Consider the following 55,223-nt stretch of genomic DNA (forward strand, 5'->3'; position numbering starts at 1 on the left):
ATGTCAAAGAGCCGACAAAAATACCGACACTCGCATAACCCCTCCCGTAGAAGAAGCTTGCAGCATCTGGTTTTTTGCGACCACCGCGGTAACCAGTAAGGCACTCCGCTGCGGTGACACCCCTCTAAGACCACCTCGCCACACCGTCAAACGCTTTTTTACAGTTCCATGGCACTTTTTGGAAAAACGAGCTTCAACGGCCCAGTGCGGCTAGATGGGCGTTGCTCGCCTTAGCGAGGATGCAACTTGGCGAGCGCTATGCCGGCGAGGTTCTGGGTTCGGCCGATATGCCGTATGCGAAGCCGATCGAAATCCGAGGTCAATTCCGCGAACCTTGCCCGGTGTGCTTCCAACTCTGGCGAACGGCACCGCGCCGTGCCGTTGGCTTGCGTGACGACCAGCGTGGAATCGCCGAGCAGCGTGATATCGCGGTCGCCGCTGTGCGCTGCCACTTCCAGCGCATGGATGGCGGCCAGCCATTCGGCGTCGTTGTTGCTGCCGTCACCCAGATCGTGGCGGTAATGAGTGACGCCCTTGCGAACGACTGCGCATTCGATCGGGCCGGGGTTTGGCCGGCATCCGCCATCGAAGAACAGCTTGGTAGACTGACCATAGGCCATCAGGTTTTGTCTCGTGGGTTCTTCGTCACCTGACCGGATGCAATATGCTTGCGATGTGCGAGCGCTGCGCCGATCGCGATCATGCCGAGCCCCGCGATCGGTGAACCGCGACGGAGAGAGCGGAGGCCGCCGAGCGCCAGAAGCGATGCGGGTAGCCCTGCCTGTACGCCGCTCAGATGCGCAACTGCCAAGCCCCCTGCCCCGTCTTTCTCTACAGATCGAGCGTTTGGCTGAAGCGCGATCTCGGTTGCGACCGTGTCGGCGACGGTTGCGCCTCGTGCGCCCATCGGAGCCGACGCACCGGTCGTCGTGTCGCTGGTCGTCTGGTGTTCGAGTTCCGAATTCAGCTCTGCGCCAAGCAGGAACACATAGGCCGACAACCACAACCATGTGAGCAGCACTATCACCGCGCTCAACGAACCATAGGTCGCACCGTAATTGCCGAAGCGCGAGACGTAGACGCCGAACCCGATCGTCGCGCCCAGCCATATCACCGTCGCGGCCAGCGATCCGGGGGTCAGCCACGCCCACTTGGCCTTGTGACGATTGGGACCAAACCGGTACAGGCAGGCGGCCGCGGTGACGCCCAGCGACGCAAGCACGCCGTAGCTGAGGAGACGGATCGCCAGCAACAGGATCTCGGGAGCACCCGGAATCAGGCTGTCGAGAAGTGCGAATGCCGCGGTCGACAGTGCGGCGACCAAGGCCAGCAAAACGGCACCACCGGTGATTGCGAAGGCGAGCAGGTTCAGCGCTATGAACCCGCGCGTCTCCTTCTCTTCGTAAGCGATGTTGAGCGCGGTGACGATCGACGATGCGCCCTTCGTTCCGCCATACAGCGCGATGCCCAGCGCAATCACGAGGCCGAAACCCTTCTTGCCCTCCGACGTATTGACGACGGTCGCGAGCTGATCGCCGATCACCCGGGCGGCGTCGTCGGGAAGGACGTTGAACAGCGCGCGGATGTTCGCGACCACCGTGGCGGTATCGGCAACCAGGCCGTAGATCAGGACAACCGACGCGAGCAGCGGCACGATCGCGGCGAACCCGTAGAACGCAGTACCGGCCGCAATCAGGCCGATATTGTCGTCGTTCCCCTCGGCCCAGGTGCGTTTGAGGACCTTCCACCATTCGCGAGCCGACATCGACCAGGGGCTGGTGGCCTGATGCTCGGATGGTGTTTTGTTCATGCTCAGCGTCTTGCCCCCTCCGGTGTATTGCCGCCCAACGCCGCGCGGACACAAACGGACCCTCAGAGTTGCCGCAACGCCTGCGCCGGCCGTGCGCCGAGAATGGGCCACGCACCGATCAAGCCGATCACCATCGTCAACCCCGCCCCGCCCAGCAACGTCGCCAACACCGTCGCGTAGTCCGGGCGCCATTCGAAACTGAAGAGCTGCGTTACGACATACCAGGCGCCACCCAGCCCCAACAGCAATGCCAGCACCGACAACACGATACTCAGGAACGCGTATTCGAGCGCCTGCACCGCGAGCACCTGTCGCCGCGTCGCGCCGAGCGTCCGCAGGATCACGCCGTCATAGGTCCGCGCCTCTCGTGCCGCCGCGATCGCGCCGATCAGCACCGCGATCCCGGCAAGGATCGCCACCGACGCGGCTGCGGTGATCGCGGTCGCCATCTGCGAGACGATATCGCGAACCTGGCCAAGCACGCCGCGAACCTCGATCACCGAGACCGAGGGGAAGCGCGGCAACAACGCTCGCATGACTGATGCTTCCTGCCCCGGCGCGAGCTCGATCGTCGCGGCAAGATTATGCGGCGCGTCCTGGATCGCGTTGGGCGAGAACACCATGACGAAATTGAAGCCGAGCGTATCCCAGCTGATCCGGCGGAACGACGCGATATGCGCAGTCCGCTCGACGCCGAGCAAGGTGTAGGTGAGCGGATCGCCGATCTTGAGGTCGAGCACCTTGGCCAGTCGCTCGTCGATCGAGACCAGCGGCGGACCCGTATAGTCACGCGGCCACCACCGACCTGCAGTCAGTTCGCTACCCTCAGGCAAGGTCGCGGAGTAGGTCAGCCCGCGTTCGCCGCGCAATGCCCATGCGCCCTCGGGCAGCGTCTTGAGATCGGCAACACGCGTGGCGCCGTAGCCGGTGATCGTTCCGCGCATGGCCGGCACGGTGCGGATGACCGGATGGATCGACACGCCCTCGATCGTCCGCCGGAACTCCGCCTCGCGGTCGGGCGGAACGTCCAGTGCGAACAGCGCCGGCGCGCGCTTGGGTACGGTGAGTGCGATGTTCGCGTCGATGCTGGTGCGGATGCCCGCGAGGAGGACGAACAGCGTTAGGCCTAGACCGAGTGCGACGACCAAAGTGCCGGTCCGCGCGCCGGGGCGGTGGAGTCCGGCAATGGCGAGGCGGAGCAACGGCTTGCGCAAGCGGGGCAGCGCGGCGGCGATCCGGCGCACGGCCCAGCCGAACCCTGCCAGTACTAACAACACGCCGGCTACCGCCGCAAGGAAACCTGCGCTGAGCCCGGGCTGGTCCGCGGTCGACAACGCGAGCGCGACGATCGCGGCGCCTGCACCAAGGACCCAGGGCAAGGTTCGGCGCAGCGGCACGGCACGATTGCCGAACACGCCGCGCAACAGGCCGGCCGCGGGAATGCTGCCCGCCTCGATTAAGGGTGGCGCGGTGAAAGCCAGCGCGATCAGCATGCCGTAAGCAGCGGCGAGCGCGAGCGGGACGAACTGGAGCGAGAAGCGCGGCGCCACCGGCAGAACGTCGCCTGCGAGCCAGACGATCAACGGCACCGTCGCCGCCCCCGCGATCAGACCAAGAACGATCCCCATCGCCGCCACGATCGCGACTTCGAGGAGGTAGATCTTGGCAATGAGGCCAGACGTCGCGCCGAGAACCTTCAACGCCGCGATGCTGCTGCGGCGGGCGGCGAGGTAGGAGGACACGCCGTTGCCGACGCCGATCCCGGCGATGACGAGTGCGGACAGCCCGACCAGCAACAGGAACTGCCCCATGCGATCGACGAAGCGCTCGGCGCCAGGCGCGGCTCGGTCACGCGTCTTGGTTTCCCAGCCGCCGGTGGGGAATGCCGCCTTGAACCGATCCACTGCGGTCGTCGGCGAGGCGCTTGGCGACAGGCGCACGCGGTACTTGCTCTCGTAAAGGCTGCCGGGCTGGACCAGACCGGTCCGCGCTATACCCGCTATCGAGACGATCGCGACGGGGCCGAGCGTGAAGCCTTCGCCCAGCCGGTCGGGTTCATTCGCGATCACGCCGGCAACGGTGAAGTCCGCGGTCCCCAGCCGTACGCGCGCGCCGCGCCCAACGCCTAGCCTCTGCGCCAAGGCCGAGACGATCCAGATCGCCTTGGGATCGTCGACCTTCGCGACCGATCCACCCTGTACGGCGAGCGTGCCGTAGAGCGGATAGACCGCGTCGACGCCCTTGAGCTGGACCGGCACGCTGTTGGTGCCGCGGATCGCGGTCGCCTGCATTCGCACGGTCTCGGACACCGGGCCGAGCCGCGCCATCGCCGCGCGCTCGTCGGGCGTCGCGGCACGCTGCGACGTACCGAACTCGACATCGCCGCCCAGGATCGCGCTACCGCGGGAAGCAAGCTCTGCGTCGATCGACTGCGTCAGGCTGCCGATCGCGGCCAAAGCGCCGACGCCGAGGAACAGGCAGGCGAGCAGCAGCCGCAGCCCGCGGAACCGAAGATCGAGTTCGCGACGGGCAAGCCGCCACGCCAGCCGCCATTCGCTCACCGCAAGCGATCCGCGGCGATGCGGCCGTCGGCGAGTTCGACGATGCGGTCGCAGCGCGCCGCGAGTACCGGATCGTGGGTGATGATGATCAGCGTGGCACCGGTCGCGGCGCGGCGGTCGAAGAGAAGGTCCATGACAGATGCCCCGGTGGCGGCGTCGAGGTTGCCGGTCGGTTCGTCGCCGAAGACGAGCGCCGGACGTGGGCCGAGTGCGCGGGCGATCGCCACGCGCTGCTGCTCGCCACCGGAAAGCTGCGTGGGGTAGTGGCCGATCCGATGCGAGAGGCCGACCGCCGCGAGTTCGGCTTCCGCTCGATCGAACGCGTCGGGCATCCCGGCCAGTTCCATCGGCACGGCGACGTTCTCGAGCGCGGTCATCGTCGGCAGCAAATGGAAGGCCTGGAGGACGATCCCGATGCGTCCACGCCGCGCGCGGGCCAGAGCGTCTTCGTCGAGCTTGCCAAAATCAAGCCCGGCGACTTCGACCCGGCCGCTGGTCGCGCGCTCCAGTCCGGAGAGCACCGCCATCAGCGACGACTTGCCCGACCCCGAGGGCCCGAGCAGCGCGACGCTCGTGCCCTGCGCGATGTCGAGATCGATGCCCTTGAGGATCGTCGTCGCGGCAGTCGATGCACCGAGTGTCAGCGTGACATCGCGCGCCGAGATCACCATATCGACGGAAGCAGGTTCGGACATGGAGACCACTATCTTGGAGAAACAGATGCGACGCTGGCCTCTTTATGGGGGCGGACTGGCGCTTCTCCAAGCGGGGTTGCTAGCAGGCTGCGATCGGACACCTGAGGTCCCTGCCCCGCTGCCTACGACGAACGCGGTCTCGCCAGCCGCTGCGACCCCAGCGCCGCAGAGTCCCGAGCGACTGATCCTCGCTTTCGGAGACAGTCTGTATGCCGGCTATGGCCTCGACCGCGGGCAGAGCCTGCCCGATGCATTGCAGAACCGGTTGCGCAAGGACGGAGTCAACGCGACAATCATCAATGCCGGCGTCTCGGGCGATACCAGCGCGGCGGGACGACAGCGGTTCGCGTTCGCGCTCGACAATATGAAGCGCAAACCCGACCTCATCATGTTGGGGCTGGGCGGCAACGATGTTCTTCGCCAAATTTCCCCGACGGAAACGCGCGCCAACATGACGGCGATGATGGACGAGGCGAAGCGTCGCGGCATTCCGGTCATGCTGACGGGTATGATGGCACCACCTAATCTGGGCCCGGATTTTGCGGTGCAGTTCAACGGGATTTGGCCCGATCTTGCCACGCGTTATAATGCGACGCTGTACCCGTTCATCCTCGATGGCGTAATCGGCAAGGCGCAGTTGATGCAGGCCGATCATGTCCATCCCAACCGCAACGGGGTCGACCGGATCGCGGCGCGTGTCGCACCGGTGATAATGACCACTTTGAAAAATACTGAATGATCCCGTATGCTTGCAGATCAGGTCTGCGTGACCGTCGCAACACGGCCACGACGCGATACGGCGAAGAGTCCATCCCCCGTCCGGTTCCGCAACGGACATCACATTGCATTCCCTCTTTCGCCGCGCGCGTGGTTGGTGCAACGCCGGGAGTACAAAGGGGGCGATGCAATGCAATTGAGCGGTTTGATCGCACGGCTTGGTCGACATCTCGACCTGACCGATGCGGAGCGTGACGCGATCACGCGGGCCGAGCGCGGCGAACGGCGTTTGAAGGCCGGCGAAATATTGATGGCGGAGGGCGGTGAAAGCAATGCGCTGTTCGTTGTGCGCCAGGGGTGGCTGCATTCCTCGACCAAGCTGATCACCGGCGGCCGGCAGATCCTGCGGTTCCATTATGCGGGCGACCTGATCGGTACGTCGAGCATGGCCTGGTCGCAGGCGGCGGCGACGCTGACCGCGATCTCGGATTGCTGGGTGATCGAATTGCCAAAGACCGAACTCGGACTACTGTTCCGCGCGCAACCGCGGATCGCCGGGCTGCTGTATGCGATCGCCGCGGCGGAAAACGTCGCGATGAGCGACCGGCTGACGACGATCGGACGGATGGGCGCGAGCGAGCGGCTGTCGACGTTGCTGCTCGACATCATGGCGCGGTTGCGCGTGACGGCGGGCGGGATCGTCGACTCATTCGACCTGCCGCTGACGCAGACCGATATCGGCGATGCGCTGGGGCTGACCAAGGTGCATGTGAACCGCACGATCCGGGCGCTGGAGAAGAGCGGCGTGATCGAGCGGACCGGGCGGCGGGTGCGGATCGTCGACGAGGCGTCGCTGGTCGCGGCGACCGGGTTTACCGATCGGTATGGCGAGATCGAGACAGCCTGGCTGCCGCCTGCGGCTTAGGGAAATTCCGATCTCCCCCGCCAGGGGGAGGTGTCGCCGAAGGTGACGGAGGGGGAGGACACGGAGCAGGTGTTTCGCTTGCCTCCCCCTCCATCAGGCTGACGCCTGCCACCTCCCCCTTGCGGAGGAGGATCGTTAGTGCAGCTTCAGGTGCGGTCGACGACGAACAGCGTGACGCGGTCGTATTTGATGTCGCCGGGGTTGAAGATCGCGTCGGGGACGAACGGGCGATCGATCACCTCGATATCCTTCAAACCGGCGAGCTTGAACGTGCCGAGCTTGATCTCCTTGGGCGGCTGACCGTCGCGCTCTAGCGTGATCGCGTCGACGAACACGTCGTCATGCTTGGTGTAGAGGATGTGCGGTGCCAGCGTGCAGACCATCCGGTTATAGGTCGCGGTGATGCACTGGCGCAGCGCGATCGCCTGCAGCAGCAGCGCGTTTGCGTTGGACGGGGCGGACTGGTCTGGGGTCGAGGTCATGTTGTGCATCGCAGCATAAGTTAGGGGATCGGTGCCGTTAGGCCCAACGCGCTACATGCGACAAGGCCTAACTTGAAGCATAGCCGGTTTAACCCGCCTGTTCGACCCGGCCTGGCGCTTCGACCTCGTCGGTATGGACGTCGAAGCCGACCAGCCGTGCCGGGCCGAAGCTGGTGGTCAGCGCGGTATCGGTGGCGTCGCGCCCTCGCGCCATCAGGATTCGGCCGATCCGCGGGCGATTGTGGCGCGCATCGAGCGTGTGCCACGTGCCGCCGAGATACACGTCGAACCATGCAGAGAAATCCATCGGCGCATCGACCGGCGGGATGCCAATGTCGCCGAGATACCCGGTGCAATAGCGTGCGGGGATGTTCATGCAGCGGCACAGTGTAACGGCGAGATGCGCGAAATCGCGGCAGACGCCCTGGCGTTCTTGATACACATCCCACGCGGTCTTGGTCGAGCGCGCAAAATGATAGCCGAACTCGACATGGTTGTGCGTGAAGTCGACGATCGCCTGGACGCGCTGCCAGCCGGCGGGAACGTGGCCGAACAGCGACCAGGCGGTCTCCGACAGGCGATCGGTCTCGCAATAGCGGCTGCCGAGCAGGTAGATCAGGATGTCGTCGGGAAGATCCTGCACCGCATGCTGGACCGCGTCGGGGGAGACCGGGTCCGGCAGGCCGCTGTCCTCGATCGTGAAATCGCACGACAAGGTGAGCCCCCCGCTGGGCACGGTGAACCGCGTGCAGACGTTGCCGAACGCGTCGAGATAATCATAGGTCGGCACGTCGGGATCGGCGGCAAGCCGGTGCGGCGTCACCAGATCCTTGTTGCGCGACGGATGCACGCTGAGCATCGCCAGCATCGGGGTTTCGACGTCGGTTTCGAAACGAATGTCATAGCCGGCCCGGATCAGCATCGATGTCCCCCTATTCAAGCTGTTAGCGATGTTTGTTGACTGGCCGCCTCGTCTTCGTCGACGGTGATGTCGACCGACACGCTCATGTCGAGGAAGCTGCCGGGAAAGCCGCTCCAGGTGCCGGAGACGGGCACCGCCTGATAGATGTCGCGCGCGACGGCGACGCGGACGAGACCACGGTTGCCGACGATGCCGTTGGTCGGATCGAACTCGACCCAGCCCGAGCCGGGAATGTAGACGCGGACCCAGGCATGCGTGTTGCCGCCGCCGGTGCGATGTTCTCGACGTGTCGGGTTGTAGACATAGCCCGACACGAAGCGTGCCGCGAAACCGAGCGCGCGAACCGCCTCGATCATCAGCATCGCATAGTCGCGGCAGGTGCCCTTGCGCTTGGCGAGTGTCTCGATCGGCGACTGCGTGCCCTTTTCGGGACGCTGGACATAAGTGAACTCGCGCTTGATCGCCGCGGTCATCTCGGAAAGCATGGCGAGCGTATCGGTCTGCCCGCCCGGTGCGACGAAACGGCGCGCCCAGCTGTCGATTTCGCGTAGCGGATCGTGATGCTGGCGCTCGATCGAGCGAAGCAGGTCGGGCATCTCCTCCGACGAATAAGTGAACGGATAGAAGCGCGCGTAACGTTCGATATCGACGTTCTGGAGTTCGGCGGGGGTGTGATCGAGCCGGACGCGACTGTCGATCACGAGGTCCTTGGCGCGCTTGTCGAAGGTAGCGATCGCGACCGCGTTGCCGAACACGTCGTGCAGCCAACGGACATCGGAGGGCTCCGGGGTGATCGTCAGTTGCGTGTCGATCAGATGCTGGTCGTAGCTTTCGCGCGGCCGAACCATGATCCGGTGCTCGCCGAACGCAACCGGTTGGCGATACGAGTATTTGGTTACATGAGAGAGCGTTAGAGATGGCATCGAGGATCCACGTCGCATGAACAGCACTGCCAGCCAAACGCTGCTTGGGACCGAAGATGCCGCACCGGTCAGGGTAATCAACCCCAAAGGTGCTTCATCGTTCCTGTTGATCGGCGATCATGCGGGAAATGCCGTACCGAACGCACTGGGGTCGCTGGGCCTGAGCGATGCGGAGCTGTCGCGGCATATCGGCTGGGACATCGGGATCGGCGAACTGGGGGCGCTGCTAGGCGAGAAGCTCGACGCGGTGTTCGTCCGCCAGAGCTATTCGCGGCTGGTGATCGACTGCAACCGGAGCCCGAGCCAGCCGGATCTGATCGCCGAGATCAGCGACGGGACCGTGGTGCCGGGGAATGTTGCGCTTGGTGAGGCCGACCGCGCGGCGCGGTTCGCCGAGATCCACACGCCGTATCAGGCGGCGATCGCGGCGGAGATCGTGCGGCGCGATGCGGCGGGGATGGCGACGGTGCTGGTCGCGCTGCACAGCTTCACACCGGCGATGAAGGGCGCGTTGCGGGATCAGGCGCGGCCCTGGCATATCGGCATCCTGCACGACGGCGGCAACACCGCGTTCGCGCATGCACTGCTCGACGTGTTGCGCGACGAGGCGGATCTGGTGGTGGGCGACAACGAACCGTACCGGATGGACCTGATCGACTATACCATCCCGCGTCATGCGTATCCGCAGCGGCGGCTGTATGCGGAGATCGAGGTTCGGCAGGATCTGCTGGGGTCGAGCGAGGGATGTGCGGCGTGGGCCAAGCGGCTGGCCCTGGTGCTGCCGGTGGCGCAGGCGCTGGTCTGACCGAGTGACCCGTCTCGCTGCGCAGGTCTTGATCTGTGTTGCATTGCGGTAACAGCGCAATGACCAAGTGCGTACATGGCAAGATTGTCACTTGATATGATGTATCATCAAATTTACCCGACGAGTCGTACAGGGACGATACCCCGACGACGATAAGGGAATTTCATGAAGACGATGCTGTTCGGCGCCACCGCCCTGGCTGCGCTCCTCGCCTCACAGGCTCACGCTCAGACCGTCGCCACGGATGCGGCAACGCCTGCCCCGACGCCGGCCCCTACCCCGGCATCGGTCGGCTCGACCAATCAGCGCGACATCATCGTCACCGCGCCGATCCAGACCAGCGAGCGCGACGTGCTGCAGGGTACGACCGTGCTGACCGGGCAGGAACTCACCCGCCAGCTGCGTCCGTCGCTCGGCGAGACGCTCGCGCGCCAGCCCGGCGTGTCGGCCAGCTCGTTCGGGCCGAGCGCCTCGCGTCCGATCCTGCGCGGCTTCCAGGGCGATCGTATCCGCGTGCTGACCGACGGGATCGGTTCGATCGACGTGTCGAACACCTCGGTCGACCACGCGGTCATCATCGACCCGCTGCTCGCCGAGCGCATCGAGATCCTCCGCGGGCCCAGCGCACTTCTGTATGGCACGTCGGCGGTCGGCGGCGTCGTCAACGTGATCGACACGCGCATCCCGCGATCGGTTCCGGAGAACGGTTACCGGTTGAACGGGATAGCCAATTATGGCTCGGCGGCGAACGAACGCTCGGGCGGCATGGCCGGCGACGTCGCGGTCGGCCAGCACCTCGTTCTGCATGCGGACGGCTCGTATCTGAAGTCGGGCGACCTGCGCACCGGCGGCTACATTCTCTCCCGCGACGCCCGCGCACAGGCGCTGGCGACGGCGGCCCAGCCGGTCGACCCGAACGAGGCCGATCCGATCGATTACGCCGCAACGGCGCAGTTGAAGGGCAAGCTCCCCAATACGCAGTCGGAAACCTGGACCGCGGGCGCCGGCGCCTCGATCATCACCGACAATGGCAGCCTCGGCGTGTCGTACAGCCACTATGACAGCCTGTACGGCGTGCCGATCCGCTACGCCACGCAACCTGGCCAGGAGCAGGAGGCACCGCGGCTCGACGTCGTCCAAAACCGCGTCGACCTGCGCGGCGAGATCGACACCGGCGGCGACGTGTTTTCGAAGATCCGTGTCCGCGTCGGCCAGGCGAGCTATCGTCACTTCGAGCTTGAAGAAGACAACTCCGTCGGCACTGCTTTCTACAACAAGGGTCTCGAAGGGCGCCTGGAAGTCGTTCAGGCGAACCGTGGCGGCTGGCAGGGCGCGTCGGGCGTGCAGTTCTACAACCGGATCTTCAACGTGGTCGGCGACGAGGCCTTCCTGCCGAAGAACGAGACCAACCAGACCGGGCTCTTCACGCTCCAGCAATATGAGGCCGGCAAGTTCCGCGCCGAGGGTGGCGTGCGCTACGAGATCACCGATCTCGCCGCCCGGACGCCCGAGGACGATCTGCGCTTCTATCGTGGGAGCCAGAGCTATCATTCGGTGTCGGGCTCGCTCGGCGCCTCCTACGCACTCACCGACAGCATCCGCGTCGGCCTGAACGGGTCGCGGACCGAGCGTGCACCGTCGGCCGAAGAGTTGTTCGCGAACGGCGCGCATGCCGGCACGCAGGCGTATGAACTCGGCAACCCCGACTTCAAGCTGGAGAAGTCCTGGGGCCTCGAAGGCACGCTGCACGCACATGGCGACGGCTTCAGCTTCGACGCATCGGCCTATTACAACTGGTTCTCGAACTACATCTCGGAGAACCAGGTCGCGGCTTCGGTGTGCCAGGCGGCGGCCAATCCGTCTGGTCGCGTGGTCGACCTGCCCTGCTTCCAATATCAGCAGGCCGATGCCCGCTATTACGGGTTCGAGGCGGATGCGTCGGTGAAGCTCGCGCAGATCGGCGGCTATGCGGTCAACGCCGACGTGCTGGGCGATTACGTCCACGCCAATATTGTCGACCAAGGCCCGGTCCCGCGCATTCCGCCGATGCGCGTGCTCGGCGGGATCGAGGCGCAGGGCGACCGGATCAACGGGCGTGTCGAGGTCGAGCATGTGTTCGACCAGAACCGCATCGCCGCGTTCGAGACGAAGACCAACGACTATACAATGGTCAACGCCTCGATCGGCCTCAGCCCGTTCGGCAAGGATTCAAAGACGACCCTGCTGCTGAGCGCGAACAACCTGTTTGACGTGAACGCCCGTCGCGCGACCAGCTTCCTGAAGGACTTCGCACCGCTCGCCGGCCGCGATTTCCGCGCGACGCTGCGCTTCGGGCTTTAAGGTGACTGGGGCCGGCGCGATGCGCTGGCCCCTAGTCGTCTATCCGTTCGAGCCCTTCGGCATAGACGCGCTGTCGGGCCGCATAGGCTGCGGCCGACGTCCTAAGGCCGGCAATCGCTTCGGGCGGCAAGTCCCGCACCGCCTTGGCCGGCGCTCCGACGATCAGGCTCCCGGCCGGAAACACCTTCCCCTCGGTCACCAGCGCATTCGCGCCGATTAGGCAATCGTCACCGATCACCGCGTTGTTGAGGACCGTCGCCCCCATCCCGACCAGCACGTTGTTGCCGATCGTGCAACCGTGGAGGATCGCGTGATGGCCGATCGTGCAGCCTTCACCGATGCTGAGCGGCGCACCCGGATCGGAATGCAGCATCGCACCCTCCTGGATATTGGTCCGCGCGCCGACGAGGATCGGGGTGTTGTCCGCACGGATCACCGCGCCGAACCAGACGCTCGCCCCCTCGCCCAATTGTGCGTCGCCGATCACGTCGGCGGACGGCGCTACCCACACGTCGTCCGCCAAAGTCGGTCGTTTACCCTCGATCGCATAGAGTGGCATCAGGCAGCGTCCCTTTCCTTTGCCCGCGCGCGGAACGCGTGGAGCAGCGGCTCGGTATAGCCGCTCGGCTGCGTCAGGCCATCGAACACGAGCGCGCGGGCGGCCTGGAACGCGAGGCTGTCGTCTTCGTGCCCCGCCATCGGCCGGTATAACGGATCGCCCGCATTCTGCGCATCGACCTTCGCCGCCATCCGACGCAGCGCCGCGTCGGCCTCTTCGGGGGTGGCGATGCCGTGGAGCAGCCAGTTCGCCATGTGCTGCGAACTGATCCGCAGCGTCGCGCGATCCTCCATTAGGCCGATATCGTGGATGTCCGGCACCTTGGAACAACCGACGCCCTGATCGACCCAGCGCACGACATAGCCGAGGATTCCCTGAGCGTTGTTCTCCAGTTCCTCGCGCACCTCGTCCGGCTGCCAGTTGTGGCCGGTCGCGACCGGGATCGTCAGCAGCGCATCGAGCGACGCGATCGGCTCGGCCGTGCGCTCCGCCTGCCGAGCGAACACGTCGATGCGGTGGTAATGCGTCGCGTGCAGCGTCGCGGCGGTAGGCGACGGCACCCAGGCGGTGTTCGCACCGGTCATCGGATGCGCGATCTTCTGTTCGAGCATGTCCGCCATCCGGTCCGGCGCGGCCCACATGCCCTTGCCGATCTGCGCCTTGCCGCTGAGCCCGCAGGCGAGCCCGATCTGGACGTTGCGATCCTCATACGCCTTGATCCACGACGAGGCCTTCATCTCGCCCTTGCGGATCATCGGCCCGGCGCGCATTGAGGTGTGCATCTCGTCGCCGGTGCGATCGAGGAAGCCGGTGTTGATGAACACCACCCGGTCCTTCACCGCGGCAATGCACGCGGCGAGATTGGCGGAAGTGCGCCGCTCCTCGTCCATCACGCCGACCTTGATCGTGTGGCGCGCGAGACCGAGCAGGTCCTCGATCGCGTCGAACAGCCGGTTGGTGAAGGCAGCTTCGTCGGGACCGTGCATCTTCGGCTTGACGATATAGATCGAGCCCGCGCGACTGTTGCGGATCGGGCCGGTACTCTTCAGATCGCGGAGCGCGATCAGCGACGTGACGATGCCGTCGAGGATGCCTTCGGGTGCCTCATTGCCGTTAGCGAGCAGAATCGCAGGCGTGGTCATCAGGTGGCCGACGTTGCGCACGAACATCAGGCTGCGGCCGGGGAGCGTGAACGCGCTGCCATCGGGGGCGGTGTACTGCCGGTCCGGTTCGAGCGCGCGCGTGACCGTGCGCCCGCCCTTGTCGAAGCTGGCGGTCAGGTCACCCTTCATCAGCCCTAGCCAATTGGCATAGGCGGCCACCTTGTCGTCGGCATCGACCGCGGCGATCGAATCCTCCAGATCGGCGATCGTGCTGAGCGCGGATTCGAGCACGACGTCAGCGAGGTTCGCAGGGTCGTCACGACCGATCGGGTGCTGAGGGTCGATCACAAGTTCGATGTGCAGACCGTTGTGACGCAAGAGGATATTGTCGCCCGCATGCCCGACGAGCTGGGTCGGCTCGGCGAGTTCAGGCGTGCCACCCGTCCAGTCGGTCCACGAACCGTTCGCCAACGGCACGGCATCGTCGAGGAACGCCTTCGCCCGCGCGATCACCTGCGCACCTCGGGCGGCGTCATAGCCCTTGCCGGACGCCGCGCCCGGAATCGCGTCGGTGCCGTAGAGCGCGTCGTACAAGCTACCCCACCGCGCGTTCGCCGCGTTCAGCAGGAAGCGCGCGTTGAGGATCGGCACCACCAACTGCGCGCCGGCGAGCGAGGCGACCTCCGCATCGACTTTGCTCGGCGCGACTGCGAAGGGCGCGGGCTCGTCGACCAGATAGCCGATCTCGCGCAGGAACGCCTGGTACTCCATCTGGTCGATCGGCTTGCCGGCGCGGGCTTCGTGCCACGCGTCGATCTTAGCCTGAAGGTCGTCGCGGACAACGAGCAACGCGGCGTTCTCCGGCGCGAACCGGGCGTAGATATCGGACACGCCTTGCCAGAACGCGGCGGCATCGAGACCCGTCCCCGGCAACGCCTGTGTCTCGATGAAGTCCACGAGCGATGCGGCGATCTTCAGACCTGCCTTTTCGATCATCTCGGCCATGCTGCTCTCCTATGCTCTGGCGACACGATAGACGCGCGCCACCTTCGCCACTAGGCACTATAAAGCGAAAGCTGTTGATCGCCTGGAGAACGAATGGATCCCGACATCGTCCTCTTCGCCGAAGTCGTCCGCACGGCCAGCCTAAGTGCGGCGGGGCGATCGCTCGGCATCTCGCCCGCGATGGTGTCGAAACGGATCGCGCGGCTGGAAGCGCGGCTGGGCGTGCGGTTGCTCAACCGGACAACACGGCGGCTGGAGCTAACCGCGCGGGGCGCGGCGTATCACAGCGACATGGTGGAAATCCTCGCCGCGATCCGCGACGCCGAGGCGCGCGTGTCGGACCGCGCCGAGACGCCGGCGGGGCCATTGCGGGTCAGCGCGCCGACCTCGTTCGGGCGTCTGCACATCGCGCCACACCTGAAGCCGTTCCTCGACGCGCACCCTGCGATCGAACTCGACCTCGACCTGTCCGACGGTTTTGCCGACGTCATCGGCGACCGGCTCGACCTCGCGATCCGGATCGCGCCTGCCATACCGCCGAGCCTGACCGGCTATCGTCTGGCCGACAGCCGCCGCGTTCTCTGCGCCGCACCGAGCTACGTGGCGCCACGGGACGTGGCCGATCTCACGAAACACCGCCTGCTTGCAGCAAAGGGCCAGATGCCGTGGCGGCTTACCGGACCAGAAGGCGAAGTTACGATCGACCGCCCGAGCTACGTCGCTACCAATTCCAGTGAAGTCGTGCGCGAGCTCACACTGGCCGGCGTTGGCATCGCGCTGCGCTCTCTCTGGGATGTGAGCGCTGATCTCGCGAGCGGCCGACTCGTCCGCGTCTTGCCTGAACTCGCCGGGTCTGCGGACGTCGGGATTTACGCGGTGCATGCTCGCGGTGCCGTGTCGTCGGGCACGTCCGCACTGCTTGATTACCTGCGCGGCCTCTGGTCGCCAACGCCGCCGTGGGATTCCTGAACGAGGTCGATCGTCACCGCATCTATCCGCCGCAGCATCGCAACGAACTGCTCCACCTCCGCGCCTGAGAATCCGGCGAAGATCCGGCGCTCCAGATCAAGCGCCTTCGGTGCGACCGACGCATAAAGCGTGTGGCCGTCGTCCGTGAGTCGGAGCAGATGCGATCGCCGATCCTCCGGGTTCGCATGCCGTTGCATCAGACCCCGCTCGACCAAAGCGATCGCCGCGCGGCTGACCGTGACCTTGTCCATCCGCGTCTGCTGGCCGACCTGCTGCTGCGTGATGCCGTCGGCCTCGGCTACCACCGCCACCAGTCGCCACTCCGGAATCGTCAACCCGAACAGCGCCTCATACGTATCCGCCACCGCCTCGCTGACGAGGTTCGAGGTGATCGACAGACGATACGGGATGAAATCGTCCAGAACGAGCGCGCGGGTGGCATCGGAGTTCGGCATGTCAAAATCGTAACGATTGACACCAGTTGTTCAACCCGCCAGATTGGTAACAACGGATACCAACTGTCAGGATGTGATCATGGACCATATGGACGTAAACCCGATGGGCCTCGATGGGTTCGAGTTCGCCGAGTTCACCTCGCCCGACCCCGACCGGATGGCCGCGCAGTTCGAGCAGTTCGGCTTCGTCGCCGCCTCGACTCACCCGACCAAGGCCGTCACGCGCTACAAGCAGGGCCGCATCAACTTGCTGCTCAACCGTGAGGACGGTGGTCATGCGGCGGCATTCCACGCGGATCACGGCCCGTCCGCGAGCGGCATGGCGTTCCGCGTCCATGACGCCAAGGAAGCGTTCGACGCGGCGCTTGCACACGGCGCAAAGGCGGCCGATGCCAGCATGGGCGCGCTCGGCGAGGGCAGCTATGTGCTCGAAGGGATCGGCGGTTCGCTGTTGTATCTGGTCGACAAGCACGGCGCTGCCGGCAGCCTGTATGACGACTGGAACGCGGTTCCGGGCGCGGCCGAAGCGGAGGCCGCTAACAATGTCGGCCTCGACCTGCTCGACCACCTCACGCACAACGTGAAGCGCGGCCAGATGCGGACCTGGGCTGAGTTCTACGGCCAGATCTTCGGCTTTGAAGAGCAGAAGTATTTCGACATCAAGGGCAAGGCGACCGGCCTGTTCAGCCAGGCGATGATCGCGCCCGACCGCGCGATCCGCATCCCGCTCAACGAGAGCCAGGACGACAAGAGCCAGATCGAGGAATTCATCAAGGATTACAACGGCGAGGGCATCCAGCATCTGGCGCTGACCACCGACGACATCTTCGAGACGGTCGAGAAGCTGCGCGCGCGCGGCGTCAAGCTGCAGGACACGATCGGGACCTATTACGAGCTGGTCGACAAGCGCGTGCCGAACCACGGCCACGACCTCGAACGCCTGCGCCGCAACCGCATCCTGATCGACGGTAACGTCGGCGAGGAGGGGCTGTTGCTGCAGATCTTTACCGAGAACATGTTCGGGCCGATCTTCTTCGAGATCATCCAGCGCAAGGGCAACGAGGGCTTCGGCAACGGCAATTTCCAGGCGTTGTACGAGAGCATCGAGCTCGACCAGATCCGCCGCGGGGTCATAACGGTCGACGCGTAAGTTCTAAGCCCTCTCCCTCGGGGAGAGGGAAAGGCGCGCCAGCGCCGAGGGTGAGGGCACGCGCAACGCCAGCACGTGCCCTCACCCTTCCGCCGCGCAAGCGCACGTCTCCCTCCCTCTCCCCCGAGGGGAGAGGGGTAAAAGTTTGAACGGCCGGCGGTTCGGGCGTTGATCGGAACAGGTGACGGAGAGGAAGCCATGACAATCCACCAGCCGACCAACGCCGCAGGCGAGACCGCCGGCCAGACCGAAGACCACGGAGCGTACCAGCCCGGCTTCGGCAATCACGTATCGACCGAGGCGATCCCCGGCGCGCTGCCGATCGGCCGCAATTCACCGCAGCGCCCAGCGTTCGGCCTCTACGCCGAGCAGCTCTCCGGCACTGCGTTCACCGCACCCCGGCACGAGAACCGCCGAAGCTGGCTCTACCGGATGCGCCCGACCGCCGAGCATCCGCCGTTCGAGCGCTATGCCGGCGCCCAGCGGTTCGCGCCCGGTACCACCGACGCGCCGCTCGCGCCCAACCGCCTGCGCTGGGATCCGATCGAGGCGCCCGCCCCTGGCACCGACCTGATCGACGGCATGACGACGATGCTCGCCAACCGCGATCCCGCCGATCTCGAAGGCGTGGCGCTGCATGTCTATGCCGCCAACACCGACATGATTTCGCGCGTGTTCATGGACGCGGACGGCGAACTGCTGTTCGTGCCGCAGAGCGGACGGCTGCGGTTGCTGACCGAACTCGGCCGGATCGACATTGCCCCCGGCCAGATCGCGCTCGTGCCGCGCGGCGTCCGCTTCCGCGCAGAACTCCCCGATGGCGAAGCGCGCGGCTATGTCGCGGAGAACCATGGCGCGCTGTTCCGCCTGCCCGATCTTGGCCCGATCGGTGCCAACGGGCTCGCCAACCCGCGCGATTTCGAGACGCCGGTCGCGTGGTTCGAAGATCGCGATGAATCGGTCGAGGTCGTCCAGAAGTTCATGGGGTCGCTGTGGACGACTACGCTCGATCACTCGCCGCTCGACGTCGTCGCGTGGCACGGCAATCTCGCGCCGTGGCGCTACGACCTGTCGCGGTTCAACACGATCAACACGGTCAGCTTCGACCATCCCGATCCGTCGATCTTCACGCTGCTGACCTCGCCCAGCGACGTGCCCGGCCGCGCGAACGCCGATTTCGTGATCTTCCCGCCGCGCTGGATGGTCGCCGAAGGCACGTTCCGGCCGCCGTGGTTCCACCGCAACGTCATGTCCGAGGCGATGGGGCTGATCACCGGCGCATACGATGCGAAGGCGGAGGGGTTCGCGCCGGGGGGGATCTCACTGCACAACTTGATGTCGGGTCACGGGCCGGATCTGGCGAGCTGGCAGGGTGCGAGCGCGGCCGATCTTAAGCCTCACAAGATCGACGGCACGATGGCGTTTATGCTGGAGAGCTGCTGGCCCTACAAGCCGACCGCCTATGCGATCGAGCATTCGCAGCTCGATTATGATGCGGTCTGGTCGGATTTCCCCAAGGCGGTGCTGCCGAAGTGAGCCTTACTCTGCACGGCTATTGGCGCTCGACCACCGCCTACCGCGTCCGCATCGCGCTGGCCTTGAAGGGTATCGCGTACGAACAGGTCCCGCACGATCTCCGCACCGGCGCGCAACGCAAGGCCGAGTATCGGACGCTCAATCCCCAGGGGCTCGTTCCGGCACTGGAGACCGACGATGTAGTCCTGACGCAGAGCCCAGCGATCCTCGAATGGATCGACGAGGTGTATCCCGACCCACCGTTGCTCCCCGCTGGCGCGAACGACCGAGCGATCGTCCGCGCGATGGCGGCGACGGTTGCCTGCGACATCCATCCCGTGAACAACCTCCGCATCCTGAACGCCTTGCGGACCGAGTTCGGGGCCGACGAGGCGGCGGTGAACCGTTGGATCGCGCGTTGGATCGGCGACGGTTTCGCCGCGCTCGAGACGCAGATTGCGCGCTATGGTGACGGCTTCGCGTTCGGCGCGACACCGACGATCGCCGATTGCCATCTCATCCCGCAACTCTATTCGGCCGAGCGGTTCGCGGTCGATCTTTCGCCTTACCCCCACCTCAAGGCCGCAGCCGACAAAGCCCGCGCCCTTCCCGCCTTTGCCGCCGCCCACCCGGACCGCCAGCCGGACGCCGACCCCGCATGACCGACAGCGAAAGGCTGACTGCCACGCCCGGCGGCATCAAGCTCGCGCCGCTCGACGCGATCGCGGACGGCAAGGCGCGCAACTTCGTGCTCCAGATGCGCGCCGGCCGCTTCCACGGCTTCGTCGTGCGCAAGGACGACGCTGTGTTCGGCTATGTCGATCGCTGCCCGCATATGGGCCTTCCGCTCGCGCAGGTGCTCGACGACTATCTCACGCCGCGCGGCGACCTGATCGCGTGCAGCTGGCACTCCGCGCTGTTCGAGATCGACAGCGGCGCGTGCGTCGGCGGACCGTGCGGGGGAACGCGATTGACGCCCTGGCCGGTCGCGGTGCTCGACGGGATGATCGTCACCGCAGGCTGACGCGACGCGCGACTTGCGCTAAGGGAGCGCTCCTCCTCCCCTGCACGATGAACCGATGACCGAAACCCTGCCCATCCGCGTCGTGGCGCTGTACCGCTTCACGCCGTTCGCCGACATCGCCGCGATCCAGCCGCCGCTCGCGTTGGTGTGCTGTTCCAACGGCGTGAAGGGGACGCTGCTGCTCGCCGCCGAGGGGATCAACGGGACAATTGCAGGCTTCGAAGAGGGAATCGATGCGGTGCTCGCGCATATCCGCGCGCTGCCGGGATGTGCCGACCTCGACGTCAAGGAATCACGCGCGGAGACGATGCCATTCCACCGTATGAAGGTGCGGCTGAAGCGCGAGATCGTGACGATGGGCGAGCCTGCGATCGATCCGCTGGAGGGCGTCGGGCGTTATGTCGAGGCGGAGGACTGGAACGCACTTATCGCCGAGCCGGGGACGATCGTGATCGACACGCGCAACGACTACGAGGTCGCGGTCGGGACGTTTGCGGGCGCGGTCGATCCGCAGACGCGGACGTTCCGGGATTTTCCGGCGTGGTTTCGCGAGCATCGCGACGAACTGGTCGGGGACGGCCCGCCGCCGAAGATCGCGATGTTCTGTACCGGGGGGATACGGTGCGAGAAGTCGACCGCGTTCCTGAAGGCCGAGGGGCTCGACGAGGTGTATCACCTCAAGGGCGGCATCCTGAAGTATCTGGAGACCGTGCCCGAGGCGGAGAGCCTCTGGGAAGGGGAGTGTTTCGTGTTCGATCAGCGGGTTGCGGTTGGACATGGCCTTGCGTTGGGAAGTCATGTTCTGTGCCATGCGTGCCGGATGCCGGTGAGCGTCGCGGATCGTTCGTCGCCGCTGTATGTCGAGGGGGTGAGTTGCGCGGCGTGTCATAATGCGCGGGACGAGGCGCAGCGGGCTGGGTATGCGGAGCGCGAGCGGCAGGTTCGATTGGCGGAAGCGCGAGGCGAGGCGCATGTCGGGGCGGTGTTGCCGAAGACGCATGGGACGGATTGATCCGCAGGGCCTTCACGAATTTTTACCCCCCCGGCGAAGGCCGGGGTCCAATTAGGAAACGGTGCTAACGAAGCGCGGTCTTCGGTTACTGCGACCTTTCCAATTGGACCCCGGCCTCCGCCGGGGGTAGCGTAGGGCTAACCAGTCGTTGCGAAGCGCTCGGCCAACGCCGTATTGCCCTGCGACATCGCGAGCGAATGCACGCTGTTCCCCGCCGCATCGACAATCGCCGGGTCCGCGCCGTGCTCCAGCAACAGGTCGATGATTGCGGTCTTGTTCACCAGCGCCGCCATCATCAGCGCGGTCTGGCCGACGCCGTTCCGTCGGTTCACATCGGCGCCTGTATCGAGCAGGATCTGCGCGATCTCGATATAGCCCTTGAAGCATACCCCCATCAGCGCGGTGTTGCCGCGTGCGTCCGCCGCGCCATCGACCTGCGCACCGGCCGCGAGGAGGGCCGCGGTGGCTTCGGCTTGGCCGTTGTAGCTGGCGATCACGAGCGGGGTGTAGCCCTTCGCGTCGGTAACCTCGATGTCGACACCAGCCTGCAACAGCGCCGGGATCATCTCGTCCCGCCCCGTACGTGCGGCATCGAACATCAGTTCGACCAGCCGTTCCATCGGCGGCAGTGGCGGCAGGTCACGCGCGTCAGTCATCATTCGCCTCGATGATATGCGGCACGAACCGCGCGAGATTGCGCGTCACGACCGTTTCATCTTCCCGAACGCCGATCCCCGCGGCTTCGTTGCCGACCATCCACGCGCCGATCACCGGATGGCGGCCGTCGAATGTCGGCGGTGGTGCATAGGCCTGGCGGATCGCGCCCTCGGCACCATAGCCCTGGTCGAGCACAGTGTGGCCGCTCTCGCCGATCACCTCGACGTTCGCGCCCTCGCGCGAGAACAGCGGCTTACGCACATATTTAGGCCCAAGGATCTTCGCGGCGGGATCGTCGTCGAAGAACGCGGGCAGCAGGTTCGGGTGCTCGGGATGGCGTTCCCATAACAGCGGCAGGATGCCCTTGTTCGACAGGATCGACTTCCACGCGGGCTCGATCCAGCGCACATCGGCGCGCGAGAGATTGGGCGCATAGGGCTCGCGGAGCATGAACTCCCACGGGTACAGCTTGAACGCGGCCTGCACCTCGAAGCCGTCGGTGTCGACGAAGCGACCGTCGGCGGCGAGGCCGATGTCCTTCATCTCGACGAACTTCGGCTCGATCCCGACCTGCGACGCAAGATCCTCGAAGAACCGTACCGTCTGGCGATCCTCGATCGCAGACGCATCCGCCGCGAAATGGACGAAGCCGCCGCTCGGAAACAGCGCACGGAACCGCTCGCGCAGCTTGTCGAACAGGCTGTTGAACTGGTCCGTCCCGGCCGGCAACGCGCCGCTCGCGAGCAGATCTTCCAGCCACATCCATTGGAACGTCGCGCATTCGAACACCGAGGTCGGCGTGTCGGCATTATACTCGTAGAGCTTGGCCGGCCCGGTCCCGTCATAGGCGAAGTCGAACCGGCCGTAGAGCGACGGCTGACGCGTTCGCCACGTCTCGGCGACGTAGTTCCACTGCTCGCGCGGGATCGCGAGGCGTTCCATCAGTTGCTGATCGCGGACCACCTCGTCAACCAGATCGAGGCACATCACGTGCAGCTGTTCGGCGGCGGGTTCCAGGTCGTCCTCGATCTCCGCCAGCGTGAAGCTGTAGGCAGCACCCTCGTCCCAATAGGGTTCGCCATCCGTGTCGTGATAGACGAACCCGATCGCGTCGGCCCGTTCGCGCCAGTCGCCGCGCGGGTCGACCGCGATCCGGCGCATCAGGAGCCCGACGTCTTGGAGTCGTCGCGCTGCTCGATCTGCAGCGTTTGGCCGACTTGCGGCGTCTTCGGGGCGGTCAGGCGAGCGAGCACGTCGTCCGCGGATGACTGGCCGGGGACGATCCCCGCGAGCCGCAGCTTCTCGTCGAGATCGGCGCCGGTGCGACGGTCTTCCAACTCGCCCGCCGCCTTGATCCGTTCGCCGCGGATCGCCTGGCGTTCGCGGATACGCGCGAGGCTGTCCGCCGCGGAGCCGAGCTTGTTGCCCGCGCCCATGCTGCCCGACGCGACCGAGGCCTGCGCCTTCTGGACCGACTCGTTGACCTTCACGACCTCGACCTCGCGGCGGAGCTGCTCGATCTTGCGGTCGGTCTGCGCGACCGCGGTGTGGATCTGCTCCTCGGCGGCGCGCATGTCCTCGACCTGGGGGCTCTTCAACGCGATATCCTGCTCGAGGTCGGCGATCCGCTGCGCGACCTGGCGCGCGAGATCCATGTTGCCCTTCTCGACCGCGATCCGCGCCGACGCCTCGTACTTGGTCGCCTGAGCGCGGAAGCTCTCGACCTCGGTTTCGAGGATGCGGCGACGTGCTACCAGCCCCGCGAGATCGTCGCGTGCCTTGCCCTGCGCCTTGTCGGCATCGCGAATTTCCTGGTCGAGGATACGCAGCGCGTTCGCATCGACGACCGCCGCGCCCGCTTCGTGCGCGCCGGCACGACCGAGGGTGAAAAGCTTGCTCCAGATGGCCATGCCAGTCTCTCCGTTTGTATCTAAATCAGGCGATGATGTCAGGCAGCCGGGATCTGCGCGTGGCGCAGGTCGGTGGCCGCATCGATCGCATTCTCGGCGAGCGTGCGCAGTTCGATGATCACGGTATCGAGCCGGCTCGACGTCGCGAGTTCGCCGAACAGCTCGTAATAGTCACGGCCATCGACCGTGCCGATCCCGAAGTTCGACAGCGGCACCAGCTTCTGCGATTTCAGCAGGAAGGTGTTGAACGCCAGCTGGTCCTCTTGCTCGTCGCACGGCCACAGCAAGGTCGAGCAGGCGATCTGCGCCTCGCTGACGTTGACGAACAGTTCGAGGTCGCCGTGGTGGTGCATCGTCACTAGCAGCACCGGGTCCGCACCTTCCAGAATCCGTGCGGAAAACTCGCCGGCTTTCGCTGGCTCGGACGTGTCGAGCGCGGCTTTCAGGCTGCGGACGGTCCAGATGTCGGTCAATGCAAGAACTCCCGTGCTTGTCGCTCGCGGCAACACATAGGCTTTTCGCGAGCGCCTGCCACCCTCCCCACTTCGGTCATCCTGACGAAAGTCAGGACCCAGGGTCACGGACGGCGGCGCTGTTGGCTCTGGGTCCTGACTTTCGTCAGGATGACGGGGTTGCGCTTTGCGAGCCGGCCCGCTTTGGCCTAAGAGGCACGCCAACCACACACACGCGAGGATTGCATGTTCGATCGCCTGTTCGGCCGCAAGCCAGCGCTTGACCAGAACGCCCTGCCCGTCGTCCGCAACGTCACGCTGGGGCGGACGGTGACGGTCGATCCACTCGCCTGGCGTCGGTTTGGGTCGGAACTCCTGTTTCCGTTCGACCGCGATACGCTGGTGATCGTCGCGCAAGGCCTGATCGACCTCAACGAGGGCGGCTTCGTCCACCGGTTCTACACCGACGACGACATCATGTTCCAGGCGGTGTCTAACGACCGCGATGGGCAGGACGTAACGGACGTCACGCTGTTCGCACCATGGGACAGCAGCTATCCATCGTCCGCCGCCGAGCGCCCGGCGTGGAAAAGCCGCCTAAAGGCGCGCACCTTCACCGCCGAGGGACTGCCGGAATACAGCCGCGCATGGTTCGGCCCCGAAGCGAGCGAGCAGGAGCCCGTGACGTTCTGGGAGGAACTGCACGACGACCGCGACGGGGTCGTCGACCGCCGCATCTTCCAGACCTGCATGCTGTTCAGCCGCGACCTGCCGGGCGACGACGGCCGCGAACTGCTACTCGCGATCGACATGGAGACGGAGTCCGGCGACGTCTCGTTCGAGATCATGCTGGGCGTGGCACTGGAACTCGGCGAGTTCCGCGCCTAGCGTCTGCCACGAACGGCTTCGGGGGAACCAGCATGATCGACCAATACAGCTTCGGCGCCAGCGCGCTCGCCTTCCTGATCGCGTTCGTCGCGGCGGGGGCGTTCACGATCGTCTTCAAGATCGTCTATCAGGTCGCGACGCCGTATCATGAGAAGTCGCTGATCCGGGAAGGCAACACCGCCGCGGCGATCACGCTCGGCGCGGCCTTGCTCGGCTATGTCCTGCCGCTGGCCTCCGCGCTGACGCATACGGTTTCGCTAGTCGAGTTCGCGGTTTGGGCGTTGCTTGCGGGCGTGATCCAGATCGTGACGTTCCTAGTGGTTCAGCATTTCGTGATGCGCGACTTCAACGACCGGATCGTGCGCGGCGAAATCGCGGCGGCGACCTATATGGCAAGCATCTCGCTGTGCGTCGGCATCCTCAACGCCGCCTGCATGACGAACTGAGGGGCATAGCGATGAAGCGTTCCAGATCGATCGTCCTCACCAGCCTGATCGCAGGCTCGGGCATCTCGCTGACCGCGTGCGACGGCGATGTCGGTGGCAAGCCGGTCGAGGCGCAGAGCTATGCGTCGGTGGCGGAATGCCGCGCGGCGGGCGCGCTGTCCGCGGTCCAGTGCGACACCGCGTTCGAGCAGGCCAAGGCCGATGCGGCGAAGACCGCGCCTCGGTTCGAGGACAAGCAGACCTGCGAGGAGCAATACGGCGCCGCGCAGTGCGAGCCGCGCAACAACGGTAGCGGCGGCAGCTTCTTCACGCCGTTGCTGACCGGATTCCTCGTCGGGCAGGCGCTCAACGGCGGCTTCGGCAACCGCGGCGCGCCGATGTACCGGGATCGTGACGGCAATTATTATGGCGGCGCCGGCGGGCGTATCAACCGCGACTATGTCACGGGCCGCACCCGCGTAGGCTCTGATGCCTTCACGCCAACCACCGCCAGAGCCCCTGCCCGCGTTCAGTCGCGCAGTTCGGTGATCTCGCGCGGCGGTTTCGGTGGCGGGTTCGGCGGACGCAGCTTCGGCGGCTGATCCGCCTATAGCGAACCGGTCTTCCGATCAGGGGGGAGAGATACGATGCATGTTCCAGCGGGCTTTGCCGTCGTCACGCCGTATATCTTCGTCGACGGCGCCAACGAGTATATCGACTTCCTCACAGCCGCGTTCGGCGCGCGCGAGATCGGCCGGAGCAGCGATCCGACCGGCCGGATCGCCAATTGCCAGATGCTGTTCGACACCTCGGCGATCATGCTGAGCGAAGCGTCCGACCAATTCCCGGCGAGTTCGGTATCGCTGTACCTCTACGTCGCCGATGCGGATGCCGCGATGGCACGGGCGATCGCGGCGGGCGGAGAAAGCATCATGCCGGTCTCCGACATGCCGTATGGCGACCGACAGGGCGGCATCCGCGATCCGCGCGGGATACTCTGGTGGGTGTCACAACGGATGACCGACGCGCCCTATTTCTAAGCGACTAGGCAGCCCGCGGCACTCGTAGCATTGCCAGCGCGGCAACCCCCATCACGCCGGTGGCGATCAGCATCGCCCAGACCGCGTCACCGGGGAAGAACGTCCGCACCACCTGCCCCATCACCGACGATACGATCAGCTGCGGCAGGACGATGAAGATGTTGAACAGGCCCATGTATACGCCGAGCTTGGCCTGCGGCAGCGCGTTGGACAGGATCGCATAGGGCATGGTCAGGATCGACGACCAGGCAATACCGATCAGCACCATCGATCCGATCAGCAGATACTGGTCGCGCACCACGAGGAACGAGGCGAACCCTGCCGCACCGCAGAGCAGCCCGAGGATATGCGCGTCGCGGCGACCGATCCGCGCCGCCAGCGTCGGCATCACGAACGCCCAGAGCGTCGCCACGCCGTTGTAGACCGCGAACAGCACGCCGACCCAGTTCGCGCCGTCGTTATACGCGGCACTCGTCGTGTCGGTCGTCCCGAACACGTGCTGCGTGACGATCGGCGTGGTGTAGATCCACATGATAAACAGCGCCGACCAGGTGAAGAACTGGACGAGTGCTAGCTGCTTCATCGTTTGCGGCATGGTGCCAAGATCGCCGACGATCTGACTGAGAACGTTGGACTCCCTACCCGACCGCACGAGCGCCGCGCTGACCAGCAACGCAGCGCCAAACGCGATCAACCCGCCGCCTAGCAGGTAGACCGGCTTGTCGAGCCCGAACCGCGCCACCGCGGCGATGACGATTGCCCCGAGTGCGATCCAGACCGGCGCGAGCCTGGCGTTCGACCGTACGACCGTGTCGCGGGGTGCAACCTCACCCTCGTCCTCGAACGCCGCCATCTCGGCCGGCGAATATTCGCTGGTCGTCAGCACGGTCCACAGCACCGCGAAGAACAGGGCTAATGCACCGATATAGAAACCGTATTGCACCGACGGCGGGATACCGCCCGCAGGCGCGGTGTTGGCGACCTGGAACACGTCGGTGAGGATGATCGGCGCAAGGCTCCCGATTACCGCGCCCGCGCCGATGAAGCCGGTCTGGAACGCGAACCCCGCGGTCCGCTGGCGGCTGCCGAGCATGTCGCCGACGAACGCGCGGAACGGCTCCATCGCGACGTTGAGCGACCCGTCGAGCATCCACAGCAGTACCGCGGCGACCCACAACACCGGCGCGTTTGGCATCGCCAGCAGCGCGATCGTGGCCAGCATCGCCCCGGCGAGGAAATACGGCCGCCGGCGCCCGAGCTTGCCCCAGGTCCGGTCGCTGTAATGCCCGATCACCGGCTGGACGAGCAGCCCGGTCAACGGCGCGGCGATCCACAGAAAGGCGAGATCGTCGACGCTCGTCCCCAGCGACTGGAAGATCCGGCTGACGTTCGCGTTCTGCAGTGCGAAGCCGATCTGGATCCCGAAGAACCCGAACGAGATGTTCCACAGCCCCCAGAACCCCTGGGCCGGCTTCTCTCTACGTGACAGCATTCAGCGTCCTTCACCCGACGAGCGCCGGATCACGAGTTGGGTGGGCAGCATCATGCTCTCGACCGGGCGATTGCCGATCCGCGCGAGCAGCATCTCGACGAGCCGCCGCCCGGCCAGACCGCTATCCTGCGCTATCGTCGTAAGTGGTGGGTTGGCGAGGCTGGCCGCGGGGATGTCGTCGAACCCGACGATCGCGACATCGTACGGCACGGCGATCCCCGCCCCTGCCAGCACGCGCATCGCCGCCAGTGCGATCAGATCGCTCGCGGCGACGATCGCGTCGAACTGAACGCCGCGCTGGAGCAGTTCGTGCGTGGCCCTGGTCGCGTCCTCCTCGGTCGAGATCGATTCGACCTGGAGTCGCGGATCGACCGTCAGGCCTTGCTCACCGAGCGCCGCGACATAGCCGCGATACCGATCGTGGAACTCGGGATAATGATCGGTCGCACTACCGAGAAACGCGATCCGCTTACGTCCCCGTTCGAGCAGGTGCCGCGCCGCCGCGGTGCCGCCCGCAATATTGTCGCAGCCGATCGTGAGGCCGGGCTGCCCTGGCTGAACCGAGCCCCAGCGGATGAAATGCGTCCCCTGCGCGACCAGCATCTCGAGCCGCGCGCGATAATCGGCATAATCGCCATAGCCCAGCAGGATCAGCCCGTCGGCGCGGTGGCTGTCCTCATAATCGGTGTGCCAGTCGCTGGAGAATTGCTGGAACGACACGAGCAGGTCGTAACCGTGCGACGCGCACGCCGCCATCATCGCGCCGAGCATGCCGAGGAAGAATGGATTGACCACCGTCTCGTCGGGCGTCGGATCGCGGAACAGCAGCAGCGCGATCGTCTTGGTCGTGCCGTTGCGGAGGTTGGAGGCGCTCCGATCGACGGTGTAATTGAGCTGTCGCGCGATCGCCTCGATCCGTTGCCGCGTCGCGAGATTGACCGTCGGGCTGCCGCGCAGCGCCCGCGAGACCGTCGGTTGCGACACGCCCGCCAGTTGCGCGATGTCGAACGAAGTCGGCTTTCCCGTGAGCTTGCCCATGGGCTTGGCGGCGGCAGTCACGACGATCGGGTCCTCCAGCATCCTCACGGTTCCACACGCGCCTTGCTGGCGGGGTGACCGTGATCGAGCATCACTCGAGAATGCGGGGCGCGTCAACGAACGGCGCGACGGCACCGTGACAATCGTGCCACAGAATCAAGCCGCTACCGCTACCATGCCGCTGAATACGTATGCGCAGACCATGTGAGGGCCGCCACCCCGACCCAGCGCCGGGATGGCGGTCACGCGATTAGCGGCGCGTTGGCATCAACGGTCCGCCGATCTCCGTTGCAGAGATGAACGCCGGGCGCGCGCGCAGCCGGTCGAGATAGGCGGCAACGTCGGGATGCTCCTTCAGCGAGCCCGAGCTCTCGGCGATCGCCAGCATGTAGCACATCTGGATATCGGCCAGCATGAGTTGCTCGCCCATCAGATACGGGCCATCGCCGACGCCTGCGCCGATATAGTCGAGCGTCTTGGTCACCTCGGGGCCGGTGAACTTGGTCAGGCCTTCGGGCAGTCCGCCCATCCGCTTGCCGAACATCGTCATCATGATCGGCAGTGCGGCCGAGCTTTCGACATATTGCAGCCATTCGTCGTGGATCGCGGCGGCATCGCTGTCGACCGGCGGGGAGAAACGGCGGTCGCCGTAGCGTTCGTCGATGTACGACAGGATCGGCGCACTCTCGGCCAGCGTCAGCGCATCGTCGACGAGGACCGGTGCCTTGCCGAGCGGGTGGATCGCCTTCAGCTCGGGCGGGGCACGGAAATTCTCGTCACGCTCGTATTTGACGAGGTCGTATTCGATGCCGAGCTCTTCGAGCAGCCACAGGACGCGGATCGAGCGCGAGTAGTTGAGGTGGTGGAGGGTTAACATAGGCTCTTTCGTCAGGGAATGTGCTGCACTGCGGAACGGCTGGGTGGCGTCGAAGGTTTCGTCGAGCGTGGCTCCGGAATTCTCCGGCAACGGAGAGACTTATGACGAAGCTGACCTGCGACGTGGCGATCATCGGCGCCGGGACCGCTGGCCTCGCCGCCGAACGCAGTGCGCGTCGCAACGGCGCGAAGACGCTGCTGATCGACGAAGGCTTTGGCGGTACGACCTGTGCCAGCGTGGGATGTATGCCTTCCAAGCTGTTGATCGCGGCGGGGAATGCGATGCATGCGGTCGAGCAGGCTTCGGTGTTCGGGGTCGAGGCGTCGGGTAGGGTGGATGGCGTCGCGGTAATGACGCGGGTTCGCGAGGAACGCGACGCGTTCGTCGCCGGGGTCGAGGCTTCAATCGACAAACTGCCCGACGACGTGAAGATCGAGGCGCGTGCGAAATTCGCCGGCGCGACGGTCCTGTCGCTCAGCGATGGTCGCGAGGTTCATGCAAAGGCGGTGGTGATCGCGACCGGATCGAGCCCGATGATCCCCGCAATGTTCGACGCGGTGCGCGACCGGGTTCTGACCAACGAAAGCATCTTCGAACTGAACGATCTGCCCAAGTCGCTCGGTGTGGTCGGTGCGGGCGCCTTGGGGCTCGAACTGGCGCAGGCGATGGCGCGGCTCGGCGTCGAGACGATGGTGTTCGATACGGGTGACACGATCGGCGGGCTGAAGGACCACCATGTCGGTGAAGCCTATCACGCGATCCTGTCGCGCGAGATGCCGATCCTGCTCGGTGTCGAGCTCGAGGTGACGCCCGAGGATGATGGCGTCACGCTGTCATGGAGTGGGCCGGCTTCCGGCAAGCAGCGCTTCGATTATCTGCTGGTCGCGACCGGGCGACCGCCGCGCATAAAGGGCATCGGGCTCGAGACGACCGGCCTCACGCTCGATGAGCATGGCATGCCGGAGTATAATTGTGAGACGATGCAGTGCGGCACCGCGCCGATCTTCATCGCGGGCGATGCGGATCATGACCGGGCGGTGCTGCACGAGGCGTCGTCCGAAGGCACGATCGCGGGGCGGAATGCGGCGAGCTATCCCGAGGTGACGCCGGGGAAGCGAACGGTGCCGTTCGCAATCACCTTCACGCACCCCAACGTCGCGGTGATCGGCAAGATCGCCAAGGATGATGATGCGGACAGCGTTATCGGCACTGCGTCGTATGACGATCAGGGTCGCGCCAAGGTCGAAGCATGCAATGCGGGGCTGGCGCGGTTCTATGCCGACCGCCGCGATGGGCGACTGACCGGCGCGACGATGGCGGGGCCAGCGGTCGAGCATAGCGCGCATCTGATCGCGTGGGCGATCCAGAGCGGCTGGACCGCGACCGAAGTGCTGGATCTGCCCTTCTACCATCCGACGTTCGAGGAGGGGATGAAAGGCGCGCTCCGATCGATCTGCAGCGAGGTGCATGCGCCGACCCCGCCGGATCGCGATGATGGATTTACGCCTGGGACTTGAAGCTCGCTTCTGATCCTCCCCCTAGCGGGGGAGGATCGCGAGATTAGCGCTACTCCTCCAGATCGAGATACGCGACGACGTCGTTCTCCGTCGCCAAGTACAGCCCCGCCTGGACATCTTCCTCCTGCTGCGCGGCGATCGCCAGCGCCTCGCCCAGCGGCCCATAGAACAACGTCGTTGCCGCCCCGCCCTCGCCGCTGTCGTCCAGATGATACAGCCGAACCGATACGCTCGAAGAAATCGTCCGCATTACAATACCCTACCCAAAGCTTCATGACCGAGAATTCACGGAACCAAATGCGAAGCAGCGCAACTTTGCAGCGCTTCACCCGTTAGGCCAACATATACAGGGGTTTATATGCATCAGGATGAAGGTTTTCCGGTGTCGCGCCGTGGCGTGATCGTCGGCGGTGTCGCGTCGGCCACGTTGGCAGCGGCACCCGCCGCGCAGGCCCAGACTCAGGGTACCGCGCAGTCGGCTCCGCCGACCATGCCGGTGACGCTGAAGGTCAACGGCCGCACCACTAAGCTCAACGTCGACACGCGCACCACATTGCTCGACGCGCTGCGTGAGAATTTGAAGCTCACCGGCACCAAGAAGGGTTGCGATCACGGTCAGTGCGGCGCGTGCACCGTGATCGTCGAGGGTCGCCGGATCAACAGCTGCCTGACGCTTGCGGTCATGCACGAAGGCGAGGAGATCACGACGATCGAAGGCCTCGGCACGCCCGAGAAGCTGCATGCGATGCAGGCGGCATTCGTCAAGTATGACGGCTATCAGTGCGGCTATTGCACCCCGGGCCAGATCTGTTCGGCAGTCGCTACGCTCGGCGAGATTAAGGCCGGGATCCCTAGCCACGTTACCGGCGACATCGCCGCGCAGCCTGCGGTTACCACCGACGAACTGCGCGAGCGGATGAGCGGCAACATCTGCCGCTGCGGTGCCTATGCGAACATCATCGACGCGATCCACGACGTCGCGGGTACGGAGCGCAGCGCATGAAGGCCTTCACCTACGAGCGCGCCACCTCGGCGAAGGAAGCCGCCAGCGCCGCGGTTCGCACGCCGGGTGCAAAGTTCATCGCAGGCGGCACCAACTTGCTCGACCTGATGAAGCTCCAGATCGAGACGCCGCAGCATCTGATCGACGTCAACGGCCTCGGTCTCGACAAGATCACGCCGACCTCCGAGGGCGGCCTCCGTGTCGGCGCGCTGGTCCGCAACACCGACCTCGCCGCCGATGCACGTGTGCGGAAAGATTACGGCGTGCTCAGCCGTGCGCTGGTGTCCGGCGCATCGGGACAACTCCGCAACAAGGCGACGACCGCGGGCAATCTGCTCCAACGCACGCGGTGCCCGTATTTCTACGACACCACCAAGCCCTGCAACAAGCGCCAGCCCGGCAGTGGCTGCGCGGCGATCGGCGGCTTCAACCGCAACCTCGCCGTGATCGGCACGAGCGATGCGTGCATCGCGACGCACCCGAGCGACATGGCGGTTGCGATGCGCGTTCTGGATGCGACTGTCGAGACGGTGAATGCCGCCGGCCAGACGCGTGCGATCCCGATTGCCGACTTCCACCGCCTTCCCGGTGCCACGCCGAACATCGAGACGTCGCTTGCGCCGGGTGAGTTAATCACTGCGGTCACGCTGCCAAAGCCGATCGGCGGAACGCACATCTACCAGAAGGTGCGTGATCGTGCGTCGTACGCGTTCGCGCTGATCTCGGTTGCCGCCGTGATCCAGCCGGGCGGTCGCGGGCGTCTTGCGTTCGGTGGTCTTGCGCACAAGCCATGGCGCGTCGAAGCGGCCGAGGCTCAGATGCCCAATGGCGCCAAGGCGACCGCGTCGGCGGTCCTCGCCGGCGCCCGCACCACCTCACAGAACGCGTTCAAGCTGCCGTTGGTCGAACGCACCATCGGCGCCGTGTTCGAAGAAGCGAAGGCCTGATCGCCATGAAGTTCGATACCCCCGCCACGGCGAACCCGACCGACCGCATGAAGGTGCTCGGCCAGCCGCTCGATCGCATCGACGGCAAGCTGAAGACCACCGGCACTGCGCATTACGCCTATGAGCGCAACGACGCCGCGCCCAACGCGGCCTATGGCTACATCCTCGGCGCGGCGATCGCCAAGGGCCGCATCGAGAGCATCGACACGGCCGACGCGAAGGCCGCGCCGGGCGTGCTCGCGGTCGTCACGTACGAAAACGCCGGCAAGCTCGGCAAGGCCAAGAACCACACCGCGCGGATGCTCGCCGGGCCCGAGGTCCAGCATTACGACCAGGCCGTCGCGGTCGTCGTCGCCGAGACGTTCGAGCAGGCGCGCGCCGCCACCAAGCTGCTCCGCGTCAACTACGCACGGACTGCCGGCAAGTTCGATCTCGCCGCGTCGCAAGCGTCCGCGACCAAGCCGAAGAGCGGCAATCCCGACACCGCCGTCGGCGATTTCGCGGGCGCGTTCGCCAAGGCGGCAGTGAAGGTCGACGAGCGCTACACCACGCCCGACCAGAGCCACATGATGATGGAGCCGCACTCCACCACAGCGGCGTGGAAGGACGGCAAGCTCACGCTCTGGACGTCCAACCAGATGATCGCCTGGGCGGTCGGCGACATGAGCGAGACGCTGCTGCTGCCCAAGGAAAGCATCCATGTGATGTCGCCCTATGTCGGCGGCGGGTTCGGGTCGAAGCTCTGGGTCCGCAGCGATGCGGTCATGGCTGCGCTCGGCTCGCGTGCGATCGGTGGACGGCCGGTGAAGCTCGCACTCGCCCGCCCGCAGGTGATGAACAATACGACTCATCGCCCCGCGACGATCCAGCGTCTCCGCATCGGGGCGCAGAAGGACGGCAAGATCACCGCGATCGCGCATGAAAGCTGGTCGGGCGATCTCCCCGGTGGCGGTCCCGAAACCGCGCCGAATGCGACCCGTCTTCTGTATGCGGGCGCCAACCGGATGACCGCGACTCGCCTTGCCGTGCTCGATCTTCCCGAGGGCAACGCGATGCGCGCGCCGGGCGAGGCCGTCGGCCTGCTCGCGCTCGAAGCGGCGATGGACGAACTGGCCGAGAAGCTGAAGATGGACCCGGTCCAGTTGCGGATCATCAACGATACGCAGGTCGACCCGGAAAAGCCGACGCGCCAGTTCTCGCAGCGCGATCTGGTCGGTTGCCTGAAGACCGGCGCCGAACGCTTTGGCTGGAACAAGCGCAACCCCGTCCCAGGGCAAGTCCGCGACGGCCGTTGGCTGGTCGGCATGGGCATGGCGTCGGCGTTCCGCGACAACGTCACGATGAAGTCGGGCGCGCGCGTCGGGATCGACAAGAAGGGCGTCGTCACCGTCGCCACTGACATGACCGACATCGGCACCGGCAGCTACACGATCATCGGCCAGACGGTGGCCGAAATGATGGGCGTGCCGATGGACAAGGTCATCGTCCTGCTCGGCGACAGCAGCTTCCCGGCCTCGTCGGGCTCGGGCGGCCAGTGGGGCGGCAACAGCTCGACCGCGGGCGTCTATGCCGCGTGCATGGCGCTGCGTGACTCGGTTGCACGGAAACTCGGGTTCAACTCGACCGACGTCGTGTTCGAAGACGGCAAGGTGAAGTCGGGCAACCGCAGCGTCTCGCTCGCCGAGGCTGCAGGCGATGCCGGCATCTCCGCCGAGGACACGATCGAGTTCGGCGACCTGACCAAGACTTACGCACAAGCCACGTTCGGCGCACATTTCGTCGAGGTCGGCGTCGACTCGGCGACCGGTGAGATTCGCGTCCGCCGGATGAGTGGCGCGTTCGCCGCGGGTCGTATCCTCAACCCGAAATCGGCCCGCAGCCAGGTGATAGGGGCGATGACGATGGGCGTCGGTGCGGCGTTGATGGAGGACGCGATCGTCGACACGCGGTTCGGCTATTTCGTCAACCACGACCTCGCCGAATATCACGTGCCCGCGCACGCTGACATTCCGATGCAGGACGTGTTCTTCATGGATGAGCTCGACGAAAAGTCCTCGCCAATGAAAGCCAAGGGCATCGGCGAACTCGGCCTGTGCGGCGTCGGCGCGGCGATCGCCAACGCGGTCTACAATGCGTGCGGCGTCCGCATCCGCGAATACCCGCTGACGCTCGACAAGGTCATCGGCAAGATGGCCTGATACCCTGCCCTCCACTTCGCCGCATCGCCGGCCGGGGTGGAGGGCAAAACCGGGTCTGGCGCGGGCGAATAGGTTGCGCTAGGAAACTGGCATGACCGTACCCGCTATTCTAAAAAACCTGCGCCTGCCCGTCATCGGCTCGCCGTTGTTTATCATTTCCGGCCCCGAGCTGGTGATCGCGCAGTGCAAGGCGGGCATCGTCGGATCGTTCCCCGCGCTCAATGCGCGCCCGCAGGCGATGCTCGACGAGTGGCTGCACCGGATCACCGAGGAACTCAGCGCGCATAACCGCGCTAATCCCGATCGCCCGGCGGCACCGTTCGCGGTCAACCAGATCGTCCACAAATCCAACGACCGGCTCGAGAGCGACCTCGAAACGTGCGCCAAGTGGCAGGTGCCGATCGTTATTACCTCGCTCGGTGCACGTGAAGACCTGAATACCGCGGTACACGGTTGGGGCGGCATCACGCTGCACGACGTGATCGACGACCGGTTCGCGCGGAAGGCTATCGAGAAGGGCGCCGACGGTCTTATCGCGGTCGCAGCCGGGGCCGGTGGTCATGCCGGTCGCCTATCGCCGTTCGCGATCATCCAGGAAATCCGCCAGTGGTTCGACGGCCCGCTCGCACTATCGGGCTCTATCGCGACCGGTGACGCGGTGCTCGCGGCGCAGGCGATGGGCGCGGACTTCGGCTATATCGGTTCGCCGTTCATCGCGACCACCGAGGCGAACGCGGATGCGGCTTACAAGGACGGCATCGTCGCGGGCAAGGCGGCCGATATCGTCTATTCGAACCTGTTCACCGGCGTGCACGGCAACTACCTCCGCGCGTCGATCGAGGCGGCGGGCATGGACCCCGACAATCTGCCCGAGGGCGATCTCAAGACGATGGACTTCGGCGGCGGCAACGGGTCGAAGCCCAAGGCGTGGCGCGACATCTGGGGTTCGGGCCAGGGCATCGGCGCGGTGAGCAAGGTCGAAAGCGTCGCCGATCGCGTCGATCGGCTGGAGCGCGAGTACCGCGCGGCGCGGACGCGATTGGCGCTCTGACCTCTCCATCCCAAGCCATGCTGGGCCTCGTTCGTAAGGCAGTGCCACCCCCGCCTCTGCATGTGAAGGCGCGATGCAGCGAATTGACTTAGCCTCCTCGGCTCGAGGCGTATCCGTACTAATCGGTCGGATCGGGACTGCGGTCGGGTACGCCCTAGAATGATGCCCGTGCGAGCATGCGCTGTATCGACAAGGCGGGGCTGGTGACATCGAGGTCGATCTGGTCCAGTCCCCGATCAAGCCGGCCGACCCGGCGATGCAGATCGGCGCTGGCCTCGATCAGCGTCCGCGCCCGCGTGGGGAGGACGTCGAGCAGGCTCTGGTCGGTCGCCGGAGCATCGCCAAGCCGTCGTGCGGGATCGAGCGCATCGCGAGGGTGTAACTCGCCCGACTCGATCGCTCGCTGCGTCAACAACCAGGCAATCACGTGCATCAATCGCGTCGTCACTTTCAGCGACTCGCAACTGAAGCTCACGCGGATCATCGGATCGAGCGTATCCCGGTCCGTGCGCCCTACCTCATCGAAATAGGTGCGTGCCTCATCGGCCAACACCATCGCTTCGCTATACAGCGCATCGACCAGCCGCCGATGCAAAGGCGATTCCTGCAGACCATTCATCGAGGTGCGATGCCATAGCCACCCCGCCCCGCCCAGTGCGATGACCAGCGTTCAAACCGGCGGTTTGTACGAAACGTACCAAAACGATGCACCTTGGACGCAGACGGTGATCAGCGCGTCTTGATGCTCGTCATCACCGCCGCTTAGGCGATGATATCGGGGACAAGTATGTCCTCGCACGCGGCGATCTCGTCGCGAAGCCTGAGCTTCCGCTTCTTCAGGCGTGCAATCTGCAACTGGTCAGGGACCGGCAGCAGGATCAGGGCGGCGATCGCATCGTCGAGGTCGCGGTGCTCGATCCGCATCCCGTCGAGCCGAACCCGAATCTGCGCCTCGTCCACGCCGTCTCTAAGATACATGCCGATCCTCCGTCGCCGGAGTCCTTAGCAAATGCGCACGCGCTGGCGAGCGCTAAAGCGTCGCGAGGATCGCGTCGGGCGCAAGCGCGTCGTGCAACGAAACTACGGATAAGTGGACCCGGCCGACATGGGTCTTGATCTTACCGCCCAAAAAACGGGTCATCGCCTGAACCGGTCGCCCAATCGATTTGGTCCATTTTCGATGAAGACATTATCGTGACATGGTGGTTTACTCAGGACCCAAACCTAATGCAGGAGGTACTTCGCTGTGCAGACGACGCATCAGACAGCCCTGGAAACCAAGCACGCCGTGCTCGATCAGCGAATCGCCGCCGAAACGCACCGGCCCTTGCCCGACGCTGCTATCCTCGCGAGCCTGAAGAAGCAGAAACTGCGGCTCAAGGAAGAGATCGTCAGCCTGTAATGGTCTGAACCACCCCTATCCTGCGATCGCTCTTCGGGCAGGGATTTGAGGAGCGATCGTCACGGTCAGACGCATCCGGCGTCGCTGCACGAAGGTATCACTAAACCTAAAAACTTACGAAACAGATGATTTGGCGGTTCCACTAGTTGGTTTGCGCGCCTTTTTAGGATCGATCGGCTTATCGAGCGCGATCCCCATCCGTCCGGCCATGCTCCACGCGACCTTGCCGACGATCTCGCCGATCCCGCGCAGATTGAGCCAGACGCGGGTGCCAACCTCGGCCGGCCGGTCCAGCTCGATCATCAGCCCTCCCTCGGACAGATTGCGGACGCGAACCTCGTGCACGATGCGCTCGTCACCAAGTTGGCATTGCGCGACCAGCAACAGACTGTCGCGCGCCACTGCCCGCTTTCCGGAACCCGAATCTCCTGATGGTGCATCCTGCGCTACGCCGTCCGAAGATCGATCCGTGGCTGTCGTACGATCGAAGCTGTCCATCATTGTCTCGCACCGCCGAGGCCCAGTGGCCGAAGCCACGTTCACGTATAGACCAAATACCCGCCGAAATACTTAACGGCGGGCGCCGGCCGATCGCGACTCTAGCTCAGGCTCGATCGAGGGGATATCCCGAATCAATCCTCGCGCGAGACCTTCTCGTTGCGTTCATGCCGCTCCTGCGCCTCGACCGTCATCGTCGCGATCGGTCGTGCCTCCAGCCGGGCCAGGCTGATCGGCTCGCCGGTGACTTCGCAATAGCCATATTCGCCCTCGTCGATCCGGCGAATCGCCGCCTCGATCTTCGAGACGAGCTTGCGCTGCCGATCCCGCGTGCGGAGCTCGATCGACCAGTCGGTTTCGCTCGACGCACGATCCGTGAGATCCGCCTCGCGCAGCGAATCCACCTGCAACTGCGACAAGGTCTCCTGCGACTCCCGAAGGATCGCCTCCTTCCACTCCTGCAACTTACGACGGAAATACGCCTGCTGCTTCAAGCTCATAAAGGGTTCGTCGGCATCAGGCCGATAGCCTTCCACGTCGCTGTCGTTCGCAGCGTTTCGGTTGGTAGTTCCGGTATCGTCCATACGATTCATCACGGTTGCCATACCACTCTCCCTCTGGCCCCGTCGGATCAACCACGCTGATCTCCGAGGACCGCCCCCAAATGGTGAATGGGCCTATAGTCGTGCACGGAGATGACCACAAGCGACCGGACTTGCGCAAACATCGCCCGCCTCGACATTATATTACAAGTATACCATTTCGCGTTTCACGCCGGGCAGCCGACCATTGGCTACGACTCCTCCCCCCATTCGCTTCCCAGACGATCAAAGATGTCCCAAGCCGGCACGTTAACGGCGAGTCGGATGCATCGATGTCGGCAAACAGGTGATTCAGCCCGCCGAATGTGGTTAATGCTATTGCGCTTAACGGTTTGTTTTGCAGTTAGTGAGATAGCGATGTCGTAATCATCGCACACGGGGATCCGGCAACACGAGGGTGCCGGCAACGAAAGAATGACGCTATGTCGGTTAGGATGGCCTTGGCCAAATTGTGCGCCTGTGCGTGTGGTGGTGCCCTGATCGGCGGCGGCGCCGTGCATGTTGCGGAAAGCTCCAATCGCACCGCCAATACCAAGCGGATACTCGTCAAACGCGTAGCCCGCCCGCAGATCGCCGCTGTGCAGCGACCCCGCGTTCGCCGCGTCACCACCACGACCCGGACGACCTGTGCTCCGACCGTCGTTACGGTCGCCAATGCCGCGCCGGTTCCGATCCCCGCGCCGGTTGGCGAGGGGTATATCGGCGGCGGCGGGGCTGGTGCAGCGCCGGTTGTCATTGGCGGCAGCGGTGGATTTTTCGGCGGCGGGCTGGGCGGTGGCTTCGGCGGCGGCTTTGGCGGAAGCGGCGGCTCGAGCGGCAGTATCGTCATCTCGTCGACGTCGAGTGGCGGGTCGACGTCGGCCGGCGGCTCCAGTGGCGATGTGTCCTCGTCATCCAGCGGCAACGTGTCGACCTCGTCGAGTAGCGCATCGTCGGCATCGTCCGCGTCCTCGGCATCGTCGGCCAGCAGCGGCAGTTCGTCGGGCGGCAAGCCTAACAAACCCGGCCATGACGGGTCGAGCTATGGCTCGAGCAGCAAGGGCTGGGGATCGAACGGCGGCTGGAATTCGACCGGCGGGTGGAGCTCGAACGGATCGTCGGGCAGCTCGGCTTCGTCGGGCAGCAGTGCATCGTCGGCAAGCTCGAGCGGGTCGAGTGCCAGCAGCGCGAGCAGTGCCAGCAGCGCGTCGAGTGCGAGCAGCGCCAGTTCGAGCGGCAGCACCGGATCGAGCGGCGGGCCTCCTGCCCCGGTTCCCGCGCCGCCGATGGTGCTGCTGTTCGGGGCGGCCGCGGCCGCGCTGGTCGCCCGCAAACGCTTCGCCAAGCCGGCCGCGATCGCCGCCTGACGCCGGCGCCGCACGCATTAAAAAAGGCCCTGCCGGAGATGACCGGCGGGGCCTTTTCTGTGTTTATCGTGATCAGGCGGCCTTTAGTGCTTTCTCGATGTCCGCGATCGGATGGCCGGTCAGATCCTTGTCGAGCTCGCCCGTCAGCCGGCTGCTGACTTCCTTGTGATAATGCTTGCGCAGCTCGCCGAGAGTCTTGGGCGGTGCGACGACGATGAGCGACTCGTAATCGTTCTTGAGCGCGCGGACTTTGAGGAAATCGGCAGCTTCGGCGGCGAAACGATCCTCCTCAAGCTGGTGGAAGTCAGTCGGCTCGACCGAACTCTGCACACCGCCACGCGGTGACGATGCACGCCCGGCGGCATCGGTTGCCTGATCGCGGGTCGCGGGATTGACGTGCTCCTGCGCCTTTTCGACGACCAGATTGAAGTCCGTATTGTCGCCCTCGTTGCGCAGAAACAGCATTTTCCGACCGTCCGCGACGAGCACGACGGAGTTATGGGGAAGATGCATGCGATATCTCCTTCTTCGCTGTGCGTGTGATGAATGAACGCCCCGCAAACTCGAGAGGTTGCGGACCCTCTCGATCCTTCCCGGCAAAGGGGGGATTAAGAGGGGCCGCCTTGCGCCTGCGCACCCGTCTCGGCATAGCCTCGGGCATGCACGACATACGCCTGATCCGCGACGATCCCGCCGCCTTCGACGCCGCCCTCGCCAAGCGGGGCTTCGCACCGCAGTCCGCCGCGCTGGTCGCGCTCGACGAGCAGCGGCGGGCGACGATCGCGGAGTCACAGACCGCGCAAACCCGTCGCAACGAGCTGTCGAAGGTGATCGGCCAGGCTAAGGCGCAGAAGGACGAGGCGAAGGCGCAGGCGCTGATGGCCGAGGTCGCGAGCCTGAAGGAGGCGCTGCCGCAGCTCGAGGCAGACGAGGCGCGGCTGAGTGGCGAGCTTGGCGACATGCTCGCGGCGATCCCAAACCTTCCCGCCGCCGACGTGCCCGAAGGCGGTGGCGAGGACGACAACGCGCTTGTCCACACTCGTGGCACGCCAACGACCTTCGCCTTCACTACCCGCGAGCACGACGCGATCGGCCCGGCGATCGGCCTCGATTTCGAGACCGGTGCGGCGATGTCCGGCGCGCGTTTCACGCTGGTCCGCGGACCTGCCGCAAAGCTGCAACGCGCGCTTGGCCAGTTCATGCTCGATCATGTGGCGGAGGCCGGTTTCGAGCAGGTATCGCCACCGCTGCTGGTCCGCGACGAAGCCGTGTTCGGCACCGGCCAGTTGCCGAAGTTCTCGGAGGATCTGTTCCGTACCACCGATGGTCGCTGGCTGATCCCGACCGCGGAGGTGAGCCTCACCAACATCGTTCGCGAGCAGATCCTGACCGAAGCCGAACTGCCGCTGCGCTTCACCGCGCTGACGCCGTGCTTCCGCTCCGAGGCAGGCGCAGCAGGGCGCGATACGCGCGGCTATATCCGCCAGCATCAGTTCGACAAGGTCGAGATGGTCTCGATCGTCACCCCCGACATGTCGGAGGCCGAGCATGAGCGGATGACGGCGTGCGCGGAGGGCGTTCTCGACGCGTTGCAGCTGCCGTTCAGGCGGATGCTCCTATGCACCGGCGACATGGGCTTCACCGCGGCACGCACCTACGATCTCGAAGTCTGGCTGCCGGGCCAGGCGCGCTATCGCGAGATCAGCAGCGTCTCGACCTGCACCGATTTCCAGGCACGCCGGATGAACGCGCGCTATCGCCCCGAGGGCGAGAAGGGCACGCGGTTCGTCCACACGCTCAACGGGTCGGCGCTCGCGGTCGGCCGGACGCTCGTCGCGGTGCTGGAGAATTATCAGCAGGAAGACGGCTCGGTCGCGGTGCCGACGGTACTCCAGCCGTATCTCGGCGGTCTGACAGTGTTGGAGCCCAAGCGCTGATGCGGATCCTGCTGACCAACGACGATGGCTATCATGCGCCCGGCCTCAAGGTGCTGGAGACGATCGCGCGGACCTTTTCGGACGATGTCTGGGTAGTGGCGCCTGCCGACGAACAGTCCGGCGCGGGCCATTCGCTGACGCTGTCGCGGCCGATCCGCGTGCGGAAGCATGGCGAGAAGCGCTTCGCCGTTGCGGGCACGCCGACCGATGCGGTGATGATGGCGCTCGCCAAGATCATGAAGGATTGCCCACCCGACCTGATCCTGTCGGGCGTCAACCGCGGCGCGAACCTCGCCGAGGACGTGACCTATTCGGGCACCGTCTCGGCAGCGATGGAAGGCGCGCTGGGCGGTATCCGCTCGATCGCGCTGAGCCAGATCTACAGCCGCGAGGGCATGGGCGACAGCGTGCCGTTCGAGGCCGCCGCCGCCTGGGGCGAGCGCGTATTACGCCCGCTGATCGATGCGCCGCTCGCGCCGCGGACGCTGGTCAACATCAACTTTCCCGCCGGCCCGGCCGATGCGGTGAAGGGCGTTCGCGTCGTCGGCCAGGGCCTGCGCGACTATGGTCGGTTGCAGATCGTCAGCAACACCGACCCGCGCGGCTACGAGTATCACTGGTTCGCGCTGGGCCGCACCGTCGAGACGCCCGCGTACGCGACCGACCTCGAGGCGACCGCGGAGGGGTATGTGTCGGTGACTCCGCTGCATCTCGACCTGACGCATTTCGAGTCGATGGATATGCTCGAACGGGCCTATCGCTGATGCGGCGCGCGAGCCTGTTTGCGGTGGCGACAGTGCCGCTGCTCGGGCTCGTCGCGTGTATTCCGCAGGTCGAACGTCCGGCCGGTTACGGCACCGCGCCGGCCCAGCCGTATCGCGATCCCCCGCCGCGGCGCGATGATCGGCCCCGTCGGGACAATGATCGGCCCCGTCGGGACGACACGCCGCCGCAGGATATTCCTGGCCGCGATACCGGCGAAGTCGCCGCCCTGCCCGCACCGCGCCCCGCCTGGGAAGCACGACCGGTCAGCGCCGATGCGAAGACCATCCCCGACTCGACCTATCTCGTCCGGCCCGGCGATACGCTCGCCCGCGTGGCCGACCGCAGCGGCGCGAGCATGGAAGCCATCGCGCGCGCCAACGACCTCGAATCGCCCCACACGATCCGCGCTGGCCAGCGGCTGACGATCCCCGGCGGGCGTTATCACCAGGTCCGCCGCGGCGAGACCGGCATCGCGATCGCGCGCGCGTACGGCGTCGAATGGTCGCGGATCGTTGCCGCCAACGCGTTGGTCGAGCCATACGTGCTGCGTGCCGACCAGCGGATCCAGATCCCCGACGCTCCGGGCGGCGGCAGGCCAAGTGCTTCAGAACGCGCGCAGGCGTTCAAGCTAGACATTGACGATATCCTCACCGGCGGCGAGCCCGCGCTGGCGAGCAACCAGGCGCCGGCTCGGCCGATCGCGACACCGCGCCGCGTGCTGCCGTCGAACGCCGTCGTCACCGCACCAGCGCGGCTCGCGAGCGGTGGCTTCCTCTGGCCGGTCGACGGCAAGCTCGTGAAGCGCTTCGGTCCGGGTGCGAGCGGCGAACGCAACGACGGAATCAAGATCGCGGTGCCGATGTCGACACCGATCCATGCCGCGGCGGACGGCGTGGTCGCCTATGTCGGCGACGGCATCGCCGCGCTCGGTGGGCTGGTGATCATCAAGCACGGCGGCGGCTGGACGAGCGTCTACGGTCATGCGTCGAAACTGCTGGTGCAGCGCGGCCAGAGTGTGAAGCGCGGGCAGACGATCGCGCTATCGGGCGACACCGGGTTCGCGGATCGCCCGGAACTGCACTTCGAACTGCGCAAGGGGCGGACGCCGGTGGATCCGACGTCGCAACTGCCGCGAAGTTGAATACGCCTAGCACCGCCCGTCATTCCAGCGAACGCTGGGATCTCCCGGTTCTGACCACCGCACCCGCCTCACAAAGATCCCAGCTTTCGCTGGGATGACGGCGGTGGGAGCGCATGCTAGTCGCCCCTCATGACCTACCAGTCCGACCTGCTCACCACGCTGACCTCGCGCGGCTATGTCCACCAGATGACCGACGCGACCGCGCTCGATGCACTCGCGGGCAAGCAGGTCGTGCCCGGCTATATCGGCTTCGATCCGACCGCGCCGTCGCTCCATGTCGGCAGTCTCGTCCAGATCATGCTGCTCCGCCGGCTCCAGCAGACCGGGCACAAGCCGATCGTCCTGATGGGTGGCGGCACCGGCAAGATCGGCGATCCGAGCTTCAAGGACGAAGCGCGCAAGCTTCTAGGCGAGGAAGGGATCAAAGCCAACGTCGCGTCTATCCGCCGCATCTTCGAGCGCTTCCTCACGTTCGGTGACGGGCCCACGGACGCGGTGATGCTCGACAATGCCGAATGGCTCGACGCGCTCGAATACATCCCGTTCCTGCGCGACGTCGGCCAGCATTTTTCGGTCAACCGGATGCTCGCTTTCGACTCGGTCAAGCTCCGCCTCGACCGCGAACAGTCGCTGAGCTTCCTAGAATTCAATTACATGATCCTCCAGGCGTACGACTTCCTAGAGCTGTCGCGCCGCGCCGAATGCCGCCTGCAAATGGGCGGCTCGGATCAATGGGGCAACATCGTCAACGGCATCGAGCTGTCGCGCCGGATGGACGGCACCGAGGTGTACGGCGTCACCACGCCGCTGATCACCACGGCCGACGGCGGCAAGATGGGCAAGACGATGTCCGGCGCGGTCTGGCTGCACGAGGATCAATTGCCGAACTTCGATTACTGGCAGTTCTGGCGCAACACCGACGACCGCGACGTCGGCCGCTTCCTGCGGCTGTTCACCGACCTGCCACTCGACGAGATCGCCCGTCTCGAAGCGCTCGAGGGCGCGGAAATCAACGCCGCCAAGATTGTGCTCGCCAATGAAGCGACGGCAATGTGCCGCGGCCGAGCTGCCGCCGAACAGGCAGCGGAGACTGCGCGAAAGACCTTCGAGGAGGGTGCATCGGGCGATTCCTTGCCAAGCTTTGCCGTTGCGGGTGGCTCGATCGGGATCGTCGAGGCGCTCGTCGGGCTAGGCTTCGTCGCCTCCAACGGCGAAGCGCGACGGAAGATTGCCGAGGGTGCGGTGCGGATCGACGGTGCCGTCGAGAAGGAGCCGACCGCCTCGATCGAGGTCGCGGCGCCGGTCCGTTTGAGCCTCGGGAAAAAGCGGCATGGGATGCTAACTCCCTCGTAACAGAAGGCATTTTGGTTGTGGAAAACACGCCGTTAGGCATCTCCGTTCGCACGAGGTTCACAGCGACGCCGGTAAGCCAATGGTCCTAGAAAACGGGGAACATCCGATGCGAAATTATGCCACGGCTGTTCGAGACCACCGCGGCGAGCCACGCGACGAGGTGATGCACCGCACGCATGCGATCGACGGCGATGGTCGGAGCATGAAACTGGTGCTGGTGAACATGTCCGCGAACGGCCTGATGGCGCGATGCGAGGGTTCCCCCGAAGCTGGCGATCGGCTGCGGATTACCCTGCCAATTCTAGGCGGCGTCGATGCGATCGTACGCTGGTCGCTTGGTGGACGGATCGGCTGCGAACTCGAACAGACGATTCCGTTGTCGGACTATTATGGCATGCTGACGGTGATGGTCCGCAACATCTGACGTCAGCCGGAGCGGAGCAAGGCAACGCCGGCGTCGCGATCGAACAGATATAGCGCCGTGCGCGCCGCCTGTCCCCTCGGCCCTTCGAGCCCGCCGTCGCGGTCGATCAGCAGGCGTGCGTCGTCGTGCGCGCATTGCAGCAGGTCGGCCATCATGTCGGGGGTCGCGAGCCGGAACGCCATCTCGCCCGACTGCTTCGTGCCGAGCAGTTCGCCGGCACCGCGGAGGCGGAGATCCTCCTCGGCGATGCGGAAACCATCGTTGGTCTCGCGCATCAGCGCCAAGCGCGCGCGGGATGTTTCACTGAGCGACGAGCCGCGCATCAGCAGGCAGATCGACCGGCCGATGCCGCGCCCTACCCGTCCGCGGAGCTGGTGAAGCTGGGCGAGGCCGAAGCGGTCGGCGTGCTCGATCACGATCAGCGTCGCATTGGGGACGTCGACGCCGACCTCGATCACCGTCGTCGCGACGAGGACGGACGTGCGCGCGGCGGAAAATTCGGCCATCACCGCGTCCTTCTCCGCCGGTTTCATGCGGCCGTGGACGAGTGCGACCTTCTCGCCGAACCGCGCGCGCAGCGTCTCAGCGCGCATCTCGGCGGCGGCGAGGTCGCTCTTCTCGCTCTCCTCGACCAGCGGGCACACCCAATAGGCCTGCCCGCCATCCGCCAGATGCCGGCCGAGCGCGTTGACCACGTCGTCGAGCCTGTCCTCGGAGATCACGCGCGTCTCGATCGGCTGGCGCCCCGGCGGCATCTCGTCGAGGCGGCTCACATCCATTTCGCCGTACTGTGCGAGCGTCAGCGTACGTGGGATCGGCGTTGCGGTCATCGCGAGCAGATGTGGCGGCGCGACGCCCTTGGCCTGCAACGTCATTCGCTGCGCGACGCCGAAGCGATGCTGTTCGTCCACCACCACCAGCGCGAGGTCCTTGTAGCCGACCGCATCCTGGAAGATCGCATGCGTGCCGACGAGGATGTCGATCTCGCCGCTCGCCAGCGCCATCAAGGTCGCCTCCCGCACGCGGCCCTTGTCGCGCCCGGTGAGCACGCCAACGTTGATCGGCAGGCCGGCGAGCGTTTTCCGCAGCGTCTCGTAATGCTGGCGCGCGAGGATTTCGGTAGGGGCGAGCATCGCCGCCTGTGCGCCGGCCTCGACCGCGATCAGCATTGCCATCGCCGCGACCAGCGTCTTGCCCGAGCCGACATCGCCTTGCAGCAGCCGCAGCATCGGCGCGGTCTGCGCGAGATCGCCCTCGATCTCGCCGACCGTCCGCGATTGCGCGCCGGTCAACGTGTAGGGGAGCTTTAGCAAATCGCGCAGACGACCGTCCCCGTGGAGAGCCCTGCCCCGCCGTTTGCGCGTGTCGGCGCGGACCAGAGTCATCGCAAGCTGGTTCGCGAAGACCTCGTCATACGCCAACCGTTCGCGCGCCTTCGCATCCGACGGGTCGGCGTGGATGCGCGCCAGCGATTCGTGCCACCCCGGCCATTCGCGTTTCGCCTTCAGCCCGGGCTCGATCCACTCGGGCAGGTCCGGCGCGCGGGCGACCGCCTGCGTCGTCAGCGCCGCCAGCCGACGCGACGTGAGGCCTTCCGATAGCGGATAGATCGGCTCACGCTCGCGCAATTCCTCGTCCGGCTCGACGATGTCGGGATGGACGATCTGCAATTCCTGGCCGTATTCGTCGAGCCGGCCGGAGATGCGCTTGGCCTCGCCGATCGGAAGAAGCTTCTTCGCCCAGCCCGAACTGCCGCCGAAGAAGACGAGGCTGACGTAATTGCCGTGCTCGTCGGTCGCCTGCACCCGCGTCGGACCGCGGCCCGCGCTGATCTTGTAGTCGCGCGGGGTCAGCGTGATCATGATGATCCGCCCGGCATCGCTCGACATCAGCTCGGTGCGCGGCAGGCGATCGACGTAGCCGGTCGGCAGATGGAAGGCGACGTCGACGACGCGCGCGAGCCCGAGCCGGTCGAGCGGCTTGGCGAGCGCAGGCCCTACCCCCTTCAGGACGAGGGTTTCGGCGAACAGCGGATTGAGGATTTCGGGTCGCATGACTATCTGGCCTCTATAGCCTAGCCGACGCCCGCCGCCAGCGGGTCGCCGGCTCTTCGTGTTTGGAGATACGATGGACCACGAGACCCGCCTCAAGCGCCTGGGCTTCCGCAGCTCGCACCGCGGCACGCGCGAAGCCGACATGATGATCGGCGGCTTCTTCGCCACCTACGGCCGGACGTGGACGCCGGAAGAGCTCGACTGGTTCGAGGCGCTGCTGGAGGAACAGGACGTCGACATCATGGGCTGGGCGATCGGCTCGATCGTGTGCCCACCCGAGTGGGACGGCCCGATGATGCAGGCGATGCGCGACATCAATTACGTGACGGTCGTGAAGTAACGCACTCCCTCTCCCTCCGGGGAGAGGGTCGGGGTGAGGGGCAGCCAAGCAGCGCAGCGCCTAGAACAGCCCCTCACCCAACCCTCTCCCCAAGGGGGAGAGGGCTTTAGGAAACCGATGCCAGACCTCAAGACGATCCTTTCCGCGAAAACCTCGCTGATCCTCTCGGGCGTGCCGTCCGGCTTCCAGCCGTCGCTGCTCGCCGACCTCGCGCGCGCCGCGAAAACGCGTGCAGTGTTCATCGCGCCCGACGACGCCGCCATGCGCGCGGTCGCCTCGACCGCGGCCTATTTCGCGCCCGATCTCGAAGTGCTGAGCTTTCCGGCCTGGGACTGCCTCCCCTACGACCGCGCCTCGCCGACGCTCCGCATCATGGCCGAGCGTGTCGCCGCGCTCCAGCGGCTCCAGGGCAAGCCCAAGGGTCCGCAGCTCCTGCTGACCACCGCCAACGCCGCGACGCAGCGCGTCTTAACCCCGTTCCGCATCCGCCAGCTCGTCGCGCGGCTCGCCCCCGGCGAACGGATCGGCCGCGACAAGCTCGCCATGCTGCTCCAGGCGAACGGCTATGTCCGCACCGACACCGTCCACGACCAGGGCGAATACGCCGTGCGCGGCGGGATCGTCGATCTCTATCCCTCGGGCGAAGACCACGCGCTGCGCCTCGATTTCTTCGGCGACGAGATCGAGAGCGTCCGCACCTTCGACGCGGCCGACCAGCGCACCACCGGCCGGATCGACGGCTTCGTCCTGCTTCCCGCCTCCGAAGCACTGCTCGACGAGGACTCGATCAAGCGCTTCCGCACCCGCTACCGCGACGCGTTCGGCGCGACCGCGACCGGCGATCCGATGTACCAGGCGATCTCCGAAGGCCGGCGGATCGCGGGCATGGAGCATTGGCTCCCGCTGTTCGAGGAGAAGATGGCGACGCTGTTCGACCATCTCGGCGCCGACGACGTCGTGGTCCGCGACAACGGCGTCGCCGCGGCAGTGGAGAGCCGGCTCGAATCGATCGCCGACTATTACGAGAACCGCAAGCGCGCCGAGGCGGCTCAGCCCGGCAGTTACCGGCCGATGCCCGCCAAGGCGCTCTATCTCGACGCGCAGGAATGGTCCGGCGGGGTCGAGGCGTTCGCGGCGCACATCACCTCGCCGTTCCACGAACCGCCCAGCGACACCGTGCTCGACTTCGACGTCGACGGCCCGCGCGATTTCGGCCCCGAGCGCGCCGCGCAGGCGAACATTTACGAAGCCGTCGCGGATCATGTCGAGAAACTGCGGAAGCAGGGGCGGAAACCGATCCTCGCCAGCTATTCGATCGGCGCACGCGAACGCCTGGGGAGCCTGCTTGCCGATCACGGCATGAAAGGCGGCAAGCACGCCGAGACCTGGCAGGAGGCGCTCGGCATCGCCGACACCGCGCGCAGCTTCGGCGTCGCGCTGATCGTCCTGCCGCTCGATCACGGCTTCACCGCGCCGGGGATCGCCGTGCTCACCGAGCAGGACATGCTCGGCGACCGCCTCGTCCACCGCAAGAAGCGCAAGAAATCCGCCGACGCATTCCTCGCCGAACTGGCCACGCTGACGCCGGGCGATCTCGTCGTCCACACCGAGCATGGCATCGGGCGGTACGAGGGCCTGACCTCGATCCCGGTCGGCCAGAGCCCACACGACTGTGTCGCGCTAAGCTATGCCGGCGGCGACAAGCTCTACGTGCCGGTTGAAAACATCGACGTCCTCTCGCGCTACGGCTCGTCCGAGGAGGGCGCGACGCTCGACCGGCTCGGCGGCGAAGGCTGGCAGCGCCGCAAGTCGAAGATGAAGGAGCGGATCCGCGAGATCGCCGGCGAACTCATCGCGACCGCTGCCGAACGCGCGCTGCATCCGGGCGACGTGCTCGAACCCGATGCGAGCGGCTACCCGAGCTTCGTCGATCGCTTCCCGTACGAGGAAACCGAGGACCAGGACCGTGCGATCGAGGACGTGCTCGGCGATCTGGCGGCGGGCAAACCGATGGACCGCTTGGTCGTCGGCGACGTCGGCTTCGGCAAGACCGAGGTCGCGTTGCGCGCCGCGTTCGTCGCGGCGATGGGCGGCAAGCAGGTCGCGATCGTCTGTCCGACCACCCTGCTCGCGCGCCAGCACTACAACAATTTCGTCGCGCGCTTCGAAGGCTTCCCGATGAACATGGGCCGCCTATCGCGGCTCGTTACCGCGAGCGAGGCGAAGGCGACCAAGGAGGGGCTGGCCAACGGCACGATCGACGTCGTGATCGGCACGCATGCGCTGCTGGCGAAGAATATCGACTTCAAGCGGCTCGGGCTGGTGGTGGTCGACGAGGAGCAGCGCTTCGGCGTGACGCACAAGGAGCGCCTCAAGGCGCTGCGGGCGGACGTCCACATGCTGACGCTGACCGCGACGCCGATCCCGCGGACGTTGCAGATGGCGATGTCGGGCATCCGCGAGCTGTCGGTGATCCAGACTCCGCCGGTCGATCGCCTCGCGGTGCGGACGTACATCATGCCGTTCGATCCGGTCGTGCTCCGCGAGGCGTTGCTGCGCGAGCATTACCGTGGCGGGCAGAGCTTCGTCGTCACGCCGCGTGTTGCGGACCTGCCCGAGATCGAGGACTTCCTGCGCGAACAGGTGCCCGAGATCCGTTTCGTCGTCGCGCACGGCCAGATGTCGCCGACCGAGGTCGAGGAGCGCATGTCGGCGTTCTACGACAAGAAGTTCGAGGTGCTCGTCTCGACGACGATCATCGAGAGCGGGATCGACATCGCGTCCGCCAACACGATGATCGTCCACCGCGCCGACCGCTTCGGCCTCGCCCAACTCTATCAGCTGCGCGGGCGTGTCGGCCGGTCTAAGACGCGCGCGTACGCGTATCTGGTGACGCCGCCCGAGCGGCAGATGACGGTCACGGCCGAGAAGCGCCTGAAGGTGCTGTCCGATCTCGACTCGCTCGGCGCGGGCTTCCAGCTGGCCAGCCACGATCTCGATATCCGCGGCGCCGGCAACATGCTCGGCGACGAGCAGACCGGGCATATCAAGGAGGTCGGCTTCGAGCTCTACCAGGCGATGCTGGAGGAGGCGATCATGGACGCCAAGGCGGGCGGCATGACCTCGTCGCGGCCGCGTGACTTCTCGCCGCAGATCACGGTCGATGCGCCGATTCTTATCCCCGAGGATTACGTGCCCGATCTCGACCTGCGGATGGGACTGTATCGCCGCCTCAACGATCTCGACGAGGGGCAGGAGATCGAGGCGTTCGCAGCGGAGATGATCGACCGGTTCGGCCCGCTGCCGGACGCGACGGAGAATTTGATCAAGGTCATCGAGATCAAGCTGAACGCAAAACGCGCCTGCGTGTCGAAGATCGACGTCGGTCCGCGCGGCGTGCTGGTGTCGTTCCACAACGACACGCCGCCGAATATCGACAAGCTGCTGGCGTATGTGGAGCGGCTGAACGGCGTCGCGCGGTTGCGGCCGGACAGCAAGCTGGTGCTGCAACGCGCGTGGGGCGATCCGAAGGCGCGGCTGCACGGGGCGCTTCAGCTGTCGAAGGGACTTGCGAAGGCGGCGGGATAAGCGCCTGATTTAGGAGCGTGCGGCTCTCCTGCGAAAGCAGGAGCCCAGGGTTACGAGCACCATCGTCTGCAATCCTGGATTCCTGCGTTCGCAGGACCACGGCACATGAAAAAGGCCGGGCCATTCGCGAGAATAGCCCGGCCTTTTCGCCGTCTAGAGTACGTGCTTACTTCGGCAGAACGACGCTCGGTCCGATGCTGTCGACCACCTTCCGCGCATCAAACGCGCGAATGTTGTCGCGCGGGATCGGGCCCTTGCGCATCACGATCTCAGCGGTCGCCTCATACCGGTCGATCGTGCGGATATCGAAGTCGTTGCCCCACGGGCCACCACCGAAGCCGCCATAGCCGCCGCCGAAACCACCACCGAAGCCGCCATAGGGGCTCCAGTTGCGCCAACCGAAGCCGCGACCATAATAGCGCCACGACGGACCCCAATAGCCGCCGAAGCCGCCATAGCCGAACCCGCCACCGATCCCCGGCGTCGAATAGGTGCGCGACTGGAGATTGGTGTCGCGGTCGGCCATCAGGTAATAGTCGTAGCCATTCTGCAACGTCAGTTCGGCAGCGCGGAAGAACAGGTAACGCTCGACGGTATCACGCGACGTAACGCTGTTGCCCGCGAAGCTGACGAGGAAGCGACCCGGCTCGACCTGGCGGTCGCTATAGCCGGTACGGCTGAACCCCTGGCCCGTCGCCGGCCGATAGGTGGTCTCGGTCGCGCATCCGGCCAACAGCAGCGTGCCCGTTGCGAGCGCTGCGAGTGCGACCTTGCGACCCTGTGTCTTGAACATGGTGTCGTCTCCGTTCGCGGCGAATGCGGCGAAACGCCGCTTATTAGCCGTCAGTGGTGGAACGGTTGATGAACGACATCGCTCCAATGCGCCACCGGCCTGACGCATTTTTCATGATCTGCGTCAGTCGCCGATGACGTGAAGCGCGAGCGTGCGCCGATGCGGGCGGCGGCGGTGTTCGAACAGGTAGATGCCCTGCCACGTCCCGAGCGCGAGTCGCTCGTCGATCAGCGGGATCGAGAGTTGGACCTGCGTGAGCGCCGTGCGCAAATGTGCGGGCATATCGTCCGGCCCCTCGTCGTCGTGGAGATACTCGCGCGACTCCGGCGCGATCCGCGCAAAATACGCTTCGAGATCGGTGCGAACCTCGGGCGCCGCGTTTTCCTGGATGAGGAGCGAGGCGGAGGTGTGGCGGCAGAATATCGTCAGCAGACCTTCCGCCATCCGCTGATCGCGCACCCATCGCTCGATAGGGTCGGTGACGTCGACAAGGCCCTGACGGCGGGTGTCGATGGTGAGCGATGTGGTGGCTTGGCGCATGCGATACCGAACGATCGACCGGGTGGGTTGCTCCAGCAGTCGAGCAAGGATCGGCTCGAATACGACGATTGGTCGGGAACCGAGACTGGCTGGGGCGGCAGGGTTCGAACCTGCGCATGGCGGCATCAAAAGCCGCTGCCTTACCACTTGGCGACGCCCCAACAGAGGCGGCCTTATAGCGGGGCGGCGGCGTCTGAAAAGCCCCCGCGGACGTCAATCCGCGAGATGGTGCAGCCAGTTGTTGTCGTCGGGCGCGGTGCCGCGCTGGATCGACACCAGCGCGTCGCGCATCCGCATCGTCAATGCCCCCGGACCACCCGTACCGATCGTGAAGCGGCCTTCCGGGCTCGCCACCGTGCCGATCGGCGTCACCACCGCCGCGGTGCCGCAGGCGAACGCCTCGACCAGACGGCCGCTCGCCGCATCGGCGCGCCACTGGTCGATCGTATAGCCCTCTTCGCGGACCTCGATACCGCTCGCGCGTGCAAGCGTGAGGATCGAATCGCGCGTGATGCCGGGCAGGATCGTGCCGGTCAGCGCGGGCGTCGCCATGCTGCCGTCGTCGAACACGAAGAAGATGTTCATGCCGCCGAGTTCCTCGACCCAACGACGCTCGGCCGCATCGAGGAAGACGACCTGGTCGCAGCCGTTGCGGATCGCCTCGGACTGCGCGAGCAGGCTGGCGGCGTAATTGCCGCCGCACTTGGCCGCACCGGTGCCGCCCTGCGCGGCGCGCGTGTATTGCTGGCTCACCCAGATCGACACCGTCGGGGCGCCGCCCTTGAAATACGCGCCGACCGACGAGGCGAGCACCATGTACAGATATTCCGCCGAGGGCTTCACGCCGAGGAATACTTCGGAGGCGAACATGAACGGGCGCAGGTACAGCGCGCCGCCATCGCTCTCCGGGATCCAGTTCGCATCGGTCCTGACCAGACGCTCGACCGATTCGAGAAACAGCTCTTCGGGCAGTTCGGGCATCGCGAGGCGTCGCGCCGAATCCTGGAAGCGGCGCGCGTTCGCCTCGGGACGGAACAGCGCGGTGCCGCCATCGGCGAGCCGATACGCCTTCATCCCCTCGAAGATCTCCTGCGCGTAATGCAGCACCGACGATGCGGGATCGATCGTGAGCGGCGCGCGCGCGGTGATGCGGGCATCATGCCAGCCCTCGGTCTCGCTGTAGCGGATCATCGCCATGTGATCGGTGAAGACGCGCCCGAAACCGGGGTCGATCAGCCGTTTCGCGCGCTCGTTCGCCTCGACCGGGGTCGCATTCGGTTCGTGCCGAAAGGCGGAGGGCGACGTAAAAGCTGGAGCGGACATCGAATTCTCTCTCAAGGCGGGTTGCCGACGACTACGGGCGATGGCTAAACCGGTCAACATGTCTGCCACAGCTTCGCCTGCCTCACCCCTGTTCCTTCGCGAACCCGAGCTCCGCCGTGGCATGGAGCTGTTGTACTTCGGCTACAGCCACCTGACGCGATCGATCGACGAGGGACTCGCGCAGGAGGGCTTGGGGCGCGCGCATCATCGTGCGCTGTATTTCATCGCGCGCAAACCCGACATGACGGTGAGCGAGTTGCTGTCGTTGCTGGCGATCACCAAGCAGTCGCTCGGGCGCGTGCTGAACGAACTGGCGGACCGCAAGCTGGTCGAGACGCGGCCCGGCGAGCGCGATCGGCGACAGCGGTTGCTGCGGCTGACGCCGGAAGGCTCGATCATGGAGCGAGAGCTGTTCGAGGCGGCGCGGGTACAGATGTCGGCGGCGTATGCGAGTGCGGGACAGAGCGCGGTGTCGGGCTTCTGGGCGGTTCTGGAGGGCCTGGTGCCGGAGAGCGAGCGGTCACAGGTGATCGGGCTGCGCGGGTAAGCGCACGAGCGCGGAGTGCTGATGCCTGAAGCGCGTTGCGTGCCGGAATGTTGCTCGATACCCGATGCCTGCCGGACCAAAGTCTGATGCACGCCTTACTGAG

The 55,223-nt window shown here is 65.6% G+C and carries 56 protein-coding genes and 1 tRNA gene; 29 read left to right on the plus strand and 28 right to left on the minus strand.

Annotation, left to right across the window (positions count from 1 at the left end):
* Positions 1 to 230: 230 nt before the first annotated feature.
* The 4 genes from C8J46_RS09945 to C8J46_RS09960 all read right to left on the minus strand — a co-directional run bounded on the left by C8J46_RS09945 (position 231) and on the right by C8J46_RS09960 (position 5,066).
* A complete protein-coding gene (locus C8J46_RS09945) occupies positions 231 to 620 on the minus strand; it encodes a ribonuclease HI family protein (protein WP_132738329.1) in 390 nt (129 codons plus the stop codon).
* Complete coding sequence (locus C8J46_RS09950; protein ID WP_132738332.1) at positions 620 to 1,810, minus strand: YihY/virulence factor BrkB family protein; 1,191 nt, start codon at positions 1,808 to 1,810, stop codon at positions 620 to 622. Before C8J46_RS09950 ends, C8J46_RS09945 begins: the two co-directional genes overlap by 1 nt.
* A gap of 62 nt (positions 1,811 to 1,872) precedes the next feature.
* Positions 1,873 to 4,371, minus strand: coding sequence for an FtsX-like permease family protein (locus C8J46_RS09955; RefSeq protein ID WP_207894150.1), 2,499 nt, complete (start codon positions 4,369 to 4,371; stop codon positions 1,873 to 1,875).
* The gene (locus tag C8J46_RS09960; protein WP_243643310.1) at positions 4,368 to 5,066 is read right to left on the minus strand and encodes an ABC transporter ATP-binding protein; all 699 of its coding nucleotides are present in this window, start codon (positions 5,064 to 5,066) and stop codon (positions 4,368 to 4,370) included. The genes C8J46_RS09955 and C8J46_RS09960 overlap by 4 nt, the downstream gene beginning before the upstream one ends.
* On the opposite strand from C8J46_RS09960, the gene C8J46_RS09965 reads away from it, so the two are divergent.
* Both C8J46_RS09965 and C8J46_RS09970 read left to right on the plus strand, forming a co-directional pair.
* Entirely contained in the window at positions 5,065 to 5,805 is a 741-nt protein-coding gene (locus tag C8J46_RS09965) for an arylesterase (protein ID WP_243643311.1), read from the plus strand. The two genes, C8J46_RS09960 and C8J46_RS09965, sit on opposite strands and share 2 nt — an antisense overlap.
* Positions 5,806 to 5,979: 174 nt before the next feature.
* A complete protein-coding gene (locus C8J46_RS09970; RefSeq protein WP_165886518.1) occupies positions 5,980 to 6,708 on the plus strand; it encodes a Crp/Fnr family transcriptional regulator in 729 nt (242 codons plus the stop codon).
* A 146-nt stretch (positions 6,709 to 6,854) separates the two neighbouring features.
* Here the strand turns inward: C8J46_RS09970 and C8J46_RS09975 are convergent, their stop codons facing one another.
* The 3 genes from C8J46_RS09975 to C8J46_RS09985 all read right to left on the minus strand — a co-directional run bounded on the left by C8J46_RS09975 (position 6,855) and on the right by C8J46_RS09985 (position 9,035).
* The gene (locus C8J46_RS09975) at positions 6,855 to 7,190 is read right to left on the minus strand and encodes a hypothetical protein (RefSeq protein WP_128454646.1); all 336 of its coding nucleotides are present in this window, start codon (positions 7,188 to 7,190) and stop codon (positions 6,855 to 6,857) included.
* A gap of 88 nt (positions 7,191 to 7,278) precedes the next feature.
* Positions 7,279 to 8,112 (minus strand): transglutaminase family protein, encoded by an 834-nt coding sequence (locus C8J46_RS09980; protein ID WP_132738341.1) that lies wholly within the window; start codon positions 8,110 to 8,112, stop codon positions 7,279 to 7,281.
* A 14-nt stretch (positions 8,113 to 8,126) separates the two neighbouring features.
* On the minus strand, positions 8,127 to 9,035 hold the full coding sequence (locus C8J46_RS09985; protein WP_132738344.1) for a transglutaminase family protein: 909 nt from the start codon (positions 9,033 to 9,035) through the stop codon (positions 8,127 to 8,129).
* A 16-nt stretch (positions 9,036 to 9,051) separates the two neighbouring features.
* On the opposite strand from C8J46_RS09985, the gene C8J46_RS09990 reads away from it, so the two are divergent.
* Both C8J46_RS09990 and C8J46_RS09995 read left to right on the plus strand, forming a co-directional pair.
* Complete coding sequence (locus C8J46_RS09990) at positions 9,052 to 9,840, plus strand: N-formylglutamate amidohydrolase (RefSeq protein ID WP_132738347.1); 789 nt, start codon at positions 9,052 to 9,054, stop codon at positions 9,838 to 9,840.
* Positions 9,841 to 10,005: 165 nt separating this feature from the next.
* The gene (locus C8J46_RS09995; protein ID WP_132738350.1) at positions 10,006 to 12,180 is read left to right on the plus strand and encodes a TonB-dependent receptor; all 2,175 of its coding nucleotides are present in this window, start codon (positions 10,006 to 10,008) and stop codon (positions 12,178 to 12,180) included.
* Positions 12,181 to 12,211: 31 nt separating this feature from the next.
* Here C8J46_RS09995 and C8J46_RS10000 read toward each other — a convergent pair whose 3' ends face one another.
* Positions 12,212 to 12,739: a gamma carbonic anhydrase family protein gene (locus C8J46_RS10000; protein WP_132738353.1), complete on the minus strand. Its 528-nt coding sequence runs from the start codon at positions 12,737 to 12,739 to the stop codon at positions 12,212 to 12,214.
* A complete protein-coding gene (locus C8J46_RS10005; protein WP_207894151.1) occupies positions 12,739 to 14,847 on the minus strand; it encodes a malate synthase G in 2,109 nt (702 codons plus the stop codon). The genes C8J46_RS10000 and C8J46_RS10005 overlap by 1 nt, the downstream gene beginning before the upstream one ends.
* Before the next feature lie 93 nt (positions 14,848 to 14,940).
* Here C8J46_RS10005 and C8J46_RS10010 point away from each other — a divergent pair, with 93 nt between their 5' ends.
* The gene (locus C8J46_RS10010) at positions 14,941 to 15,816 is read left to right on the plus strand and encodes a LysR family transcriptional regulator (RefSeq protein ID WP_132738356.1); all 876 of its coding nucleotides are present in this window, start codon (positions 14,941 to 14,943) and stop codon (positions 15,814 to 15,816) included.
* Here the strand turns inward: C8J46_RS10010 and C8J46_RS10015 are convergent.
* Positions 15,771 to 16,271 (minus strand): MarR family winged helix-turn-helix transcriptional regulator, encoded by a 501-nt coding sequence (locus C8J46_RS10015; RefSeq protein ID WP_207894152.1) that lies wholly within the window; start codon positions 16,269 to 16,271, stop codon positions 15,771 to 15,773. The genes C8J46_RS10010 and C8J46_RS10015 overlap by 46 nt on opposite strands.
* 79 nt (positions 16,272 to 16,350) lie before the next feature.
* Here C8J46_RS10015 and hppD point away from each other — a divergent pair, with 79 nt between their 5' ends.
* The 5 genes from hppD to C8J46_RS10040 all read left to right on the plus strand — a co-directional run bounded on the left by hppD (position 16,351) and on the right by C8J46_RS10040 (position 20,972).
* Positions 16,351 to 17,421: a 4-hydroxyphenylpyruvate dioxygenase gene (gene hppD, locus C8J46_RS10020; RefSeq protein ID WP_132738359.1), complete on the plus strand. Its 1,071-nt coding sequence runs from the start codon at positions 16,351 to 16,353 to the stop codon at positions 17,419 to 17,421.
* Between the two features lie 198 nt (positions 17,422 to 17,619).
* Positions 17,620 to 18,957 (plus strand): homogentisate 1,2-dioxygenase, encoded by a 1,338-nt coding sequence (gene hmgA / locus C8J46_RS10025; RefSeq protein WP_132738362.1) that lies wholly within the window; start codon positions 17,620 to 17,622, stop codon positions 18,955 to 18,957.
* Positions 18,954 to 19,598, plus strand: a complete 645-nt coding sequence (gene maiA / locus C8J46_RS10030; protein ID WP_132738365.1) for a maleylacetoacetate isomerase — start codon at positions 18,954 to 18,956, stop codon at positions 19,596 to 19,598. The genes hmgA and maiA overlap by 4 nt, the downstream gene beginning before the upstream one ends.
* Positions 19,595 to 19,960: a Rieske (2Fe-2S) protein gene (locus C8J46_RS10035; RefSeq protein WP_132738368.1), complete on the plus strand. Its 366-nt coding sequence runs from the start codon at positions 19,595 to 19,597 to the stop codon at positions 19,958 to 19,960. Before maiA ends, C8J46_RS10035 begins: the two co-directional genes overlap by 4 nt.
* A 55-nt stretch (positions 19,961 to 20,015) precedes the next feature.
* Complete coding sequence (locus C8J46_RS10040; protein ID WP_132738371.1) at positions 20,016 to 20,972, plus strand: rhodanese-related sulfurtransferase; 957 nt, start codon at positions 20,016 to 20,018, stop codon at positions 20,970 to 20,972.
* A 137-nt stretch (positions 20,973 to 21,109) separates the two neighbouring features.
* On the opposite strand, the gene C8J46_RS10045 is transcribed toward C8J46_RS10040, so the two are convergent.
* The 4 genes from C8J46_RS10045 to C8J46_RS10060 are packed head-to-tail and all read right to left on the minus strand — an operon-like array spanning position 21,110 to position 24,012.
* On the minus strand, positions 21,110 to 21,628 hold the full coding sequence (locus C8J46_RS10045) for an ankyrin repeat domain-containing protein (protein WP_132738374.1): 519 nt from the start codon (positions 21,626 to 21,628) through the stop codon (positions 21,110 to 21,112).
* Positions 21,621 to 22,790 carry a glutathionylspermidine synthase family protein gene (locus C8J46_RS10050; RefSeq protein ID WP_132738377.1) on the minus strand — a complete coding sequence of 390 codons (1,170 nt, stop codon included), beginning with the start codon at positions 22,788 to 22,790 and terminating at the stop codon, positions 21,621 to 21,623. The genes C8J46_RS10045 and C8J46_RS10050 overlap by 8 nt, the downstream gene beginning before the upstream one ends.
* On the minus strand, positions 22,790 to 23,539 hold the full coding sequence (locus C8J46_RS10055) for a PspA/IM30 family protein (protein ID WP_132738380.1): 750 nt from the start codon (positions 23,537 to 23,539) through the stop codon (positions 22,790 to 22,792). The genes C8J46_RS10050 and C8J46_RS10055 overlap by 1 nt, the downstream gene beginning before the upstream one ends.
* Positions 23,540 to 23,577: 38 nt before the next feature.
* Positions 23,578 to 24,012 (minus strand): YjfI family protein, encoded by a 435-nt coding sequence (locus C8J46_RS10060; RefSeq protein WP_056049210.1) that lies wholly within the window; start codon positions 24,010 to 24,012, stop codon positions 23,578 to 23,580.
* 225 nt (positions 24,013 to 24,237) lie between these two features.
* Here C8J46_RS10060 and C8J46_RS10065 point away from each other — a divergent pair, with 225 nt between their 5' ends.
* Genes C8J46_RS10065 through C8J46_RS10080 form a run of 4 tightly spaced genes read left to right on the plus strand, consistent with a single transcriptional unit; the run spans position 24,238 to position 26,344 of the window.
* A complete protein-coding gene (locus C8J46_RS10065) occupies positions 24,238 to 24,879 on the plus strand; it encodes a DUF2491 family protein (protein WP_132738383.1) in 642 nt (213 codons plus the stop codon).
* A 32-nt stretch (positions 24,880 to 24,911) separates the two neighbouring features.
* Positions 24,912 to 25,325 (plus strand): DUF350 domain-containing protein, encoded by a 414-nt coding sequence (locus C8J46_RS10070; protein WP_132738386.1) that lies wholly within the window; start codon positions 24,912 to 24,914, stop codon positions 25,323 to 25,325.
* 11 nt (positions 25,326 to 25,336) lie between these two features.
* A complete protein-coding gene (locus tag C8J46_RS10075; RefSeq protein ID WP_132738389.1) occupies positions 25,337 to 25,906 on the plus strand; it encodes a DUF1190 domain-containing protein in 570 nt (189 codons plus the stop codon).
* A gap of 45 nt (positions 25,907 to 25,951) precedes the next feature.
* The gene (locus tag C8J46_RS10080) at positions 25,952 to 26,344 is read left to right on the plus strand and encodes a VOC family protein (RefSeq protein ID WP_132738392.1); all 393 of its coding nucleotides are present in this window, start codon (positions 25,952 to 25,954) and stop codon (positions 26,342 to 26,344) included.
* Between the two features lie 4 nt (positions 26,345 to 26,348).
* Here the strand turns inward: C8J46_RS10080 and C8J46_RS10085 are convergent, their stop codons facing one another.
* The 3 genes from C8J46_RS10085 to C8J46_RS10095 form a co-directional block, all read right to left on the minus strand.
* Entirely contained in the window at positions 26,349 to 27,836 is a 1,488-nt protein-coding gene (locus C8J46_RS10085) for an MFS transporter (protein ID WP_132738395.1), read from the minus strand.
* Complete coding sequence (locus C8J46_RS10090) at positions 27,837 to 28,874, minus strand: LacI family DNA-binding transcriptional regulator (protein ID WP_132739517.1); 1,038 nt, start codon at positions 28,872 to 28,874, stop codon at positions 27,837 to 27,839. It lies immediately after the preceding gene.
* Positions 28,875 to 29,124: 250 nt separating this feature from the next.
* Positions 29,125 to 29,751: a glutathione S-transferase family protein gene (locus C8J46_RS10095; protein ID WP_132738398.1), complete on the minus strand. Its 627-nt coding sequence runs from the start codon at positions 29,749 to 29,751 to the stop codon at positions 29,125 to 29,127.
* A gap of 101 nt (positions 29,752 to 29,852) precedes the next feature.
* On the opposite strand from C8J46_RS10095, the gene C8J46_RS10100 reads away from it, so the two are divergent.
* Positions 29,853 to 31,268: a dihydrolipoyl dehydrogenase gene (locus tag C8J46_RS10100; RefSeq protein ID WP_132738401.1), complete on the plus strand. Its 1,416-nt coding sequence runs from the start codon at positions 29,853 to 29,855 to the stop codon at positions 31,266 to 31,268.
* A gap of 49 nt (positions 31,269 to 31,317) precedes the next feature.
* On the opposite strand, the gene C8J46_RS10105 is transcribed toward C8J46_RS10100, so the two are convergent.
* Positions 31,318 to 31,518 (minus strand): hypothetical protein, encoded by a 201-nt coding sequence (locus C8J46_RS10105; protein WP_132738404.1) that lies wholly within the window; start codon positions 31,516 to 31,518, stop codon positions 31,318 to 31,320.
* A gap of 108 nt (positions 31,519 to 31,626) precedes the next feature.
* On the opposite strand from C8J46_RS10105, the gene paoA reads away from it, so the two are divergent.
* From paoA to C8J46_RS10125, 4 genes are all read left to right on the plus strand, one after another.
* On the plus strand, positions 31,627 to 32,271 hold the full coding sequence (gene paoA / locus C8J46_RS10110) for an aldehyde dehydrogenase iron-sulfur subunit PaoA (protein WP_132738407.1): 645 nt from the start codon (positions 31,627 to 31,629) through the stop codon (positions 32,269 to 32,271).
* Positions 32,268 to 33,218: a xanthine dehydrogenase family protein subunit M gene (locus C8J46_RS10115; RefSeq protein ID WP_132738410.1), complete on the plus strand. Its 951-nt coding sequence runs from the start codon at positions 32,268 to 32,270 to the stop codon at positions 33,216 to 33,218. Before paoA ends, C8J46_RS10115 begins: the two co-directional genes overlap by 4 nt.
* A 5-nt stretch (positions 33,219 to 33,223) precedes the next feature.
* Positions 33,224 to 35,416 carry an aldehyde oxidoreductase molybdenum-binding subunit PaoC gene (gene paoC, locus C8J46_RS10120; RefSeq protein ID WP_132738413.1) on the plus strand — a complete coding sequence of 731 codons (2,193 nt, stop codon included), beginning with the start codon at positions 33,224 to 33,226 and terminating at the stop codon, positions 35,414 to 35,416.
* Positions 35,417 to 35,507: 91 nt separating this feature from the next.
* Positions 35,508 to 36,467 carry a nitronate monooxygenase family protein gene (locus C8J46_RS10125; protein ID WP_132738416.1) on the plus strand — a complete coding sequence of 320 codons (960 nt, stop codon included), beginning with the start codon at positions 35,508 to 35,510 and terminating at the stop codon, positions 36,465 to 36,467.
* A gap of 154 nt (positions 36,468 to 36,621) precedes the next feature.
* Here C8J46_RS10125 and C8J46_RS10130 read toward each other — a convergent pair whose 3' ends face one another.
* Complete coding sequence (locus tag C8J46_RS10130; protein ID WP_132738419.1) at positions 36,622 to 37,086, minus strand: DUF1465 family protein; 465 nt, start codon at positions 37,084 to 37,086, stop codon at positions 36,622 to 36,624.
* A gap of 143 nt (positions 37,087 to 37,229) precedes the next feature.
* Complete coding sequence (locus tag C8J46_RS10135) at positions 37,230 to 37,445, minus strand: DUF465 domain-containing protein (RefSeq protein WP_132738422.1); 216 nt, start codon at positions 37,443 to 37,445, stop codon at positions 37,230 to 37,232.
* A gap of 268 nt (positions 37,446 to 37,713) precedes the next feature.
* On the opposite strand from C8J46_RS10135, the gene C8J46_RS10140 reads away from it, so the two are divergent.
* On the plus strand, positions 37,714 to 37,869 hold the full coding sequence (locus C8J46_RS10140; protein ID WP_082463337.1) for a YdcH family protein: 156 nt from the start codon (positions 37,714 to 37,716) through the stop codon (positions 37,867 to 37,869).
* A gap of 114 nt (positions 37,870 to 37,983) precedes the next feature.
* On the opposite strand, the gene C8J46_RS10145 is transcribed toward C8J46_RS10140, so the two are convergent.
* Together C8J46_RS10145 and dksA are read right to left on the minus strand one after the other, a co-directional pair.
* Positions 37,984 to 38,271: a PilZ domain-containing protein gene (locus C8J46_RS10145; protein ID WP_243643312.1), complete on the minus strand. Its 288-nt coding sequence runs from the start codon at positions 38,269 to 38,271 to the stop codon at positions 37,984 to 37,986.
* Positions 38,272 to 38,501: 230 nt separating this feature from the next.
* Positions 38,502 to 38,951, minus strand: a complete 450-nt coding sequence (dksA, locus tag C8J46_RS10150; protein ID WP_243643354.1) for an RNA polymerase-binding protein DksA — start codon at positions 38,949 to 38,951, stop codon at positions 38,502 to 38,504.
* A gap of 452 nt (positions 38,952 to 39,403) precedes the next feature.
* On the opposite strand from dksA, the gene C8J46_RS20815 reads away from it, so the two are divergent.
* A complete protein-coding gene (locus C8J46_RS20815) occupies positions 39,404 to 40,315 on the plus strand; it encodes a hypothetical protein (protein ID WP_207894153.1) in 912 nt (303 codons plus the stop codon).
* Positions 40,316 to 40,387: 72 nt separating this feature from the next.
* Here the strand turns inward: C8J46_RS20815 and C8J46_RS10165 are convergent, their stop codons facing one another.
* The gene (locus C8J46_RS10165; RefSeq protein ID WP_132738434.1) at positions 40,388 to 40,828 is read right to left on the minus strand and encodes a host attachment family protein; all 441 of its coding nucleotides are present in this window, start codon (positions 40,826 to 40,828) and stop codon (positions 40,388 to 40,390) included.
* A 146-nt stretch (positions 40,829 to 40,974) separates the two neighbouring features.
* Here C8J46_RS10165 and serS point away from each other — a divergent pair, with 146 nt between their 5' ends.
* From serS to C8J46_RS10190, 5 genes are all read left to right on the plus strand, one after another.
* Positions 40,975 to 42,252: a serine--tRNA ligase gene (serS, locus tag C8J46_RS10170; RefSeq protein ID WP_132739520.1), complete on the plus strand. Its 1,278-nt coding sequence runs from the start codon at positions 40,975 to 40,977 to the stop codon at positions 42,250 to 42,252.
* Positions 42,252 to 43,016: a 5'/3'-nucleotidase SurE gene (gene surE, locus C8J46_RS10175; RefSeq protein ID WP_132738437.1), complete on the plus strand. Its 765-nt coding sequence runs from the start codon at positions 42,252 to 42,254 to the stop codon at positions 43,014 to 43,016. Before serS ends, surE begins: the two co-directional genes overlap by 1 nt.
* Positions 43,016 to 44,158 carry a M23 family metallopeptidase gene (locus C8J46_RS10180; protein WP_132738440.1) on the plus strand — a complete coding sequence of 381 codons (1,143 nt, stop codon included), beginning with the start codon at positions 43,016 to 43,018 and terminating at the stop codon, positions 44,156 to 44,158. Before surE ends, C8J46_RS10180 begins: the two co-directional genes overlap by 1 nt.
* 129 nt (positions 44,159 to 44,287) lie before the next feature.
* Positions 44,288 to 45,511, plus strand: coding sequence for a tyrosine--tRNA ligase (gene tyrS / locus C8J46_RS10185; RefSeq protein ID WP_132738443.1), 1,224 nt, complete (start codon positions 44,288 to 44,290; stop codon positions 45,509 to 45,511).
* Positions 45,512 to 45,617: 106 nt separating this feature from the next.
* Positions 45,618 to 45,935 (plus strand): PilZ domain-containing protein, encoded by a 318-nt coding sequence (locus tag C8J46_RS10190; protein WP_132738446.1) that lies wholly within the window; start codon positions 45,618 to 45,620, stop codon positions 45,933 to 45,935.
* Positions 45,936 to 45,937: 2 nt separating this feature from the next.
* Here C8J46_RS10190 and recG read toward each other — a convergent pair whose 3' ends face one another.
* Positions 45,938 to 47,989 (minus strand): ATP-dependent DNA helicase RecG, encoded by a 2,052-nt coding sequence (gene recG / locus C8J46_RS10195; protein ID WP_132738449.1) that lies wholly within the window; start codon positions 47,987 to 47,989, stop codon positions 45,938 to 45,940.
* Between the two features lie 73 nt (positions 47,990 to 48,062).
* Between recG and C8J46_RS10200 the strand changes: the two genes are divergently transcribed.
* Positions 48,063 to 48,329 carry a succinate dehydrogenase assembly factor 2 gene (locus C8J46_RS10200; RefSeq protein WP_056048683.1) on the plus strand — a complete coding sequence of 89 codons (267 nt, stop codon included), beginning with the start codon at positions 48,063 to 48,065 and terminating at the stop codon, positions 48,327 to 48,329.
* A 117-nt stretch (positions 48,330 to 48,446) separates the two neighbouring features.
* Complete coding sequence (gene mfd / locus C8J46_RS10205) at positions 48,447 to 51,917, plus strand: transcription-repair coupling factor (RefSeq protein WP_132738452.1); 3,471 nt, start codon at positions 48,447 to 48,449, stop codon at positions 51,915 to 51,917.
* Between the two features lie 166 nt (positions 51,918 to 52,083).
* Here mfd and C8J46_RS10210 read toward each other — a convergent pair whose 3' ends face one another.
* The 4 genes from C8J46_RS10210 to C8J46_RS10225 all read right to left on the minus strand — a co-directional run bounded on the left by C8J46_RS10210 (position 52,084) and on the right by C8J46_RS10225 (position 54,573).
* On the minus strand, positions 52,084 to 52,710 hold the full coding sequence (locus tag C8J46_RS10210; protein ID WP_132738454.1) for a hypothetical protein: 627 nt from the start codon (positions 52,708 to 52,710) through the stop codon (positions 52,084 to 52,086).
* Positions 52,711 to 52,833: 123 nt separating this feature from the next.
* Entirely contained in the window at positions 52,834 to 53,250 is a 417-nt protein-coding gene (locus C8J46_RS10215) for a secondary thiamine-phosphate synthase enzyme YjbQ (protein WP_132738457.1), read from the minus strand.
* Between the two features lie 86 nt (positions 53,251 to 53,336).
* A tRNA-Gln gene (locus C8J46_RS10220) sits at positions 53,337 to 53,411 on the minus strand.
* A 52-nt stretch (positions 53,412 to 53,463) separates the two neighbouring features.
* Positions 53,464 to 54,573, minus strand: coding sequence for a branched-chain amino acid aminotransferase (locus tag C8J46_RS10225; RefSeq protein ID WP_132738460.1), 1,110 nt, complete (start codon positions 54,571 to 54,573; stop codon positions 53,464 to 53,466).
* 58 nt (positions 54,574 to 54,631) lie between these two features.
* On the opposite strand from C8J46_RS10225, the gene C8J46_RS10230 reads away from it, so the two are divergent.
* The gene (locus C8J46_RS10230; protein ID WP_243643313.1) at positions 54,632 to 55,120 is read left to right on the plus strand and encodes a helix-turn-helix domain-containing protein; all 489 of its coding nucleotides are present in this window, start codon (positions 54,632 to 54,634) and stop codon (positions 55,118 to 55,120) included.
* The last annotated feature ends 103 nt before the right edge of the window (positions 55,121 to 55,223 follow it).

This window comes from Sphingomonas sp. PP-F2F-A104-K0414, assembly GCF_004340945.1.
Classification (GTDB): Bacteria; Pseudomonadota; Alphaproteobacteria; order Sphingomonadales; family Sphingomonadaceae; genus Sphingomonas.

Bases quoted from the DNA above. Each gene is read 5' to 3' on its own strand.
- C8J46_RS09945 (WP_132738329.1), bottom strand. From the start codon at position 620: ATGGCCTATGGTCAGTCTACCAAGCTGTTCTTCGATGGCGGATGCCGG.
- C8J46_RS09950 (WP_132738332.1), bottom strand. From the start codon at position 1,810: ATGAACAAAACACCATCCGAGCATCAGGCCACCAGCCCCTGGTCGATG.
- C8J46_RS09965 (WP_243643311.1), top strand. From the start codon at position 5,065: ATGGAGACCACTATCTTGGAGAAACAGATGCGACGCTGGCCTCTTTAT.
- C8J46_RS09960 (WP_243643310.1), bottom strand. From the start codon at position 5,066: ATGTCCGAACCTGCTTCCGTCGATATGGTGATCTCGGCGCGCGATGTC.
- C8J46_RS09975 (WP_128454646.1), bottom strand. From the start codon at position 7,190: ATGACCTCGACCCCAGACCAGTCCGCCCCGTCCAACGCAAACGCGCTG.
- C8J46_RS09980 (WP_132738341.1), bottom strand. From the start codon at position 8,112: ATGCTGATCCGGGCCGGCTATGACATTCGTTTCGAAACCGACGTCGAA.
- C8J46_RS09985 (WP_132738344.1), bottom strand. From the start codon at position 9,035: ATGCCATCTCTAACGCTCTCTCATGTAACCAAATACTCGTATCGCCAA.
- C8J46_RS09990 (WP_132738347.1), top strand. From the start codon at position 9,052: ATGAACAGCACTGCCAGCCAAACGCTGCTTGGGACCGAAGATGCCGCA.
- C8J46_RS09995 (WP_132738350.1), top strand. From the start codon at position 10,006: ATGAAGACGATGCTGTTCGGCGCCACCGCCCTGGCTGCGCTCCTCGCC.
- C8J46_RS10000 (WP_132738353.1), bottom strand. From the start codon at position 12,739: ATGCCACTCTATGCGATCGAGGGTAAACGACCGACTTTGGCGGACGAC.
- C8J46_RS10005 (WP_207894151.1), bottom strand. From the start codon at position 14,847: ATGGCCGAGATGATCGAAAAGGCAGGTCTGAAGATCGCCGCATCGCTC.
- C8J46_RS10010 (WP_132738356.1), top strand. From the start codon at position 14,941: ATGGATCCCGACATCGTCCTCTTCGCCGAAGTCGTCCGCACGGCCAGC.
- C8J46_RS10015 (WP_207894152.1), bottom strand. From the start codon at position 16,271: ATGCCGAACTCCGATGCCACCCGCGCGCTCGTTCTGGACGATTTCATC.
- hppD (WP_132738359.1), top strand. From the start codon at position 16,351: ATGGACCATATGGACGTAAACCCGATGGGCCTCGATGGGTTCGAGTTC.
- hmgA (WP_132738362.1), top strand. From the start codon at position 17,620: ATGACAATCCACCAGCCGACCAACGCCGCAGGCGAGACCGCCGGCCAG.
- C8J46_RS10035 (WP_132738368.1), top strand. From the start codon at position 19,595: ATGACCGACAGCGAAAGGCTGACTGCCACGCCCGGCGGCATCAAGCTC.
- C8J46_RS10040 (WP_132738371.1), top strand. From the start codon at position 20,016: ATGACCGAAACCCTGCCCATCCGCGTCGTGGCGCTGTACCGCTTCACG.
- C8J46_RS10045 (WP_132738374.1), bottom strand. From the start codon at position 21,628: ATGACTGACGCGCGTGACCTGCCGCCACTGCCGCCGATGGAACGGCTG.
- C8J46_RS10050 (WP_132738377.1), bottom strand. From the start codon at position 22,790: ATGCGCCGGATCGCGGTCGACCCGCGCGGCGACTGGCGCGAACGGGCC.
- C8J46_RS10055 (WP_132738380.1), bottom strand. From the start codon at position 23,539: ATGGCCATCTGGAGCAAGCTTTTCACCCTCGGTCGTGCCGGCGCGCAC.
- C8J46_RS10065 (WP_132738383.1), top strand. From the start codon at position 24,238: ATGTTCGATCGCCTGTTCGGCCGCAAGCCAGCGCTTGACCAGAACGCC.
- C8J46_RS10070 (WP_132738386.1), top strand. From the start codon at position 24,912: ATGATCGACCAATACAGCTTCGGCGCCAGCGCGCTCGCCTTCCTGATC.
- C8J46_RS10075 (WP_132738389.1), top strand. From the start codon at position 25,337: ATGAAGCGTTCCAGATCGATCGTCCTCACCAGCCTGATCGCAGGCTCG.
- C8J46_RS10080 (WP_132738392.1), top strand. From the start codon at position 25,952: ATGCATGTTCCAGCGGGCTTTGCCGTCGTCACGCCGTATATCTTCGTC.
- C8J46_RS10085 (WP_132738395.1), bottom strand. From the start codon at position 27,836: ATGCTGTCACGTAGAGAGAAGCCGGCCCAGGGGTTCTGGGGGCTGTGG.
- C8J46_RS10090 (WP_132739517.1), bottom strand. From the start codon at position 28,874: ATGGGCAAGCTCACGGGAAAGCCGACTTCGTTCGACATCGCGCAACTG.
- C8J46_RS10095 (WP_132738398.1), bottom strand. From the start codon at position 29,751: ATGTTAACCCTCCACCACCTCAACTACTCGCGCTCGATCCGCGTCCTG.
- C8J46_RS10100 (WP_132738401.1), top strand. From the start codon at position 29,853: ATGACGAAGCTGACCTGCGACGTGGCGATCATCGGCGCCGGGACCGCT.
- C8J46_RS10105 (WP_132738404.1), bottom strand. From the start codon at position 31,518: ATGCGGACGATTTCTTCGAGCGTATCGGTTCGGCTGTATCATCTGGAC.
- paoA (WP_132738407.1), top strand. From the start codon at position 31,627: ATGCATCAGGATGAAGGTTTTCCGGTGTCGCGCCGTGGCGTGATCGTC.
- C8J46_RS10115 (WP_132738410.1), top strand. From the start codon at position 32,268: ATGAAGGCCTTCACCTACGAGCGCGCCACCTCGGCGAAGGAAGCCGCC.
- paoC (WP_132738413.1), top strand. From the start codon at position 33,224: ATGAAGTTCGATACCCCCGCCACGGCGAACCCGACCGACCGCATGAAG.
- C8J46_RS10125 (WP_132738416.1), top strand. From the start codon at position 35,508: ATGACCGTACCCGCTATTCTAAAAAACCTGCGCCTGCCCGTCATCGGC.
- C8J46_RS10130 (WP_132738419.1), bottom strand. From the start codon at position 37,086: ATGAATGGTCTGCAGGAATCGCCTTTGCATCGGCGGCTGGTCGATGCG.
- C8J46_RS10135 (WP_132738422.1), bottom strand. From the start codon at position 37,445: ATGTATCTTAGAGACGGCGTGGACGAGGCGCAGATTCGGGTTCGGCTC.
- dksA (WP_243643354.1), bottom strand. From the start codon at position 38,951: ATGGACGATACCGGAACTACCAACCGAAACGCTGCGAACGACAGCGAC.
- C8J46_RS20815 (WP_207894153.1), top strand. From the start codon at position 39,404: ATGGCCTTGGCCAAATTGTGCGCCTGTGCGTGTGGTGGTGCCCTGATC.
- C8J46_RS10165 (WP_132738434.1), bottom strand. From the start codon at position 40,828: ATGCATCTTCCCCATAACTCCGTCGTGCTCGTCGCGGACGGTCGGAAA.
- serS (WP_132739520.1), top strand. From the start codon at position 40,975: ATGCACGACATACGCCTGATCCGCGACGATCCCGCCGCCTTCGACGCC.
- surE (WP_132738437.1), top strand. From the start codon at position 42,252: ATGCGGATCCTGCTGACCAACGACGATGGCTATCATGCGCCCGGCCTC.
- C8J46_RS10180 (WP_132738440.1), top strand. From the start codon at position 43,016: ATGCGGCGCGCGAGCCTGTTTGCGGTGGCGACAGTGCCGCTGCTCGGG.
- tyrS (WP_132738443.1), top strand. From the start codon at position 44,288: ATGACCTACCAGTCCGACCTGCTCACCACGCTGACCTCGCGCGGCTAT.
- C8J46_RS10190 (WP_132738446.1), top strand. From the start codon at position 45,618: ATGCGAAATTATGCCACGGCTGTTCGAGACCACCGCGGCGAGCCACGC.
- recG (WP_132738449.1), bottom strand. From the start codon at position 47,989: ATGCGACCCGAAATCCTCAATCCGCTGTTCGCCGAAACCCTCGTCCTG.
- C8J46_RS10200 (WP_056048683.1), top strand. From the start codon at position 48,063: ATGGACCACGAGACCCGCCTCAAGCGCCTGGGCTTCCGCAGCTCGCAC.
- mfd (WP_132738452.1), top strand. From the start codon at position 48,447: ATGCCAGACCTCAAGACGATCCTTTCCGCGAAAACCTCGCTGATCCTC.
- C8J46_RS10210 (WP_132738454.1), bottom strand. From the start codon at position 52,710: ATGTTCAAGACACAGGGTCGCAAGGTCGCACTCGCAGCGCTCGCAACG.
- C8J46_RS10215 (WP_132738457.1), bottom strand. From the start codon at position 53,250: ATGCGCCAAGCCACCACATCGCTCACCATCGACACCCGCCGTCAGGGC.
- C8J46_RS10225 (WP_132738460.1), bottom strand. From the start codon at position 54,573: ATGTCCGCTCCAGCTTTTACGTCGCCCTCCGCCTTTCGGCACGAACCG.
- C8J46_RS10230 (WP_243643313.1), top strand. From the start codon at position 54,632: ATGTCTGCCACAGCTTCGCCTGCCTCACCCCTGTTCCTTCGCGAACCC.